This window comes from Streptococcus sp. Marseille-P7375, from assembly GCF_902460365.1.
Lineage (GTDB): Bacteria > Bacillota > Bacilli > Lactobacillales > Streptococcaceae > Streptococcus > Streptococcus cristatus_I.
The window spans coordinates 57,672-114,291 of sequence record NZ_CABPTR010000004.1 but is presented as its reverse complement, the minus strand read 5'-3'; the positions used below and the strand labels follow the sequence as shown (position 1 = coordinate 114,291).

The window sequence follows — 56,620 nt, the reverse complement described above, 5'->3', positions numbered from 1 at the left end:
CTTGTCGCTACCATAGAGAGCCATAGCATCGTCATATTTCATACGTGGGAAAGGCAAGGTCACTTCAATGCCCTTGGTTTCCTTCATGACACGGGCAATCAAGCCTTCTGCAATGTCTTGGATTTCTTGCTCAGATAAGAAAGAAGTTTCTAAGTCAACCTGTGTAAACTCTGGCTGACGGTCTCCACGCAAGTCCTCGTCTCGGAAACACTTGACAATCTGGTAATAACGGTCAAAGCCAGCATTCATCAAAAGCTGCTTGGTGATCTGCGGGCTTTGAGGCAGGGCGTAGAAATGACCTTGGTTGACCCGGCTCGGCACCAAATAATCACGCGCCCCTTCAGGCGTTGACTTGGTCAAAAACGGTGTCTCTACATCGATAAACTCCAGCTCATCCAAATAATTGCGGATGGAATGAGTCACTTTAGCACGCAACTTGAGATTTTCCAGCATTTCTGGGCGACGCAGATCCAAATAACGGTAGCGCAAACGCGTATCATCATTAGTTTCAATCCCGTCCTTAATCTCAAAAGGAGTCGTTTTAGCAGTATTCAGTACCGTCAGACTGTCTACGTGAAGCTCTACACTTCCTGTGGCCAGCTTATCATTGGCCTGCTCACGCGCAGCTACTTTACCAGTCACCTCAATAACAAACTCGCTGCGCAGACTCTCAGCTGTCTTCATGACCTCATCTGAAACACTCTCAGGATTAATAACTAGCTGCATAATCCCTTCACGGTCACGCAGATCAATAAAAATCAAGCCTCCCAAATCGCGACGGCGGGCAACCCAACCTTTCAAAGTAATTTCCTGACCGACATGCTCACTACGAACACGTCCCGCATACATTGAACGTTTCATCTTTACTCTCCAAAATTTTAATTCTGTTACTATTTTACCACAAAGAGCCTAGGAAAGCCCCCCTACCTGTCCTTTTTCTGAAAAAAATTAAAAACCTTCATTTACATTGCCCACTTTTATAAAAAAGGTCTGGAATCAATATTCTCAGACCTCCTAATTTCATATAGACTATTCCTTTTTCTTCCCATCCTCATAAAGACTAGGAGCCAGCATTTTTGTCACCATGGCTGTCAAAAAGCGAAAGGCTCCAGCTGCCAGACCAAAAATCGGCGCCAAAGCACGGAAGAAAAAATCCCCTCGCATAAAATAACAGAGCAGACCCGTTATCACAAATAAGGCCACTCCCTGCACCACAACCACTAATAATATTTTCTTCATCATTCCCTCGACTTTCTATAGACTATTATAGCATAAGCAAGGATAGTTGGGACGAAAAGTTTTATGTTATTGGAAGAGTAGCAGAGTGATGTGGTTAAAAAGAAAAGTACTTAAACATACTTAGGTGGAAATAAAATCATTCATATCCTCCATCAATTCAAGCTAGTTGAAAAATAAAAGTCTGAGACAAAAAGCCCCAGACCCGTTATCTATATAAATGAGATCCTAAATCTTATTTCAAACTATTAGATCTTTGATTTATCGGAAGATGAAGAGGAGCTTGAGTCAGATTTAGAGCCAGAATCGGTTGATTTGTTTCCTTTACGGGTTTCCGCACCATTTGCTGAATACTCATTTACAAACATTGATTTACGCAATTCAATAAAGTTTTCGTCATTGAGAATATAGCGACCCTCTTTTGTCTTCGTTAACTCCATTGTAAACTCACGTGGCGCAATGTAGCCAAAGTCTTCATTCATACGGTCAAAAGCATAGTAGAAGAGGAAGTTATTTACCAAAGCCAAACGTTTCTCAAGATCTGGATCCGTTGAGTCTTCCAAGGCTTTTACATCTTCAATCCCATTTTCAAACAGACTAGCTTTGGTCATATTGATTAGATTGGCCAAATCACGTGTCGCAATCGCACGACTCTTAAATGTTACAGTGGCTGTTTCTCCATCGTCTTCAACCTTAGTAATTTCAAAATCATCGCCAATCGTAGCCAAGACTTTAAAACGTGCTTGGTCAAATAGCTCTAAGATTTTTGATGGAGGGAATTTTTCTGTCTTCAAGTCAAGTGTATAGTTTTCTTCTGGCGTATATTTAGACAGATTTTCATCAACGTAAGACTGAGTAATACCTTTCTTCCATTTGTCAACAGAAGTTCCCATCAAGGTCGTGAAACCTGAAGAGTGATCGGTAAAGACTGCACGCAAGATAATATCTGCGTCTTTTTCAATCCGCTTTTCATTGGTTTCTTTTTCTGATGTAGAAGATGAAGACTGCTCTGTCTTCACGTTTTCAGCGTTCTTCTTCTGTGGTTTTGGGAGGGCCGAACATGCTCCCAACAAAAGAATACAAGCAGGCAATACGCCAAATTTCATCAATTTTTTCATTTTTTCTCCTTTATTTATGTAAGAGTATAACCATTATACCAAAATATTATCAATTTGTTACAGTATTTGCTCGCCGTGTAACAAAAATGTAATGTTTCGAGATTCCTTAAAGAGCTCGGCCTTTAAGAAAGAATAAGTTTTTCTCTAACAACCTAATTCTTCGAGAACAGCCTGATAGTTTTCTTGAACTTGATCCAGTCCAACCACCACTTCTTGACGAGTCGCATTATTCTTCACGGTGACTTGGTTGCTTTCGATCTCACTCTCACCTAAAGTAATGATGGTCTTCGCTCTGAAAGCATCTGCTGACTTGAACTGAGCCTTGAGCTTGCGATCCAAATAGTCTCGCTCGACCGCATATCCTTGATTGCGGAGAGCCTGTACCAGCTCCAAAGCACTGCGATTAGCAGCTTCACCTAGAACGGCAATATAGGCATCCAAACCTGTCTCAAGTGGCAGAGCTACTCCCTGTTTTTCTAAAATCAAGAGGAGACGCTCCATTCCCATACCAAAACCAAAGGCAGGGGTTTCTGGCCCACCGAAATAGTCAACCAAGCCATCATAACGGCCACCCGCACAGATAGTTAGTTCGCTGCCTGCCACATCAGTCGTAAACTCAAAAATCGTATGATTGTAGTAGTCCAGACCGCGCACCATATTGGTGTTAATGACATAAGGAACCTCCAAAGACTCTAGCATTGAGCGGACAGCCGCAAAATGCTCCTGGCTCTCCTCGTCCAGAAAGTCCAAAATCGAAGGAGCCTGCGCAACAGCTGCTTTATCTTCTTTTTCCTTCGAATCCAGCACCCGTAGCGGATTTTCCTCCAAACGACGCTGGCTATCCTTAGAAAGACTATCTTTCAGCGGAGTCAAATAATCAATCAAGGCCTGACGGTAGGCAGCTCGACTCGCTGCATTGCCCAAACTATTCAGTTGCAGCGTCACCTGTCCAATTCCAATTTCCTTGAAGAATTGAGCCGCCATAGCAATCGTTTCTGCATCTGTCGCTGGATTTTCAGAGCCGAAGCACTCCACCCCGATTTGGTGAAATTCGCGCAAGCGACCAGCCTGAGGCCGCTCATAGCGGAACATAGAGCCCATATAATAAAGCTTAACTGGCTTTTGAACCTCTGGCGCAAAGAGCTTGTTTTCGACATAAGAACGAACGACCGGTGCAGTTCCTTCTGGTCGTAGCGTGATATGACGGTCTCCCTTATCGTAGAAATCATACATTTCCTTGGTCACGATGTCTGTCGTATCTCCAACAGAACGACTGATGACCTCATAGTGCTCAAAAATCGGTGTCCGAATTTCCGCATAGTGGTATTTTTTAAATGTCTTACGAGCAAACTCCTCCAGATACTGCCATTTAGCAGATTCCTGAGGGAGGATATCCTGAGTTCCTTTAGGTTTTTGTAATTTCATTTTCTAATCCTCTGCAACTATATAATATCTATTATTTTACCATAAATCAGATGTTTTGAGGAGTTAGAGCAGAAAAATTCCCTCCAAGAGACTAAATCCGTTTTCATTCGCCAGAATTTCTTGAAAAATTGTCAGAATTATGAGAAAATAAGACCACTATTTTATAAAGGAAGAAGGACAGAAGATGAGAGACGATATCAAAATCAATGACCGAGCCGCAGCTATCCAAGAAGAATTAATTAAGAAACTCGAAACGATTTACGATCCAGAGGTCGAGCTTGATGTCTACAATCTCGGGCTCATCTATGAAATCAATCTTGACGAGACTGGCCACTGCAAGATTGTCATGACCTTCACAGACACAGCCTGCGACTGTACCGAGACCGTTCCCATTGAAATCGTCGAGTCCCTGAAGCAAATCGAGGGCATCGAAACTGTCTCCGTTGAAGTCACTTGGTCGCCCGCGTGGAAAATCACTCGTATCAGTCGCTTTGGACGAATTGCGCTGGGGATTAGTCCTAGATAAGATGCTGAACATTCATCTAAATTAATAAACCCGCTAGAAAAACTAGCGGGTTCTTTTGTCATATATAGGCTATTTTTTACCTGTTTCTTCTGGCTTCCAGAAGTCGGTAACAGCACCTTTAGCAGCAGAGGATACCATATGGGCATATTTACCAAGTACACCGCGGCTATAAAGCGGTGGAATAGTTGTTTCTGCTTTGCGTTTTTCAAGTTCTTCTTCAGAAACTGCCATGGAAATTTCCTTGGTATCTTGGTCAACCGTGACCATATCGCCTGTACGAAGATAGGCAATCGGGCCACCATCCTGAGCTTCCGGAGCGATATGTCCGACAACGAGACCGTAGGTACCACCTGAGAAGCGGCCGTCTGTCAAGAGGGCTACCTTATCTCCTTGCCCTTTCCCTACGATGATAGAAGAAAGTGACAGCATTTCTGGCATACCAGGCCCACCCTTTGGACCAACATAGCGAACCACGACTACATCGCCATCCACTACTTCATCGGCCAGTACCGCATCAATAGCGGCTTCTTCTGAGTCAAAGACCTTGGCTGGTCCGACGTGACGACGAACCTTCACGCCAGAAACCTTGGCAACTGCACCGTCTGGAGCTAGATTCCCATGCAAGATAATCAATGGACCATCCGCACGTTTTGGATTTTCAAGCGGCATGATGACCTTCTGACCTGGTGTCAGATCAGCAAAGTCAGCCAAGTTTTCCGCCACCGTCTTACCTGTACAAGTGATGCGATCGCCATGTAGGAAACCATTTGCCAGCAAGTATTTCATAACCGCTGGGACACCACCGACATTGTATAGGTCTTGGAAGACATACTGACCAGATGGTTTCAAATCCGCCAAATGCGGCACGCGCTCTTGAATGACATTGAAATCATCCAAGGTCAGCTCCACATTGGCCGCATGAGCAATGGCCAACAAGTGCAGAGTAGCATTGGTAGAGCCGCCCAAAGCCATGGTCACTGTGATCGCATCTTCGAAGGCTTCGCGAGTCAGAATATCAGACGGCTTAAGCCCCATTTCCAGCATCCGGACAACTGCTCTACCAGCTTCCACGATATCGTCCTTCTTATCTTGAGATTCCGCCGGGTGAGAAGAAGAACCTGGTAAGCTCATCCCCAGGACTTCAATAGCTGTCGCCATAGTATTAGCTGTGTACATACCGCCACAGCCACCAGGGCCAGGGCAGGCATTACACTCGATGCGGCGCACTTCCTCAGCAGTCAAATCGCCATGGTTCCACTTCCCGATGCCTTCAAAAACGGAAACCAAGTCAATATCCTTGCCATCGAGATTTCCCGGTGCAATAGTTCCACCATAAGCAAAAATGGCTGGAATATCCATATTGGCAATGGCAATCATGGAGCCAGGCATATTCTTATCACAGCCCCCGATAGCGACGAAGGCATCCACATTATGTCCGCCCATGGCAGCTTCGATAGAGTCTGCGATGATGTCACGTGATGTTAGAGAGAAGCGCATGCCCGGTGTTCCCATGGCGATCCCGTCTGCTACGGTAATCGTACCGAACTGAACAGGCCAAGCACCTTGTTCTTTTACTCCTTCCTTGGCTAGTTTACCAAAATCATGTAGGTGAATATTACAAGGCGTATTTTCTGCCCAAGTTGAAATCACTCCGACAATTGGAGTTTCAAAGTCCTTATCTGTCATTCCTGTCGCACGAAGCATGGCGCGGTTAGGAGATTTGACCATACTGTCATAAATCTTACTTCTGTGGCGTGTATCTAGCTTATCTGTCATGTCTTTCCCTTTCATTGTAGTCATCTTTGTGCTTTATTATACCACACTTATGCTCTATTGGATAGAAGAAAATTTTTAAATTTTCAGAATATTAGAATAATAATCCAAAAACAGGCGCAACTGCTAAAAAGCTTTGCTATTGTCAAAAAGAAAATCAAAAATTTCTGTCAAGTAACTTTACTTTACAAAAAAGTTTTGTTATACTGTTAAAGTTGATGAAAATCATGAGATTGCATCGAATTACATTCTAAAAGGAGAAACAAGCAATGGCAGTACCTGCACGTCGCACTTCAAAAGCGAAGAAAAACAAACGTCGTACACACTACAAAGTAACAGCTCCATCTGTAAACTTTGACGAAACTACTGGAGATTACTCACGTTCTCACCGCGTATCACTTAAAGGATACTACAAAGGACGTAAAATCGCTAAAGCTGCTGCAGCTGAATAATAGAAGGGAGATACCATGCGCGTAAATATTACACTTGAACACAAAGAATCTGGTGAACGCTTGTACCTTACTTCTAAAAACAAACGTAACACTCCAGACCGTCTTCAATTGAAGAAATACTCACCAAAACTTCGCAAACACGTTGTGTTTACAGAAGTGAAATAGTGGGTCATTACGTTTCAGTAGAAACGAAAAACCATGATTTAACGCGATTCTTGAATTTTCGAATTTCAATGTATTGCAATAAAAATCACCTGAATGACTACATTTTTGACTACATTTTTTGTGAAATAAATTTAGAAATTCGGATATATGAAAAGAAAGAGGAACTCCACACACGGATTTCCTCTTTCTCTATATTTTCATTCCTAAAACTAATAGAAATAGCGTAGTCTTTTCTATTAGTTATGGAATCAAAAGGGGGTGTCTACCCACTTTCACTAAAGATAATCTACATTACTTAAAAAAGAATAGTCTTAGAGCAGAGAATTTTTCATTCTCTGCTCTTTTTATTTTACAATCATTCTTATCAACTTGGATATTCAACTATTATACTTTTCCAAAATAATATTCCATTTTCCATAATCAAATTTTTTTAAAAAAAAATTGAGTTTTTTATTTTTATTTTTGTCATAAAATTCATTGATTGAAAGCTCTAGTAGAATAGACTTAGCAAGAAACTTTAATAAAAGTTTCTTGACTAATAAATTTTTATAGTCCTAATTGATGGCCATTAAAGTGGACGGATTGAAACTAATATGAGAACTCTGACAATAAAAGTCAAGTTCTGCATATATCTGTTTATCCGTTTCTTTGATGTGCCTTTTTACATCTGTTCGGTATTCAATATGGTTCATAACAGTTTCTTTCCGTGCCAAGGACGAGAGGAAACAGAAAATGCTATATAAAGAAATAGTGACATCAATTTATACTAAGCTCTTAGGAAAAGCTATTAAAAATCAATTAACTGCAGCGCATATCCTTCAAAATCAAATTGGTTATGATGAATTTGATGGAACGGTTGTACTACTTTCTGAAACGTCGGTTGGAGAAACTCTCAAAGGAAAACGAAATATGAGTTACAATGCTATGTTTGCCTTTCAAGCAACACTTAATTATCAAACACCTAAAGAATTATTTTTACAGGATGACTTTTTCAAAATTCAATTGTTATCTCAGTTAACTACTCTTATTTTAAATGATCCTAGCTTTAACGATACGATTTTAAAACGAACTCTAAACCAAAAAATTAGCGATCATTACAAAGAAGATACTCAATATTTTATTCAGTCTAACAAGAAGTTACTTTTCGACTCTCTCTCAAACTTTTTTCCTGATTTTCCCGATGAGTTAAGCTCTTATGAGATCGCTGAGAGATTAACGGATTGGCTTACTGAATTTGCTTGTTTAATATCACAACTGTGAAAAGTGTACTATCAGAAATCATGACAGTACACTTAATGAAAGACTAAAATAATATCTCAATTGTATAGGTTTAACAGCTTCCTGAATTTCAGGGAGCTGTTTTAAATAGCAATCATAATTTTTGTTAGCACCATATATTATTCGGTTCTGTATTATAATCACGAACAAAAACTATTAAGCTGCTTGCTTTATCTTTAGAAATTCTTATATTTATATTTCATATCCAATTCTTGATAGATATAATATCTCAAAACTTCTTGAAGAAGCAATTTCGTTTCATACATCTCACTGATATCTGTTATCATTTCTGGATATTTATCTTTCGAATCGCCATGAGTATAGTAATTACGTGTTTGAGTTAATTTTGCTATTAGTAATTCTCTCTCACTATTCGAAAAAATTTTAGACTGATTCAGTTCATCTATTGAATCAAATAAATCTTTCAACCGTTCAGAAAGGTTAGGCTCTTTCTTATTAAATTTCAATCTATTTCTAAACTTACCTCTAACCTCTTCTAAAATATGTGTGTTTATAAAATCAAACAAAGATTGTTTCGCTTGTTCTTCAACATTTGATAAATTTTGCGAAATTTTAAAATCCTTAAAATTTCTAGAATACACTTCTAAATTCCTAATAGCATCAACTAACTGATCTTCTAAGTATAGGTCACCATGAAGATTTTTTGAAAATTGCCTCACTATAAACTCAAGTTCCTCGGATTTATCAAACCAATGATTTAAAATGTGTTCAAAATTATCTTCTAATTTCCTCAAAGAAATATCTTGCTGGGAATACGATTTCCATCTTTTAGATTTTCTAGAATGTTGTACAAAGAATTTTCCTTTTATAAGTGGCAAACGTTTACCACCTATCATTTTATAACTAACAAAAAATTCAATATTAGTAAAAGACAATGGTATATTTGATAAAATCTCAATAAATTCCTTAAACTTACGTGAAGCTTGATAGAATTTATCAAAATATCTTGTATTTAAATCCGCTGAAGTAAGTTTGATAAAATAATCACTTGTAAATGACCCTGTTGTGAACGAAGAGTATAGGACCGGCATATCTTCAAAATTCATTCCCAATGATTTTATTAACACTTTTGTTGATTGATATTCATTTATTGCACTCTCAAAAATAGTTTTATTCTCATCACGCTTAATAGTCACCAATGATTTTTCAATCCATTCATCAATATGTTCGAAACTAAATCTATATTCCTTGATTTCTTCAGAATCTAATTCATTAATTAAATTTTTAAAGACCTCAGAACTATAATCAAAATTTTCAAGCTCATTATAAAATACACTGTAAATTTTAAAATTTTTTACTCTATATCTAGTTATCGGAAATCCAGGAGATGAGGAATGTACCATTGGCTCACCATAAGTATTTAAAATTAAAATATTACCACTACTAGAGAAACCATATATCTTTTCCAAATGCTTACCAAAACCGAATGAGATACCTGTTTCCTCTTCAAATTCACCAAATAACTCTAACACAATTTCCCTCGGAGAATAGTGTAAAATACCGCTCAAGTTATTCTCACTAACAATAGCATCGGAACGTTCTGAAAAATACCCCTTTATCTCAAACTCTTTATCCCAAGTGTAATCTTTGAAATTCATATTATCCTTTCTAACTGTTATTGAAAAATCCTTCACAGTCTTTCCAATCCTAATTTTATGATGGTAATAACATTACTTATATTAAACTAACTTCCAGTTATCATTATCCGAGTTATCAATCAAAATCTTTCTATGACTACTCAACAACTCATCACTCACAAAATATTGTCCCAATCGTTCTACAAATCCACACTTCTGACAAGTATAAAGATAATCTTCTCTCATTTCATTTACTAAAACTGTATTGAATTCAAATGGATTGCCACACTCATCACAGGTCATACTCAGATAGTCACTGTTAAATATTAGATCAAGAATATTCTCTAGTTCTTTATTATCGGCCTTTGATAGTGCTAATATTATCTTCAAATTTCTGATATATCGATTAAACTCTGATGTTTCTTTGTCTATATCTATATATTTTTCAAAAATAGCAAAAATGACCTCTACCAAATATATTAGAACATATGGAATTTTTTCGTAGTACAAATTCCAAAAGTCATCCCAAATCTTATCATCTGCAAATATAAAATTAAGATTTTGCTTCTCTGTAGGATAATTTTTATTTCTAGTCACTAAATGAATTGATTTATCAAATGCACTGGTCAAACTATTTTCGGCCTTTCGATTGTATACAACATCATACAACAATTCTGGATTTATTAATTCTTTACTAAAATCAAGTGAATTATCTTCAGACTGAACTAGCTCCTTAACCTTCGAAAATAGGTTAATAACCATTTCTTTTTTGCTTTTTAAATCACTAACATCGTATTCTTCAGGGCTTCCGTATTGTACTTTTTCTAAAAATTTGTGTGGTCGAACCAGCATCCAACTTAAATAAAATAAATTATCCTGTAATGGTTTTCTAGCAAGTGAAAATGCGACAGTAACTTTTCCCCGCTCTATACAACTCAATGATTCGAAGAGATAGTAATTCAAATCTCTCAGAATTGAAAAAAATATATGCGGTATAAGAACTCTCTCAGAAATTTCTATGTCTCTTTGTCTTTCTAGTTCATCGAATAGGTCAATTTTATCATCTATTTTATTTGTAAACTCAAAAGATAAACTTGATAATTGATATTTATCAGCTTTGACCAATATATCAACTAATATATCATACAAATAAAGCATTAACTGATGACGTTTTCTATACTTTCTTGGTAATAATTCTGAGATATATGATTTGACCAATACTACTTCCTCAATTCTTTTTAACTATCAATAATGATATTATACCCCAAAAATATGTAGTATTTGTCTAAAAAAGTTTCTATACAACTTAGTACTACTCAGATTATATTTTCATAAATTTTCACTCCCTAGCAATCCTATTGTCAGAGCTCTTTTTTCACTGAGAAAATAATAAGAAAGTACATAGCAACTATTTCAAACTTTCCCCTTAAGGAGTTAAGTCCTTATGGAATCGCTGAAAATTTAGCAGATTGATTTTATAACTTTACTCGTCTCATATCATAATTATAAAAGATAGACTGTCAGAAATTCTGACAGTCTATCTTGTTAAAACAGTGTAAACTAAAGTTGTTCTTAGCTAAGACAACTAATAAATACATGAGGTATAACCTATGAAAACTCGTAATCGTAAAGGTGGCTACTCAGCCAATACAGCAACTGAATATATTGATATCAAACAAGCAATCCATTGTTTGAGTACCGAAGTTGAACCTCAAATCAAATTTGACGATGGTCTACCTACGGGAGAAGTTATTGCCCATAAGGCTTGGTTCTCACAAAAAGGACTACCACCTTTTCAAGTTAAATTTGAATCTGAAGTGACACTTCCAGCCTACATGGCAATGGTTGAATTTGATAATTTAGAAGCCTGCGAAGTTGGATATAATGTCTATTTCCGTGCAACTGGTGTCAAGGAGGTTAAATAATGACCAATAAAGAACTAGCTCAGTATTTGCTCCAGAGTCTCAATATGGGACTTGGGGCCCTTATACAGGGGGAAACAAGTTATACGAACAGTTTTGACACTAAGATTATGTCGAACGGCTTTCTATTTATCCCTCGCTTACCAGCAGGATATATTATCGATGATGAACTCTATCAGAAAATTTTCCTGATTGCCAATGCTGCTCTATACCCACGTTATACCCTCTTAAAGCAAAACTCAGCTTATTTTATAGCACTAGATACGGATGATATACATATCCAGCGTGGACTATTCTTCCCTTGGAAAGAAGGAATATCTGAACGTTTGGTCATCTCAGATTTAGAGTATTTTTCAAAAATGCAAGAAAAAGATATTCTCCCAATTATGAAAAATCTCACTCTAAACTTTAACAATGTGACATCGTTAGCTATCGCTGGGAATAGCGGTTCTGGAAAGTCATATGCACTTACCTATTTCTTAAGCTTATTAAAAAATTTTTCTGAGCTCATTATCGTTGACCCAAAGTTCGATATGCCTTCTCGTTGGGCTCGTGAAAATGGTATTGCTGTGATTCACCCTCAAAAGAATCGCTCAAAATCGGATTTTGTCTCAGAAATCAATGAGAATCTCAGCACTTGTCTAAATCTCATTCAACAACGCCAAGAAATTCTTTATGATAATCCTGAACACCAATTTGACCATTTGACGATTGTCATTGATGAAGTATTAGCTTTGAGCGAGGGTGTCAACAAAACAATAAAGGATTCATTCTTTTCTCTCTTGTCTCAAATAGCTCTTCTTGGGCGGGCAACTAAAGTCCACCTACTGTTAGTCAGCCAGCGTTTTGACCACAATACGATTCCTGTATCAGTTCGGGAACAATTAAATGTATTGATTCAAATCGGAAACATCAATAAGAAGACCACGCAATTTCTCTTCCCTGACTTAGACCCAGAAGGAATTGTTATCCCAATAGGTAAAGGGACTGGTTTGATTCAAATTATTGACAATGAGCATCCCTATCAAGTCCTCCCTCTCCTTTGCCCCACCTACTACACCAAGAAAGGCATACTCTAAACATGAAAAAGACTTTCTTTCAAAAAACTTACAATCTCATTTCCTCCCTTCTTTTCTTTGGTCTGATTAGTTTCATCCTCAGTTTCGCTTTCAATCTACTTGTAAAATTGTTTGGAGATTTTGACATTCCATCTTTGGATAGTGCTATCATCACTATCCAAGATAAACTGAGCCTTCTAGGAAGTTACACATGCCAGGTTTCTATCATACTTTTTCTAATTGCAGTTTCATTGCTTATCATTGAATTATCTCAGCGTATTATTAGTGATAGTATTTTGAATTATTTCAAGTCAGTCTATCAGACAATACGCTTGCGACAATTTTTAAGACAAGATGAGAAATCAGAATCAGCTATCACGATTGATAACCAGACAACCATAACAAAATTCAATCCAATTCTTAAAAACTTTAACCAAACGGTTGGAAAAGCAACTGTTGATGTTAGAAAAAGTTCGGTTAGCGTCTTTCTTAAATACCCGAGGACTCAGCAAGCTCAAAAACTTTTGAGGGACATGGAAGCACATATCAAGGAAGAAATTTCGAGCCGTAACCCAAACTATTATTTTTCTTCACCAAATCGGGAAGGAAACAAGCTCTGGTTCAAAGCAACAAAAAGATAAGGAAAGGGCAGTGCTTGGCTCACAACGTGAAAGCCATAAGCACTGCTCTTTCAAACTATCAAACTTAGCTATGTAATGGGGGCGACTACGACCCCCCATTACATCAATAATCAATAATCATAATTTTGAAACTAAGACTACCAAAATCACCCTAAAATTCTCCTTATAGATAAGAACTAGAAATGAGGTACCTACCTATGGCAAAAGAAAAACGCTCTAACAAATGGGCTTTCCTTCTCTATCAAGAGAGCGCCCCTGAAAATTATTTGGATATCCTTGAAGAGATACATGTCCCCTTTGTACTCAGTCCTTGGCATGATAAAGATGTTAACAGGCAAACGGGTGAGTTTAAGAAGGCGCATAAACACGGTGCTTTATTCTTCGATTCACTTAAAAGCTACTCTCAAGTCTCAGAACTTCTAACAGAAAAACTAAATACCCCTGCTCATGTAGAAATTGTTATGTCACCTAAGGGTATGTATGACTACTTTATCCACGCAGAAAATCCTGAAAAGACTCCTTACGATATTGAGGATATCGAATCAGGTTGTGGCTTTGAACTAGATAAATTCCTTATTAGCAATAACAACGATGAATTTCTTTCAGCCGTAATTGATACTATTGAGGAGCACAATTTCACGGAGTTTAACAACCTTGTCATATATGCTCGTGATGAAAGTCCAATGCTCCTAAGTATTATCGTTGATAAGACCTACTTCTTTGCAAAATATCTTGATTCACGTCGTCACTCAGGCTATAGAAAGGAAAACGGAGATAATGACTAATACCGAATACGCTAAATTGAGTCAGATTGAACAACTGCTGAATGCCTTATTGACTATCATGCAACAGCAGCAAGAAAAACGGAAAAGCACTAGTATAGTCACTCAAAAAGAATTGTTATCAATCCTTCAAATTTCTCCTAACACCTTAAAATCGTGGGAGAAAACTGGTCTTAAAAGGCTTGAACCTCCTATTGAAGGAACACGTACAGTCTATTACAAAATGGAAGATGTTATAAAATACTTAACTCCTTGACCCCAAATGTGCTAAAATAAGACTATCACAATAAATACATGTGAGGTTGTTATTTTAGCCTTTTGTATATCCGAAACAAGAAGGCTACTATGCAAAAAGAAACTATCATTCACAACAATCGAAAGATAACAAAAACTACAAAAAACAACGGTATAATCAGCTACACTCAAAGAGGTATTTATATTGGGATTGATGTCAAGACTGGTAAAAAAGTGACTTCATCTATTACTGCCAAGACTTTACGAAGTCTTGATCGAAAAATCATACAAGCTAGGCTAAACTTTGAAGAAAAAGGCTCCACCTTAAAAGAGACTTTTGTTATCCATACTTTTGAAGAACTCGCAGAGGCGTGGTTCACTAGCTTTGTAACTTGGGTTACTTCACAGAACACAATCAACCGTGTTAGAGGATACTTAGATACTTATATCATTCCAAAATTTGGCAACTATAAGCCTGAAGAAATAAAACCTGCTGATATTCAGATATGGGTAAACAAACTTGCTCAACAATCAAAGAAATCTGTAGAATCAGGCGCTAAAAAGTCTAAAAAAGGACATGCCAAAGATTTTGGAGCTGTTATCCATAAATTAAGTGATATCTTCGACTATGGTATTACTAATTTTGAACTCACTCATAATCCAGCTAGAACGATAAAAATCCCTCCAAAACCAAAACCATCTAAAGAACGTATCATGGTACTACATGAAGATGATTTAGCAACTTGGCTGAATTATCTAAGTAACTTGCCAAATACACGAGCTAATAGACGTTTTAAGGTCATCTGTGACACCTTACTAGCTTCCGCTTTGCGTATCAATGAACTGCTTGCAATGACTATTCATGACCTTGATTTTGATAACAATGAGCTCACTGTTACCAAAACACTAATGTGGAGAGCTGCCAATAAAAAGCTTGGTATTAGGGGGGAAGTTGTTTGCAAAAATAGTGCTAAAACAGACTCTGGAAATCGAAAGGTTGCCGTTCCTAGAAAGACACTGGAAGAGCTTAAAGACTTTTACAATGAGATGAACACTTACTTTGAAAAGCACGATTTACCAGCTACAGACCTTATCTTTCCAACCATCTATGGAAATTACATGTGTGATAGAAACGAACGTACAACACTTAAAAAACGTCTCTCAGAGCTTGGCTTACCTGATTATGGTTTCCACCTTTTCCGTCATACACATGCTTCTTTGATGCTGAATGCTGGTGCAAACTGGAAAGAACTCCAGATAAGAATGGGCCATAAGTCGATTAAAACGACAATGGATACTTATGCTGATTTGGCACCGAAAAAGAAGGCAGAAGCAGTTGAAATCTACCTTAAAGAAATTGCAAAATTGACAGCATAGCAAATGACTACATTTATGACTACATTTTCTATAGAACAATCTAGAAACGTTGATATGACAGCGTTTAAAGGGTGCTAAAATAACATTAACAACCTTTACAGAGGTGAAATAGGGATTCACTACACGTCAATAGATGTGAGAAACCTTGATTTAAAGCGATTTTTGAAATTCTAAATTTCACTACATTGCAATATAAATCAACCGAATCACTACCTTTTTCACTACCTTTTTTGAAATAAAAATAATGATTCGGATATTTAAAAGAAGAGGAACTTTAGTGTGAAGTTCCTCTTTTTTTATTTGTTCTTTTACTTACAAATCGTAAGACCTGATTTCACAAGTCTGGGTTTCAAGTAATTTTAGATTAGCTTTATCTCAATTATCAACAAAGTCCGACATCTTTTTCATTCAAAAATTTAGAATGAGTTTGATTGAAGGAAGGGAAATATCAAATAAACAACTTACCGGTTAATCTCCGTCAATGTGCAAAATCTATTGAAAATTTATCGGTTATAATAATCTCAAACGGAATACTTTTCCCATAACAAATTCCATTCTTGACTAGATATGCTTCTACATAATGTCTACCAGTGTAAAGAGTACTTTCTTTTCTAACTCTTTTACCTTCTACTAACTCAGAATTGTAAAACCCGCCTCGTAAAGAATTTGCTAATTCAGCTTCCCTGCCTGTATTTGTCACTTGCCACCAAATTTCATACCCTAGTATACTATTAGCCTGTACTTCAAATTTAAGACTACCATGTTTATTCAATTTTGTTCCGCTTTCAATCTTTTTCCACCTAAATCCTTTATATAGATAACTTGCCTTTATTGATACATCTTCTATCAAAAACTCTTTCCATTTTGAATTTTGATGATGACTTATAGAATTGACATTAACAATTGGGAATTGTTCTCCACTATTCTTAAATAAGCTAGTCCTTATAAATTTTATTTTATCTAAATAAGATAAATTATAATTTGCTACATTAAAGTCTAATTTAAGTTGTTCCAACCATTTTTCAAATGCTTCAAAATAGCTACTATCTTTATCCCATTTATTAGATAGAACTTCGTCCTTATTTACAGGATTATATACACAAGGTTTTCCATTTCTAAATTCAATAGCATCCTTCAAGTGTTCAATAACATAGTTTATAATATCTAAAAAATCACTATAAATTGTACTGGCAGACTGATATTGCTTTGCTGCTAATGTCGTGATGATTATAGAGCTTGGTTTATATTCAATATCTTTTTCAAAACAAACCTCAGCATGTCTCTTCAAGATTTGAACAATCCTTTGCAAGGGAGTTCTAACTCTATATTCAGGAACTTTTTCAATAGATGCATAAAATCTTTTAGCAACTTCTTTTTGATAGATAGAGAACTTTGAAAGATCTCTAAACCACTTAGCGTACTCTTTTGGGTTACTTGTCTCCCAATTAGAAGTAATTTTAAAATAGTTTTCATGAGTTTTATCCGTAATTGCTATAAACCCATCATTTTTTTCGTTTAAAGGGACTGACGGCAGTATGTCTATATGAAAATTGCTTTCATCAACATATTTTAATGTCCAGCAGCGTTTGCTTTCCTCTGGCCCACTGGACATTGACTGAGCCTTAGCGTAACTCTTAACAATTTCCCCAAGATTATTTTTCAAAGAATATTGAGATTGGTCGTTTCTTCTTAACTTTGTGAAGTTGCAAACTATATCAATATCAAAAGCTCCATCTTCTGTTAATGGCTTGATGGCTGTTCCCAATTTAAACGATCCTTGCAAGTATATATCTGGGCTGTTTTTGCTAAGTTCTGAATTTTTGATATAGTTAGCAATAGAATTGTATCTATTAGTAGCTATTTCATATTTCGAATACGAAACATCCAATTCTTCAATAATTGATTTAATCTCTCTTGAGATAGTAATATCTGTCAAAGTATCTTCCTCCTAAACAATATACTTCGAGGTTGCCGAAATCTTTTTAGAAAGTCCGTCTTTAGCAAAACAATTTTTTTCTATATCCTCAGCCTCTATTAGACAATAATCATCATTTTCTAATACTTTGTCTAATATTTCTGTAGGTATTCTTGCTTCAAAAATGTCAAATATTTTTAATTCATCCATTTGAAAGTAAGTTGAAAACATGATTGGTTCTTTGACAGTTTTAAGATATTCAACTTGCGACTTTGTTACTAGGTCCTCTATAGAAATTCCAGCAGGTTCTAATTCTTCAATAAGCTCTCTAATTACAGTTACTTCCCTATTTTTTCTCGTATCAAACCAGTTAATAAACTGTACAAGGTGCTTCCCTTTTGTTATTAATCTTAGATCTCCACTTTCATAAAATCGAGTCTCAGATTCATCTTTCAACTCGAATTCTTCTTTTAGCCCTTTGAAGGAATCGTGATATTTATAAACACCTCCTATAGGTTGATATTGGTCTATTCTTCTCCCTTTTATCAGCAAATAGCGGCCATTAGTCTGTTTAATTTGAAATAGGTAAGCACAACTCAATCTTATATCTTTGTTCCATCGAATAAGAGACTGAGACCATATTTTAATTCTACGTCTATTATTAAATATTGTCGAGACAAAAAAAGTAATAACTGCAACAACTAGATTAACAATTAAGTCATGTAATATCTCCAAAACTACTCCTCCACTTCAAACTTCGTAGACTATTGACCAAGTTCACCGAGGAAGGAATCAATGTCTGACTTTTGGTTACTATGATTATAAAATTTAACCTGAATAGCGTCCAGCTCACCAGTATGCCAAGAGACCTATAGGATTGTTTAAGTATGTCAGTACTTAACTAAAGGCCCCTTAGTGATTATAGTTAGAACTATTATAACCTTTTTAAGTTCAAAAAAATAGCATTCACTGGATAGTAACGCTATTTTGAACCTATATACCAATATTTTCTGATTAAGTTATTATCTTGTCCACTTTCTATTGCTTAACTAGCTGATCTAACGGGATAATGTGTAGGTTGCCATCCCTTACCCAATAACCATTGAGCATGGATACAACAATATGTCGATTATATCTTCAAACCGTTTTATGACTAAATCCATTTAGAAACTCATTCCTTGAAAAAGCGATTCACATCTGACTGACATGCTTCCAACAGTGTTTTTTCATCCGTTAATTCGAGTAGCTGCAATCCTTCATCGACCAACTTTTTATCCGTTAAACAAATTCCAAGTGTCACTTTAGCATTTCCTAGAAAATCATATCGCTTACTTTTTTTTGCCGTATCTAACAATAGATAACTGATACTCGTACATTTCTCCATCAAACCATTCCATAGAAAAATACTGGCTAAATTTGAGAGTAATTTATACTTGGTGGGAAGAATCTCTGTATAATCAGAGTAATCATTGAGCCTATCTATCACTTCATCACAGATAGAAATCACTGTTTCTAGTGGAAGTGTAAATAAAATAACGACAATTAATTTGAGGTCACTATGATACCAGACATCCTGATTTTTAATTTCGTTCCAAGCTTCCGTTGCCATTATTCTTACCTTTTCATTTGGACCAGATTCTCGTAAACAAAGAATGACCTCTACTCTCTTTAGTATATTTGATACAGGAATATCATTAGGATATTTTTTTAAATAAGCTACACTCTTATTCTTCAGTTCCAATAATTTATCATTTGATTGGTAGGCATTGTTATCTTCTGCCAATAAGATAATTTCTTCTCTATCGGAATGGTGGTAAGAATGACATATATATCGAAATTCTTCGAAATCTAGGCCAACTTGCTTTAGAAGATGCTCCATCAACTCAAAACTAGGCACTACTTGGTTCGATTCAATACGCGACAAGTGCGCTCTTGAAGTGTAATCCTGGCAAACTTCCTCTTGACTAATATGTTTTGATTTCCGTATTTTTTTATAGATCGTACCGTAATCCCAACGCATAACAACTTCACCTCTAATTATGTGTATAAATGTTACATTTTTACACTTCGTTATGTGTTTAGTATATCATATATATAGAAGAAGGAGGTGCAGATATGCAAAAGAAAATCACTATTTATTTTTTGTATTAATGCTTTCACAATCCAAATAACTGGGGTGCATTTTCAAATTATTACCATGATTACAAATATCACTGGTCAAGCGTAACTCGTGCAAGAGATAGTAAATCATCATATGCTTACGCTCCTTCTCATCAGACCTCAAGAGCTTTTATAAATAGAAATTTTGGTGAAACAGTATATTTTAATTACGGATTTAAAAAAATTCATAGCTCATAGAAAAGATTATATTACTATTCATGAAAATTTTAGAAAGTGAGTAAAGTATGAAGCGCTTCTTTGTTATCCTTTCAAATATCTTTATAACAAGTTTTCTACTTTGGATTTGTTTTTCAACCTCATATGTGGTTATTCACAATAGTTTTCCAGCTATTGGTATTCTTTCCCAGAACAAAGAGGTATCAAAAGATCAGGTAAAATACAGTTTAGATCAATTAGCAAATGAAACAGACAGTGTGATTGGTGAACAAATTGAAACAATAGACGATAAAGGTAAGGTTCATTTTTCCTATGCAATATTTGGATCTGGCCATATCCCAAACGGCCTTGTTAAAGCTAGTGAAGAAGATTTTTACAATAGTGGCTTATTGTCCAATTATTATATTTTATCTGGAAATCTCACTCTAGATAGATTAAATCATGAACTTCAATCATTGGGTTTCACACAAACATTTGTTTCATATCCAAATATTTTTCTTAGCTTATTTACGTATATGGGAAATGGTAGTCAATTACTCGTTTTGGTCATTTTTCTACTAACTTTTATAGCCTTAATGATTATTCAAAAAACCAAGGAAATGCGAACAGTTGGGATTCGATATATTTCTGGATTGCACCTAACTCAGATTTTTGGAAACTCAATTATTAGTGATTGTGGAGATTTACTTTTAGGGATAATTACTGGGGTTTTTCTTGGAATCTGTGGTGTAAGTCTATTCCATATCACACCATTTTCTATTCCAGTTATTTTTTCAGCTAACATAACTTATAATTTGTTACTTTTGTTCCTTTCTATACTCTTTAGCTTTCTTTATGTTTTAAGTATTAAAACGGTACATTTGGTTTCTTTGCTCAAAGGAAAGTTACCTTTGAAACAGATTATGGGTATTCTTTACTTGGGGCAATTGGTCGCTTTTCTTTTAATAGTACTTACCATTCATAGAACAAGTATCTATTCAACTATTTGGCAATTGCATCAGTCTGGAGATACAGCATGGTCAAATCAAAAAGATTGGGTATTGCTTTCAACAAATAGGGAGTTTGGGGCAGAGGCTAGAAATCAGGATAGTAGAAAAATGTTGGAAGAACAATGGAAAAACTTCATAGAAACTGGCATTCAGAATGGAGGAATGCTTGTTCAGCATCCACTTGCATCATTCGATCTAAAAGGTCTGTCTTCACATCCCTTAATGGGAAAAATGTCGATAAATGACTACAATCCGTATGCTAATAGCTTATATGTGACTCCTAATTATCTAGATGTTCAGAATGTAGAATTAAATGAAGAAGATAAGAAGAGCATTAATAGCCTTGGAGAAGGAGAATTTGGACTACTATTGCCTGAAAAATTAAAAGATCAAGAAGATAAATTGCGTCAAATTTATGAAGATTTCCTAGCGATTCGAAACGATAAGGGAAATAAAATTCAACAGGCTATGAAAGCTCGTGTTTTCTATATTTCAAACAATAAGAAGCGTTTCGTATATAATTCTACACCAATCTCATATCAACAATTTCTAAGTGATCCTATACTTATTGTCCTTAAACCAAGCTCTTTTGGAAAAAATCGAAATGATTTCTTCACTTATCCATCTGATTATCTGTATTTTAAAGGTTTGGATGCCACTAAAAAACTAGTTGAACAAGGTGGAATAAAGAAATATATCAGTCAGTATGATCTTGCCTATTATGTTTATCGTGGTATGAGTCACAACATTCAAGTTGAAATATTGACAATCATTGCTGGTGGTTTTCTCGGTATTGTTACCTCAATTCTACTCTTTAATACAATGACAATCCTCTACTTTGAAGAATTTCGTAAAACTATTCTTATTAAGAAAATATCAGGATTAAATTTTTTTGAGTTACACCAGAAATTTTTTATCTGGCAAATAGTTATCTTCATTTTGGGAGGGGCTATTGGTCTTTTGCTAACAAATAAACTTTGGGTAGTCTTTCTAACCTCTTGCGTCTTTGGCTTGAATTCTATTTTAATACTAATGCATCGTTCTCGTAAGGAAGATAGGATGGCTAGTATTATATTGAAAGGAGCATAGAAATGATTAAAATCCATCAACTAACAAAAACCTTTGGGGACCGGACGGTATTTAGTGATTTGAACTTAAATTTTGATGCAGGTAAAGTCTATGCTCTTATCGGAAATAGTGGTTGTGGCAAAACAACCTTACTAAATATGGTAGCTAAGATAGAACCTTATGATCAGGGAAGTATTCAATATAAAGGGAAAGATTTACGAAAGATTAAACCAACAAACTATTTCAGAAATGAACTCGGTTATCTCTTCCAGAATTTTGGACTAATCGATAATAAAACTGTTTCAGAAAATTTAGATTTGGGATTAATTGGTCATAAATTAGACAAACAAAAAAAGAGAGAGACTAAAGAAGAAGTATTAGATAGAGTAGGACTATCTTATATTCAACTAAATCAAAAAGTATATGAGCTTTCTGGAGGAGAAGCACAACGTGTAGCCTTGGCAAAGATCATTTTAAAAGATCCTCCTCTAATTTTGGCAGATGAATTAACTGCTGCTCTTGATCCTGAGACCTCACAGGAGATTATGGACTTACTCCTAACATTAAAAAATAAGGAACGTCTGATCATTATTGCAACACATAATCCAACTATTTGGAAACAAGCTGATCAAGTGGTAAGCCTAAAAACTAGTCAATGAAGAATAGGGTAATAGCACAGATTTTCATTACGTTACATATTCATTTCCTGACAAAACATCCCGAAAGTTAAGTGCACCCAAATAGTTAGATTAATAATTTATCCAAAGGATTTAGTTCTGTATTGCACAGGACTGAGTCCTTTTCTACTATTTGTTAAGCAAAGTGTTATTTTGACGTAATACTATATTTAATAAATTACTTCGTATCTAAATAACCCTACTTGACAAATTGTATAACTGAATTTTCAAATAATAGTTTTTTCATGATAATTTAAAATTAAATATATTACACATGGAGGTAAGACTATGTCTACAGAAGTGAAATAGGGATTCAGTACACGTCACTAGACGGTAGAAACCTTGATTTAAAGCGATTTTTGAAATTCTAAATTTCACTACATTGCAATAAAAATCAGCTAAATCACTACTTTTTTTGAAATACGATACTGATTAGGACAATCAAAAGCAAGAGAAACTTCACGATGAGGTTTCTCTTTTTTCTACGCTTACTCCGACATCTATTTATTCTTATCATTGTGTTATAATAGAGTGAATTATATATTCACGCAATAGTGCTTTAAAAATTCCATCAAAAAGTTCCAATTAAATCTGCCTATTTTATCATTCACAATTAAAAGTCCTACAAGCTTTTAAATCGAATTTTGATGGAAAATATTCGCGTGATTTTCGCGTGATTTCCGCATGACGGTTTAAGATGACATCTTAGAAAGACTATGAAATCAAGGATTAGTAGTTATCTATCAAATTTATTTTTTCGCGTGATAATCGTAAAAAACTTTAAGAAATATTGTATTTTAGGGAAAGGGAAAAAATGAACTTAATTTTTGAAGGGGTTGATTTAGAATACAAAAAAGCTGAAAATAGTCTACCAAAATCTTTCTGGGAAACCTACTCAGCATTTGCAAATACCAATGGCGGAAAAATAATTCTCGGAATAGATGAAAAAAATATCGACCCCTACCAAGGAGTCAATAATCCTCAAAAAATACGAGACAATTTATTTGCTTTGGTTGCAAACAAACAAAAAGTTAGTTGTAATCTACTTACTGATAATGACATTGAATACATTGACATTCCAAACAAAGATAAACAACTCATAGTAGTCACTGTAAGAGAAGCCAACCCTGACCAAAAACCTGTTCATCTAAAAAATGATTATCGTGAATCATATAAAAGATTAGGTGAAGGTGATGTTCGACTTGACAAAGAAGAGCTCAAGTATCTGATGACGAGTTCTCATGATGATATTGATAGTGAGTTACTTAATAATTTTGACGAAAACGACCTAAATTTAGATACAATAGAACATTACAAAAAGTTATTAATTGAACTTACTGGCAACAAAAAATATAATAGCATTTCTTTGAGAGATTTTCTAATCGAAATTGGTGTATTCAAAAAAGATAGAACAAATAATACATATAAATTAACCGCAGGAGGACTGATATTCTTTGGAAAGTATAACTCTATCATTTCTCGTTATCCAAAATTTCAACTAGACTATTTTGAAAAAGATACCTCTCTTTCAACTAGGTGGAACGATAGAATTTCAACAGGTGATATGATGTACCCTGATTTAAACATGTTCGACTTTTTCAATTTAGCATATAAGAAATTAACTACTACAACAAATGATAGATTTGAGTTTAATAACGAATCTGCTCATCGTTTACCATTCAAGAAAGACCTATCTGAATCTATACGTGAAGCTTTAGTAAATTGCTTAATGCATGCTTACTATGATTTTGATTCTCCTATAGTTATTACGGCTTATCAAGACTTCTATGAATTTAAAAATCCAGGTAAGATGAAAATTTCTATTCCTGAATTTATACATGGCGGAACTTCCAAAACGCGAAACAGTACAATCTCTTCATTATTCCGCAGAATTGGGATGTCAGAAAAAGCTGGGTCAGGCGGACCGAAAATTTTTGATATTTCCGAAAAATATAAACTAAAAATTCCTGAAGTAAGCACTACCTTTGATAGTACTGTTGTTACAATCTGGAAAGTAGATTTATTATCTTCTTATTCAGACATATCAGATAATGAAAAGATAATACTTGAATATATCATAAAAAATGGTAGCATTACTAAAAATGATGTCCTCGAAAATTCTTTAATGACCGAATATAAATTTAGAGAAAACCTGAAATCTCTACAAAATAAAAAGTATATTGAGATAGAAGGTAAGGGACGCTCTACAAGATATGTTCTCCCCAAAAGTTCAACCGAACAATACCATATTATTAAACAACAAATCAAAAATCTTGGAGATTTCATGACTATGTATTAAATATTAGACCTGTTCAAAAACTAATGTTTATCCTTTATCTTACTTTTCTAAAATTTTCAGAATCTAAAATGCAGACTTAATGAGCCTGCATTTTTTCTTTATTCAATGCCTGCAATTCTAAGTGAAGAAAACAAAAGAGAATCTGCGTTTAAATTTTGTAATATTTCATGTATACGGCTAGATATTTGATGCCTAAATATAGCTGATTTACTTATAAACTCTGTATCTGCTGATAAAGCACTCTCAAGTTTATCCAAATTATATTTTTCAACTGAATAAATAGTTTGCTTTACTGCCTTTTTTAATTCATCACTAGAGATTTGTAAATTTTCATGCAAATATTTCTCATCAAATTTATTTTTAATAAGTTTCTCATCAACAAGATACTCAAAGGGCTGATTAAATTTATTCAATATTGCATAAAATTCTTCAAGAAGTGTCTCGTTTGACAAGACTTTTTCTAATTTCTGTATTTCTTCAGAATAGATAGTTTTCCATTTTTTTAAAAAATCAGCAATTTCTTGAAACCGTTGTCTTTCTTCATTTCTTGCCTTTTGGTGTGTTAATACCTTATCATTGATTGACTGAATAAATTCATCAATTAAAGTAAACACAATCATTTGAAGATGGTCGGATAAATTTTTCTCTGACATTCTTGAAAGTATTTCTTTAGGAGAGTGTGGAGAAAGGTAAAGCATCCTTGTCGGATATTGTCGCCTTTCTATCTCATGTTTTAACGCAAAAAGATAGGGTTCGGTCATTAAATAAAGAGTTTTCCCTTTACCACTCCCACCATACAATTCTTCATAAATTTCCCTCATCTCTACCTTATCCATGTCACCTAATAATTCATCAAAAGAAGATAGAATGATACTTTGCTCTAGTTCAGAGTCCGTAAATAATCTATCATATTTTGGAAATACATGAAGTTCTTCATTATATTCTTTTTCTCTACCATCGCTATAATCCAAAAAGAATTTCTCTTTTTGAGACCAACCATAAAGAGTTTTCATAAACCATTCATCATCTGATTGGTCTTTTTTTCGTTTATGAATTTCTAAATAAGTACCAATAATATCTGAACGTAAAACTTTCTGAATTTGGCTACGTTTCATGGTTAGATAATCACCATTTTTGTCATTCTCAGGCTGCCAGTGCTTTCTCAATTCAGATTCAGCCTCTTCAAATGTATACCATTTATTTGATTTAATAATTTTTTTTATCTCAAGTTTTTCTTGTTCCGATAATACCATAGCTCCTCCTATTTACTATCTATATTCTAACATTTTCTTACAAAGAGCATAATAAAAAATCACTTCTATTTCGAGATAAAATCATATTGTAAGGGAAACCTTATAAAAAATAAAATTACAGTCCTAATTGATGGCCATCAAATGGACGGATTGAAACAAATATGACAACTCAGACAATAACAGTCGAGTTCTGTACATATCTGTCTATCCGTTTATTTGATGTGCTTTTTTGCACCTCTTCGGTTATTCAGTACGGCTCATACCAGTTTCTTTCTGTCCAAAATCAGGACTTAGAAAGAGGCTCTTATGCCAACAAAAACCTTTAACGACCGTCTTACCCCAGAGAATAAAGAAGAGATAAAACACTGGGATAAATTACTACGCAATGACAACAAAGCATTTGCTAACGCTAAACGCCGTGACCGATATCACAATCTCGGAAGTCTCGATGAAAATATTTCCATTGATGGACGAAACACAGACCTGTATGAGTTAATAGCTGATACTGCTCCCAACGCAGAAGAAGTTTACTTTCAAAATGAAATGATGGCTATTATAAGAAACTTTATTGAAGATTTAAAACCCGAAGATAAAGCCATTATGATTAGTAAATTAACCTATAAACCCATGCCATCAAATAAACTAGCAAAACTTATAGGAATCAGCGACAAGACTGTAACAACTCGCTTCAAAAAGTACCAAAAAATGTTACAGCAACAACTGAAAGATTACTATTAATCTTAAAAACTGGTAGTCAATCTGATTATCAGCTCTTTTGTGAAATGCTCCGAATTGAGAGAACCGAATTTCTTTAAAAATAGGTATAAAAAAATATTTTCAAAAAACTCCGAAATCCACCTCTTAAATCTCCTATAAGATAGAGAGGAAAAAATCAACAAGTCCAGCTCATGACCTCAAACCGAGCATGTCACCAATACTTTTTATCACAAAATAGAATATACGAGGTATCTCAAAATGAAAATGAAAGCAAAATTCCGCAATGGCGGATACTCAAATCAAATAGCAGAACAATACGTTAGCCTTCAGGATCCAATCTACTTGCTTTGTGATGAGCTTGAAGCACAACAAAAGTATGAAGATGGAAAACCGACAGGTGAAGTTATCGCATACAAAACTTGGTTTGGACAAAAGGGATTGCCACCATTCCAAGTTAAATTCCTTGAAAAGCCTGACCTTCCTGACTATCTTTCACTTATCTCTTTTGAGAATTTACAAGCGTGTGAAGTTAACTACAATGTCTATTTCAAGGCTGATGGATTTAAAGAGGTGAAATAATGGTTCCAGCTATCACACAAAAAGAGTTGGAACAATACCTATTACAGAGTCTGAACATGGCTTTGGGCTCTGTATTACAAGGGGAAACTTCTTATACCAACTCTTTTGACATTTCTGTCAAAGAAAACGGATTTATCTTCATTCCTCGTCTTCCATCAGGATTTATCATTGATGACGAACTGTACCGAAAGATTTTCTTAATCGCTAATGCGTCTCTCTACCCACAATACACGCTATTAAAACAAAATTCTGCCTACTTTATTGCACTGAAAACAGACGATATTCATATTCAACGTGGGCTGTTTTTTCCTTGGCAGAAAGGTGTTTCTGAGCGGCTAATCATTCCAGACCTAGAAAAATTCACATTATCGCTAAAAGGTAATGATATCCCTATTATGGCAAATCTAATGATTAACTATGATAAAGTAACTTCTATGGCTATTGCTGGGAACTCAGGTAGTGGTAAAAGCTATGCATTAACTTATCTGTTAAGTATACTGAAAAACATTTCCGACCTGATTATCGTTGATCCTAAATATGATACCCCATCACGGTGGGCAAAGCAGAATCAAATTAGTGTCATCCACCCTCAAGAGAATCGTTCCAAATCCGACTTCGTATCAGAAATTAACGAAAGTTTAAGTCAGTGTTTGACAATAATTCATAAACGACAAAGGATTTTATTTGATGATCCACATCATGAATTTCAACATCTAACTATTGTTATTGATGAGGTGCTTGCTTTATCAGAAGGAATCAACAAAAATATCAAAGATTCCTTCTTCTCTCTGTTATCTCAAATTGCTTTATTAGGGCGATCAACCAAAGTTCACTTGCTTCTTGTAAGTCAGCGTTTTGATCATAGTACAATTCCTGTATCAGTCCGTGAACAATTTAATGTATTGATTCAGGTTGGTAACATCAACCAGAAAACAGTACAGTTCTTATTTCCAGACCTCGATCCAGAAGGTATTGTTATTCCGATCGGAAAAGGAACAGGGCTTATTCAAATCATTGATAACGAGCATCCTTATCAGGTTTTGCCCTTGCTGTGTCCAACATACTACACAATGAAAGGTATTTTATAACTTATGCAAACAACACATTTTCAGAAAGTTTTTAATCTCGGTTCTCTGCTGTTTCTTACAGCAATTTTAGGTGCATTCTGCACAGTCTGCTTCGGGTTTAGCATGAATTCTTTACAGGAGATTGATTATTTAGTCTTCTTTTATCGTTTTACTAGCGTAATTTTCGCAATTAGCTTATTTACTTCGCTTATGAGCTCTGTAATTCTCTTTTTCCTCATCAGTCGTGAAATCAAGGACCGGCAAAAAGAAGATAACCTATATAACCTGTGGCAATCAATTAAACAAACCTTGTCGATCCGTACTTTTCTACATCAAAGCGAACTCTCAGAAGCCGTAACTACAACTGAACAAGCAAAAGTAACACACTACAACCCTATTCATAAACGTTTTAACAAAGCAGTTGATAAATCTATTATAGATGTTAGAAAAGATACAATCATTCTGATGATTCGTATTCCAAAGACTCAGCAAGCAAAGAAGATTCTAGATGATATGATACAATGATTATCGAAGAAGTTGCTAGATACAATCCTGATTATTTCTTCTCCCCTTCAAATCCAGATAAAAAATGGGCATACTTTGTAGGAACTAAAAGACAATAGCTTAATGGCGCTGTGGCCCACGTAGTGGAAGCCAAACAGCGCCGTTTTTTAATTGCAAAATTTGGGATTAAGTGGGGTGACTACGACCCCCACTTAATCCAATAATCAATAATCGGAAAAAAAATTAAATTTTCTCAAAAACTCCGATTTATGCCCTTCCAATCTCCTAATAGATAGGAATAATAAAAAATTGAAAGCGAGGAATTTTGCCTATGACAAAAGAACAACGTTCCAATAAGTGGACTTTCCTTATCTATGAAGAAAGCGCACCTGAGAACTATTTAGATGTACTTGAAGATATTCACGTGCCCTTTGTACTTTCTCCATGGCATAATAAGGATGTAAATAAAGAAACAGGAGAAGTTAAAAAGTCACACAAGCATGGAGCATTCTATTTCAGCTCCCTCAAGAGCTATTCTCAAGTTTCGGAACTTATCAAAGACAAACTAAATGGCCCTGCACATGTTGAACCTGTAATGTCCCCCAAAGGGATGTACGACTACTTTGTCCATGCAGATAATCCTGATAAAACACCTTATGATATTAACGACATTGAAAGTGGGTGTGGATTTGAATTAGATAAATTCCTAGTGCAACAAAATTCTGACGACTTTACAACTAAGGTTATTGATACCATCGAAGAGAATGATATTACTGAATTTGGTGAATTAGTCTGGTACGCACGAGATAATAACAGCGCTCTATTGGGGCTAATCATAGAGCGAACTTACTTTTTTGCCCGTTATCTGGATTCACGTCGTCATAATCCAAAACGATTAGAAAAAGTTATTGAAGAACAGAAAGGAACAATCGATGGACACGATTAAATTAAACCAAATTGAAGAGTTACTTAATGCACTTATTGCCATCATTCAGAAAGGAATAGATAATAATAATTCTCACGGAATCGTCACTCAGAAAGAACTATTGAAAATTTTACAAATTTCTCCTAACACGTTGAAATCATGGGAAAATAGGGGGTTAAAACGACTTGAACCTCCAATCGAAGGGACACGGACTGTTTATTACAAAATGGGGGATGTCATTGACTTTTTAACTATTTAACTTCAAAAATATGCTAGAATAGAATTATCAAAAAAAGAATGTGAGGGTTCTATTTTAGCCTTTTATATATCCGAATCAAGAGGCGATATGAATAAAGAGACAATTCAACACAACAATAAAAAAGTTATAAAAACTACCAAGCAGAACGGTGAAATAAGCTATTCAATCAAAGGTGTTTATATCGGAACAGACATAAAGACTGGTAAGCGAATTACAAAAACAATCACTGCTAAAACATTAAAAGCTCTAGATAGAAAAATTGTTGAATCTAAAATTCAATTTGAAAAATCTGGGTCAACTATTAAAGAAACTATTCAAATTGATAATTTTGAAAATCTAGCTGAGGTATGGTTCTCAAATTTCAAAACATGGGTATCATCACAAAATACTATTAATAGAGTACGTGGCTATCTTGATACCTACATTATTCCTCAGTTTGGAGGCTACAAACCTGATCAAATTGAGCCTGCTGATGTGCAATTTTGGGTAAACAAGCTAGCTAGAAGAGCAAAAAAATCAGTTGATTCTGGTGTGAAACGAGCAAAAAAAGGGAGTGCGAAAGACTTCGGGGCTATGGCTCATAAAGTCAGTGATATTTTTGACTTTGGCATTACAAATTTTGGCTTGACTACTAACCCGGCTAAGTCAATCAAGATTCCACCTAAGCCCAAGGCTAACAAAGAGCGTATTATGGTACTTCATGATGAGGACCTTAAACACTGGTTATCCTATCTTGAAACTTTAGAGAATACTAGAGCAAATAGGCGATTTAAAGTTATTTGTAATACACTTTTAGCATCAGCATTACGAATCAATGAGTTGTTGGCACTAGAAATCACTGACCTAAATTTTGAGACTAATGAAATTCTTGTTAGCAAAACACTAATGTGGAAAAGTGCAAATAAAAAATTAGGTATCAAGGGTGAAATGATTTGTAAGAAAACTCCTAAAACCGATTCTGGAAATCGTAGGATCGCCGTTCCACCTTCAATCATGGAAAATCTCAAAGAATTTCATGAGGAGATGACTAGCTATTTTGACAATCACGGTCTTCCAAAATCGTCACTTATCTTCCCGACTATATATGGCAACTATATGTGTGATAGAAACGAACGTGCAACCCTTAAAAAGCGATTATCAGCTTTAGGGTTACCTGACTATGGTTTTCATCTATTCCGCCATACACACGCTTCTATGATGCTAAATTCTGGTATGAACTGGAAAGAACTACAACACAGAATGGGGCACAAATCTATTACAACAACGATGGATACCTATGCTGAATTAGCTCCTAAAAAGAAATTTGAGGCAGTAGATATTTTCCTAAATAAAATGGAAGAACTAGCAAGTTGATTTCATCACTACCTTTATCACTACCTTTTTACTTTAAAAGTCTATAAACCTTGATATTACAAAGTTTACAGCGTAGTTATTTAACCCTTACAGAGGTTAAGTAAGGGTTTCAGTACACGTCAATAGACGTCAAAATATTGATTTTAAGTAATTTTTGATTTTTTGAAACTCATTATATCGCACTACAAATCAATAAAAACTCTACCTTTTACTCTACCTTTTTTAGATAAATATATCATCTGGATATTGAAGTTAAGCCCTGCTATCATTTCGATGGCAGGGCTTTTTAATATTTGGTACACTAGCTTCTTATCTATATTTTGGTGGATTTTAAGTTGACATCTACAAAGTTTAATGTTAGAATACATTCAAAAATATATTTGAATGAGGTGTTTTATGATTCAAAATATTGTTACTTCAATAATCCTGTATTCTGGGACAGCCGTAGACTTACTTATTATCCTAATGTTATTTTTTGCCAAAAGAAAAAGCAGAAAGGACATCATTAACATCTATTTAGGACAATTTCTAGGCTCTGTTAGTCTAATATTCCTAAGTTTGCTTTTTGCATTTGTCTTAAATTATATTCCTAGTAAAGAGATTTTAGGTTTACTCGGTTTGATTCCAATTTTCCTAGGCCTCAAAGTTTTGCTTTTAGGAGATTCTGATGGAGAAGCTATTGCAAAAGATGGTTTGCGAAAAGACAATAAAAACCTGATTTTTCTAGTCGCTATGATTACTTTTGCAAGTTGTGGCGCTGACAATATTGGTGTCTTTGTCCCATATTTTACCACCTTAAATTTAGCGAATATGATAGTGACTTTACTTACTTTTCTAGTCATGATTTATCTCTTGGTTTTTTCTGCCCAAAAATTAGCACAAGTCCCTTCTGTTGGAGAAACTTTGGAAAAATATAGCAGATGGTTTATTGCCGTTGTCTATTTAGGATTGGGGATGTATATCCTGATTGAAAACAACAGCTTTGAAATGCTATGGGCTGTGTTAGGCTAGGAGAAAAAATTATGAAAAAAGATAGTATCTGTCAAGTGGATGTTATAAATCAACAAAATGTTACAACCGCAACGAACTACCTTGAAAAGGAAAAAGTCCAAAAATCACTTCGCATTTTATCAAAATTTACCGATAATAAACAGATAAATATCATCTTTTATCTCCTTGCCGTCGAAGAACTCTGTGTCTGCGATATAGCCTGTTTATTAAATCTCAGTATGGCATCTGCCTCCCACCATCTTCGTAAACTAGCCAATCAAAACATCTTAGACACTAGAAGAGAGGGGAAAATTATATATTATTTTATAAAAGATGAGGAAATCAGAGATTTTTTTAATCAACTAGGATAACAACTATTTTTACTACTTTATACTTTTCCATGATTATAGGGGGATTATATATGAAATTTTTTGAAGAAAATTATTCACAAGAAATACCTACTCGTATCAAAAATTTAAGAAAAAAATACAATATTACACAAAGCGAACTATGATGACACGACAAACGCGTAAAGAGAAAAGTTCCAATAAATTTTTGAAATACAAAAGATTTGAAAGATTAATTCCATATTTTTCTGAAAGACGCTTTAAGCTGATTCCTTGTTTCCTTAGTTCATAGATTTGAACTTTAGCTTTATAACGCAATTTCATTATAAATACCCCAATGTTAGATTTTTTATGTCTAACTTTTGGGGTGCGGTTCATTTCAAGCGTTTTTTCTTTTTCTTGAATTCAGTACATCGCAATATAAATCAATCGAATCACTACCTTTTTCTCTACCTTTTTTTGAATTAAGAATATTGATTCGGACAATCAAAAGTAAGAGGAACTTCATTATGAGGCTCCTCTTTTTCTATGCTCGCTCCAACATCTATTTTATTATGTGTTATGATAAAGCAGCATATAAATTAATGCCGTCCAGCTTTATTCAGCTCGACAAGCTGGAATCTATTTACTTACGGTATTCCTCTACTTTAGATTCATACTTTTTTAAAAGTTCCCGTGAGTAAACTTTTTCATGTATCGAGTTTCTAACTTCTTTCCAGAGAATAGCTGCAACTTTTAACTTGTTAGAATAACAATCGCTCAATTCATCTAAACAAAAGTCTTTTAGAAACTGATTCCATTGGCAAGCCGAACTATCATACTTTGCATAATCTGACTCACCATAATATATTTTAATCATATCTTGAATAGTGAATGTTATATCTTTATCCCTTTTTACTTTTCGCCAAGCCGTTGCCATATCAGCACTAAATTTAAAGGGACTAATGCCTGTTACAGCTGAAAAATAATCTCGAAATTTTTGGTTAAAAGAAAAACCACAGTTAAGTAACGGAGTCTCCAAGGTGATAACTTCGGCTTGACTTTTGTTTCCTTTACTCAAAAATTTTTCTATTTTATTTCCCTTAAAATACTGTTCGATAATATAGTTCAATTCTTGCTTCGTACATCTATACTCTAATCCAAGGGACTTACAAATTTGTGAAAGTTCTTCTCGATACCAATAGTATCTATTAAATTCTTCAAATGATTTTATCTCTCCAAAATCAGGTCTTTTTTCTTTCATATGCCCACCTTAATAAATTCAAATTTTTCAGACAATCAATTTACTTGCTAACTTGTAAACCCGTCTTATCACTTTACTTTCTAAGTTCCAGCTATCAAGCTCAATTTTAAGCAACTCTGGAAATTTCTTACTAATATCACTTAAAGCATTTCCAACCGCTTTTCTCTCATATTCTTTTAAGTTTGCAAGCTTTCAATAGCTTCATTCGGATTTCCTTAAAATATGGTCTACTCGTCTATATTCTTAACCCCTCTATAACTGCTCTCCTTGTATTAGGATTGAATAAACGGAATACAATCATAACTTCTCATATTATATCATTATTTCGAAGATATTGTTTCTATCGACTTCAAATCCTTCAAAAAAGAGAGCAAAGATGGATAAAATTCGGCGAAAAACTCTTATAAAATTCCAAGAAAACCCTTACTTTTGAAAATCTTCATTTTAATGCAATAAACTTTGACAGATGCTCTACTAGCCTTTATAATAGTATTATTACTAAAATTAGGGAGAGTATGTCCATGCCAAATAATGATGAGAACAAAGGTATGTTTCGTAATTTTTTAGGTGGCTTTAAGCGTCTTATAAAAGGAGAAGAGGACGAATCATCCACTTCTGCGGTTCATAACAATGAAGGAAGTAACCCACAAGTCAGTGTGAACCCAGAAGATAGAGAAAATTTCCTCATTGAGAAAGCTTTGGAATCGATCCAATACTACGACCGCTTGGATGTTATGAATATCGGTGGAGAAGAAGTAGACGAATCTCCAGCTGTAGAAAGTGAAGCTAGTCTGGAGCAAGAAAAAATGGCAGCGAAAAGCCAGGCAGCTAGCACGACAGAATCTGCTGAGACAAGCATTTCTTCAGATTCTATGAAAAAGAGGGGCTTGAAGAGCACTGCTGATTCAATATCTCTATCATTAAGTATAGAAAGTAAAAAGGCTTCTCGTAGTTTAGAAGTAACCGAATCACAGACACAAAGTTTGGAAGTTGGGCAATCTGACAGCAAGGAAACGGATACTTCTGCTAGCTTGTCAATTGCGCAAAGTTATGCCTTCGAGCAATCAATCCTTGAAGAAAATAGAGCGTCGCTGAGCTTATCAATTTTCGAATCTGTATCTCAAAGCATGTCCGCTGAAGAGTCTCTCAGTGCGGACAACGAAGCATCGCTGAGTCTGTCTGCTGCTGAGTCTGTGGCGCAAAGCATTGCCATCCAAGAATCTATCAGCGCGGAATTCGAAGCATCTACCAGCTTATCTATAGCAGAGTCCGTTTCTCAAAGCATCGCGATCCAAGAATCAATCAGCGCAGAAATCGAAGCGTCTACCAGCTTGTCGGTGGCAGAGTCTATTTCTCAAAGCATTGCCATCCAAGAATCAATCAGCGCAGAAATCGAAGCGTCTAACAGCTTGTCCGTGGCGGAGTCTGTGGCGCAAAGCATTGCCATCCAAGAATCTATCAGCGCGGAAATCGAAGCGTCTATCAGCTTGTCCGTAGCCGAATCTATTTCTCAAAGCCTTGCCATCCAAGAATCAATCAGCGCAGAAATCGAAGCGTCTATCAGCTTGTCCGTAGCCGAATCTATTTCTCAAAGCATTGCTATCCAAGAATCTATCAGCGCGGAAATCGAAGCGTCTATCAGCTTATCTATTGCTGAGTCGGTTTCTCAAAGTATCGCGATTCAAGAATCAATCAGTGCGGAGAACGAAGCATCTACCAGCTTGTCTATTGCTGAGTCGGTTTCTCAAAGCATTGCCATCCAAGAATCGATCAGTGCGGAGGCGGAAGTGTCGCTTAGCCTGTCCGTAGCTGAGTCTGTGTCTCAAAGCATTGCCATTCAAGAATCAATCAGCGCGGAAATCGAAGCGTCTATCAGCTTATCTGTAGCCGAGTCTGTGTCTCAAAGCATTGCCATCCAAGAATCAATCAGCGCGGAATTGGAAGCATCTACTAGCTTGTCGTTGGCGGAATCAGTTTCCCAAAGTATCGCTATCCAAGAATCGATCAGTGCAGAAATCGAAGTGTCTACTAGCTTGTCCGTGGCGGAGTCCGTTTCTCAAAGCATTGCAGTCCAAGAATCGATCAGTGCAGAAATCGAAGCGTCTACTAGCTTGTCCGTAGCTGAGTCTATTTCTCAGAGCGTTGCCATCCAAGAATCTATCAGCGCGGAATTGGAAGCATCTACTAGCCTATCTGTAGCAGAGTCAGTTTCGCAAAGCATTGCAGTCCAAGAATCCATCAGCGCAGAAATCGAAGCATCTACCAGCTTGTCTGTAGAGAAATCCCAAGTCTTAGATAAAGCTATTGAACAGTCTATTATCACGGAAAACGAAGTGTCTACGAGCTTATCTATCGTAGAGTCTGAAGCACTAAGTCAAGCGATCGAGTTATCAATTAGTGCAGAAAATGAAGCGTCTATCAGCCTGTCTGTGGCGGAATCCGAAGCCTTAAGTCGGGCAATTGAACAGTCTATCAGTGCTGAAAACGAGGCATCGCTAAGCCTATCTATTACAGAAAATGAAATTCAAAGTATCGCGATTGAACAGTCTATCAGCCTAGAAAATGAAGTATCTACTAACCTGTCTATGGCGGAATCACAAGCGAAAAGCGTGGCCGTAGAGCAGTCTATCAGCTTGGAACAAGAACAGTCACGCAGCCTATCTATCGCAGAATCACAATCACAACATGCGGCGGTGGAACAATCTCGCAATCTGGAACAGGAATATTCATACAGTCTGGCGGCTGCGGAATCTAGAGCCAAAAGAGATACTATTGAGCAGTCTACCAGCTTGGAGCAAGAACAATCATTTAGTTTATCTACTGCAGAATCTAAAATCCTCAGCAGAGCCGTTGAACAATCAATCAGCGTCGAACAGGATCATTCATTCAGCATTTACCTTGCCCAATCTGAAGCCCAAAGTAAGATTATTGAGCAGTCTATCAGCCTAGAGCAAGAACAGTCACGCAGTCTATCTGTTGCGGAATCGCAATCACAAAGTATCGCTATTGAGCAATCAATGAGCGTGGAAAGAGAGCGTTCAATCAGTCTATCTATCGCTGAATCACAGTCACAAAGAATGATCATTGAACAATCAATCAGTGCAGAGAGAGCCCATTCGATCAGCCTGTCTGCTGCCGTATATCAATCGCAAAGCATGGCTTCTGAGTTCACCACTGTCACACAGAATCTATCAACCTTGGCCATGATTACTAAGAGACAGAAAAAATAAGCTCAGAACAAGCAGCGAATGAATACTGAAAGGAACTAATATGATTAGAAATATTCTATCAAGTAATGGTAAAAGTCTAGGAATCACCGACATCCTGCCCCAGTATGGTGAAGACTATCGTCTCTCTGTCATGGACGGAACAGTTGACTATCGAACAATTCCTCTAGGAGCCTACGATTTGTTCAAACAAGGCTCTAGCAAACAGGATTATCTGGCAGACATTGAAAAAATTAAAACAATGGGCTTCAATACCTACCAGCTGTCCTTTTCATGGACTCGCCTCTTCCCGACTGGAGAAGAGCGGAGACCCGATGCTAAGGTCCTTGCTTTCTATGAGTCAATTATCGATGCACTGCTAGAGAATGACATCGAACCAATTGTAAGTCTGTCTCATTTCGATTTCCCTCTCCATCTGTATGAAAAATACGGAGCATGGAAAAGCCGGCAAATGATTGCCCTATATGAAAAGTATTGCGAAGCCGTTTTGACCCACTTTAAAGAAAAAGTCACTTACTGGATTACCTTTAAAGAAATGAGCGCTCTGTCTTATTTGCCATTCTTAGGCGCTGGTCTACACTTTGATAGCACAGAAAACCAGGAACAACAAATTTGGCTGGCTGCTCACCATCAGTTAATCGCATCGGCAAATGTGGTTAAGCTCGGTCAAGCCATCAATCCAACCTTCCAATTCGGTAGTTTGATTACCATCAATAGTGATTCCCACCAAGAAAATCACTCAGCTACCGATGCCTTGGGCCATGAGCTGAACAGACGTAAAAACTACATTTTTACAGATGTGCAGACCAAGGGACACTATCCAAATCACTTCCTTCGCTACATTGAGCGAAATCAGCTGGATCTGGGTATTACGGAAGAAGATGTCTTCGCCTTAAGAGAAGGCATCGTGGACTTTGTTGCTTTCTCACATTATGCGGCGGAAAATCTCCAAGATTTGTTTACCAACAAATATGTCCGCAAAAATGTAGAAACTTGCCTTGCACAACCTGTCCTTCTTCGGATTGCCATGTCTGAGCTATATGAGCGCTACCACAAGCCTCTGTTGGTCATTGAGACTTGCTCTGAAGTTTCTGACCATCCGCAATTAGCTAAGAACATTCAAGACAATGTTCAAGAAATCATTAAATCCGTTGAAATTGACGGGATTGAGCTGCTTGGCTACACACCATTTAGCTGGAGCGATGTAAACATCTAGGATCCAGTCCCATTTCAAAACATAGAAAAAATCTCCCTAAGAAAGTGGATAATCACTTGTGGGGAGATTTTTTGATGTTTTAGAATAGAAATCAATTCCTTACTCTTTTCCTTTGCTACCTCTAAAAATCCGATAGCTAGTCTCAGCGACAGGTAGGCCGATGATGGTGTGCATATCACCTGTAATTGAGCGGATAAAGCGAGGATCCAGCTCCTGAAAGCCATAAGCACCCGCCTTATCCAGCGGACGCTTCTCATGCAGATAAGCCTCGATGACAGGCTCTAATTCTGGGTAATAATCTACAAAGTCCACCTGCGCCACGGTGTAAAAGACTTCTAGAAAATCCTGCATACGTAGGCAGACCGAGGTCACTACATGGTGGCTCTTGCCAAAGTAAGAGCGAAACATCTGGCCGGCTTCAGCTAAATCCTGTGGTTTATTGTAAATCTGACCATCTACCACAACGATAGTGTCGGCTGAAATATAAAGGGTCTCGGCTTCCAAGTCCAAATCAGACTTGGCCTTGGAAATCTCACAACAAATCTTGGCTGCCTTGGTCAGAAAGTCCTGATCATCGATGCTTGCCATGCAATGCTCTTCGATAGCTCGCTCGTCCACTTCTACAGCCTGAATCTCTGGATTCAAAAAACTCAGCAACTCCTTGCGTCTGGGCGACGTAGATAGCAGGACAAAACGGCGAATCTCTCCTTTTTCACCTTCCCTTTGGTAGTCAAAAACCGTCTTCATGATTGTCCTCCTGTGTCCTTTAATTGAAAGAGGTCTTCCACTCGCAAATCAAAAACCTGAGCGATTTTTAAAGCCATCTCTAGCGAGGGATTGTAGCGATTATTTTCTAAGTGCAAGATCGTTTCGCGCCGCATACCAATGCGGTCAGCTAACTCCTGCTGGGTCATGCCTCTGGATTCGCGGACAGATTTGAGATTGGTGATAATATTGCTTTCCTTGGCCATTTTTAACCTCTCTTTTCAAATAAAAAGAAGACAAAACCAAAGAGCAAGACCAAGACACCAATCATGATGAAAAATATTCCGGCATTGACTGTGATAGATCCTACATTAGCACTAATCCCTGCAAGCACCAGTAAAGTTGCTATACAGATGGCAAACATCAAAGTCGCTGCTTTTGCTAGATTGGCATAAAAGCGCTCGTCTGCTCTTTCTTTGACTTTTTTCAAAGCAAAAAATAGAAGAAAGAGAAACTGGATAGCGAGGAGGCCTCCCAAAGCAATGTACTTTATAATGGGAGGATTGGTGCTCGGAGTCCACAACCAGATTCCGACAGTATAGATAGAGGTTGCCGAAAGCGTCAGTAGATTATAAAATTTCATGGTCAGATCATAGACCTGCTTTTCTTGAAACTCTTTTATCTTCTTAGGCCATGGTTTCATGTGAAACCAAGACCAGATGCTTATAAGCTGACCTATACTTACCAAACCGACAATTACCCATTTGGCTGGCCAGTTGAGATTGCTGGGAGCAAGGAAAACAGTAAAATCAATAAAGAGAGCTGTGGCAACCATCAAAATGAGGCCACCCATTTTTTGACTTTTTTTCATGATAGACTCCTTTCGTATGTTAGAAATATTTAACACCTTTATGTTATAAATATATCACACACAAGAATAAAAGACAAGCGTTTATGTGCTGTTTGGGAAAATTTTTTATTTCCGCAAACAAAAGCCCCAGAATTTCTCTGGGGCTCTAAACTACTCTTTACCAATACAACATTCTTGGTGTTCCTGCAAGCTTTCATCGGTCTGAATGGTTACTTTGGCAATGCCATAAGCCAAAAGCTTTTGGCGCAGGACAGCCTGCGTTTCAGCCAGCAAATTTGGATTTTCCAGACAGATATGAAGCATGGCATATTTTTCCAAACCATCCGTCGTCCAGACATTGAGCTGAGTGATGGCTCGCACATTTTCCAGCACCGCTATTTCCTGATAAAGCTGACTGAGATCCACATCGCTGGGCACATGGTCTAGGAAGATCTGGATATTCTCCCAAAATTTTGGCAGAGCCTTACTGAGAATAAAGCCTGCGATGACCAGAGAAAGCAGCGGATCTAGGAAATACCAGTCGGTGAAGCGCAAAATGAGAGATACGAGGATAATCGCTAGCCAGCCCAAGATATCCTCAAGAAAGTGCAGGCTAAGAATAGATTCATTGTGACTGTGTCCATGGCTGACCACTCTGCTAGCTGCTGTATTGACGACAATGGCAACAATCCCCAAAATCAACATGCCATCATAATTCACCCTCTCAGGAGCAAATAATTTGGGGACATTTTCCACGATAACCAAGGTCGAACCGATCAGCAAAATCACTGAGGTCAAGAGAGCACCCAGTAGGCTGTAGCGCTTATATCCTAGGGTATAGTTACGGTCTTCTTTTCTATTGGAAATCTTTTCAAAAAGAGTCGATAGACCAATAGCCAGAGCATCTCCTGTGTCGTGAATTGCATCCGCTAAGACAGCGCTAGAATGAAAGAGAAGGCCAAAAATAAATTCAATAATAGCAAAAGAAAAGTTCAAGAGAAAGGCAATTGTCATATTTCTACTGGATTTCATGTGAACCTCCTTATTTATTTTCCTAAAAGAATACGATTTATGGTATAATCTAATCAATACCGAACACTCTGTTCAATTATATTATCTCCTATTATCAGAAAGGAAACAAGAGCCAGTTCATGCCCTTTGTCTCTTAGCAGACAAAAAGCTCTTTTTGTACGGAATTTCCATGGATAGACGAGTAAAAAAATCACGCGCAGCCATTTACCAAGCCTTTATCAGCCTGCTCAATCAGAAAAGCTACGAAAGCATCACCGTTCAGGAAATCATTGATCTGGCAGATGTAGGACGCTCCACCTTCTATAGCCACTTTGAGACAAAAGAAACCCTGCTGGAGGAACTCTGCCAAGATCTCTTTCAGCATACCTTTATCGAGCGATCTGAAGGACGCGATTTGTTTGAAGCGACAGCTCATATTTTTCATCACTTTCGGAAAAATCAGGATCGGATAGCCACCCTCCTCTTGGCTAAAAATACTTATTTCATCAACCGCTTGAAAATCGAGCTAGAGCGCTATCTCTTTCCCATGATCCAGCAGAAATTGTTGCAGGAAAAGAGCCATCTGCCAGACAACTTTTTAAAAAATTATGTGACGTCAACTTTTGTAGAGACGGTCAGCTGGTGGCTGCAGCAACGAAATCAGGTTGACGAAGAAACGATTTCTCGTTATTTTCTGGACTTGATGGACTAAGCCGCAATTCACCTATCATTTTCTAAAAAGATATGGTATAATCGTTCCTTGACGTACGAAAGGAGATTGACTATTTATGAAAAAAGAACACTCACCATTTTTAATTCCAGGTATAGTGATGATCGGGATAGCACTACGGACTCCTTTTACTGTTTTGCCTATCGTTCTGACAGATATTGCTGAGGGGCTACAGGTTCCAGTTAGTTCCCTAGGCCTCTTGACCAGTCTGCCCTTGATCATGTTTGCCCTCTGCTCAGTCTTTGCTCCACGCTTGGCGCAAAAGATGAGCTTGGAAAAACTGTTTGCTCTTGTTTTACTCGTGCTAACTCTAGGCTCGCTGATTCGCGTGTTTAATCTCCCCTTACTCTATACGGGAACTATTATTTTAGGAGCGGCTATTGCTGTCTTAAACGTCCTTCTTCCGAGCTTGATTCAGGCCAATCAGCCGCATCGTGTCGGTCTTTTGACGACTCTTTATATCACATCAATGGGGCTGTCGATCACGATTCTGTCTGCTCTGGCTGTTCCCATCGTACAAATGAGCTCTTGGCAAGGTCTCATTTGGATATCAACCTTGATTTGCTTTGTGATTCTCTTGGTTTGGCTGCCCAATGTCAAATATAGCCATCGCTTGGTGGCTAAACAACAAGGAAAGCAAGAGCAAGGAGCTCTTCTAAAAAATCCAAGAGTCTGGGCCTTAATTTTATTTGGTGGCTTACAGTCACTACTCTTTTATACCAGTATGACTTGGTTGCCAACCTTGGGGCAGCAAGCTGGCCTTTCTACTGATACGACCGGACTACTAGCAGCGGTCTTTTCTCTGATTAGCCTGCCCTTTTCAATGACCATTCCTAGTTTGACAGCGCGCTTGAAAGCTCGTCAACGTCTGGTCATGATTAGCCTGGTTTCTGCGGCAGGTCTGATCGGCATTACCATGCTCTTGATTCGGACAGATTTCTTTGCTTATTGGCTGATTCTTAATCTGCTCATTGGTATGTCTGTCAGCGCCCTCTTCCCCTATCTCATGGTGACCTTCTCCCTCAAGACCTCTACGCCTGCGCAAACGGCCCAACTATCCGGACTGGCTCAAACTGGAGGATACATCCTAGCTGCCTTCGGCCCTAGCCTCTTTGGCTACAGCTTTGATTTATTCCATTCTTGGACACCAGCCATCCTCATCCTCCTCGGTCTGACCATCATCATGACCATGAGCCTCTTTTACATAGAAAAATTTGACAAGATTCTATAAAACTTCTGATTCTCCATCAGGAGTTTTTTGCTGCCAAGTTTCTTGGTCGGCTAATAGATTTTTCTTAGCAATTTTAGAAACATGGCGATTGCCCACAACATAAAAACCTAAAGGCTCTTGCCGCCATGCGTCTGTGCAGGTGACTCCAATCCGCGGTCGGCTCCCGATTTGGACAGGTTTACAATCCTCGTCTAGCTGCAAGCACCCCGCTAAGCTCTGACCGTCAAAACGCTTGTCAATGCCAGCATATTTAGTTAATTTTCCAGGTCCATTGGCCAAAAGGTGACCATCTGGCAATTCCAAAGCCCGAATCAAGACAGCCTCGGCGATATTTTCACTCTTGGTCACCAGATTCAGCATCTGATGGCCGTAAATCTGATAGACATACCAATGGCCGGCAGCCAGATACATGGATTCATTTTTAGGGGAGCGGCGTCCATCGGCAGAATGACAGGCACTGTCCTGCTTACCTAGATAAGCTTCTGTTTCAACAATTCGTCCCAAGACTTGACCGTCCAAAATTAACTGCATGCCTAAAAGAACCTTGGCAGTAGCAACTGTATCTTCTTCCATTAGTCGCTGAAATTTGCTTGATATCATCTTTCCCTCATCTTACCTACTTGATTTTCATTTGATTATAACATAATTTCAAAAGAACTTTTCTTATTTTTAATAAAAATACTTAAAAATCATTAAAAATACTTGCAAAAACTTAAACTGTGTATTATGATTATCTTAGAAAGATGAAGAAAGGATAAAGAACATGTATCAGGAACAGCGGCTTTCAAAAATGCTGGAACTTTTGGAGGACAAAGGGCAGCTGGCGGCCAAGGATATGGTGGATTATTTTCAGGTTTCTAAGGACACTATTCGCCGTGATTTCTCAATTTTGAGCGAGCGAAAACTGGTCCAACGCACCCATGGCGGGATTATTCCTTTGGAAAATGGTCGGCAAATTCCTTCTTTCAACGACCGTGTCGGCCAACTAAACCAAGAAAAAAAGGCCATTGCTCACAAGGCTCTGGACTTTCTCAAACCCAATCAGGTCAATTTCTTTGATGTATCAACGGTGATTCTCAAGCTGGCTCAGCAAGTTCAGCAACCGATGACGATTTTTTCTCATTCTTTGGATAATGCCATCATGCTGAGCGATCAGGAGCAGGTTGCTTTCCATCTTTTAGGTGGGAAGTTCTATCCGAGAAATCGTTTTTACTACGCTCTCAATGAAGCCGAGCTGCTCAGAGATATTTCTTTTGATCTAGCCTTCATAGGAGCTGCAGGTCTGAAAAATGGCCAAATCAGCTTTGAAGATCAGGAAGATACCTATCTGAAGAAGCTAGCTCTCAAGCAGGCCAAGACAAAGATTCTGCTGGCTGAGCAGGCCAAAGTTAAGAAAGAGTCAACCTATATTTTAGGAAATATCAGCGATTTTGACTACTGGATCACTGATCAAAAACCTAGCCCTGAGCTAGAAGCTCTTCTGGCTGGGGAAGTCACCATTATTTACTAGTTCGACAAGATTTCATTTTATAGCTTATGGAGGAAGAACCATGACCAAGCAACCTATTCGTTTGATTGTCAGCGACATTGACGGTACAATTCTCGATGATCAGCACCAAGTAGATCCGCAGCTGAGGGAGCAGATTCCCTTGCTGAAAAAAGAAAACATCCCCTTTGTCCTAGCCTCTGCCCGCTCTCCTCTGGGCATGGAGCCAATTGCGCGCAAGCTAGGGCTGGGTGATAACCCACTAGCCTGCTACAACGGTGCTCTGGTCATCAAGGGTGACCCGCAAGATTACGAGACCATTATCGAGCATCCATTGGATAAAAAAGAAATTCGCACTTTTCTGGAACTGGTCAAAACTAAGTTTCCTAGTGTTTCCATCAATCTCTACTCTGGTAAAGATTGGATTGCTGACCGTTTGGATCGGTGGGTGCAAATTGAAGCCGAGATTACAGGTGAGCAACCTCTTATTCAAAATATTCTACTGCCTGTTCTGGATGTGCTCATCCCAGCCCATAAGTTGCTGTTGATTGATGATGCAGCTGTTATCCAGCAGCTCCATGCCTACCTGCAAACGATGGATTTTCCAAATACAGCCTTCTACCTGTCCAAGGACAACTATTTGGAAGTCACACATAAACAAGTGTCAAAAGAGCAGGCCCTTCTGGAAGTGGCCAAACACTACCAGATTCCGCTGGAGCAGGTCATGACGATTGGAGACAACTTCAATGACCTTCCGATGCTGCGACTGGCTGGTCTGGGAGTTGCCATGGGCAATGCCCCTGAAGCAGTTAAAGCTGAGGCAACAGTCGTCACTAAAAGCAACAACCAGCATGGAGTCGCCAAAGTTATTGAGGAATACGTTTTACTATAATGCAAAAAAATCTGCCCTTGAGCAGATTTTTTATTGATGGTAATCATAGGCAAGGCGAGGGCTGCCATCTGGCAAATAAATCGTACCACACTGGCTAAAACCGTAGCGGCGAATGGCTGCTTGCATCGGCTGGTTATCCGCATGCGTATCGATGCGGAGATAAGGGATTTGCTGCAGGCAAAAGTCAAAACATTGATGAGCCAGACCCTTTACTTGTCCATTTGAAGCGATACGATGGATTGTACCGTAAGGCTCTGAAAAATGCCAAGCACCTTCAATTTCTTGGTAGGTCGGATCTGGTCCGATGATGAACGCAAAAGTTCCAACAACTTGCCCAGCCTCTTCAAAGACATAGCAGTGACCCGCCCGAATATCTTCCTCTACCAGCTGATGATTCGGATAGGAAGCCGGCCACTGACTGGGATTTCCCATAGTCCGCATAAACTCCCTAGCCTGATCAAAAATTGCTAAAATCGCTGGGATATCCTGCATTTCCGCCAAGCGAATCATGTCTTCTCCTTCCAGCCTATTACCTTATTTGACAAATTCCTCGTAGTTACCCGTGTAATTAGCCCACTCCTTACTGAAGAACTTTTCATTGATCTGATAATTCGGAGCAGGTTGAGGATTAGACACAAAAGGATCGACAGCCTTGTCGAAAGCCAGCCAGCCATTCCAGCCCATGTGGATCGTGTCCTGCATGAAGTAAGGCTTGTCGCCGTCCTTAGAAAAGTCAGCAATATTTGTAAAACCTTGACTCTCCAGCTGGAACTTAATTTTCTCAACTGTCCGCTGGTACATCTCTTCACTCAATCCAGTATAGGCCATCCATTTGGCATTGACCGGTGGAATGACAAAGATAACATTGGTATGGGATTTGGCAAATTGTTCCAAAACTAGCTGCAAATCATTGTACTCAGGAGACTTTTCGTAAGACTGTTTGGATTGGAAGCCTTTGAACTTCTTGATTTTTCTAGCTAAACGCTTCTTATAAAAGTCGTTATCGATGCCTAAATCATTGTTATTGGTCTGCTTGACAGCATCTGCCGTAGCCAGTTTTTCCAATTCTTCATAAGAGAATTCATCTGGAAGACGGGAAAGCTGAGGTAAAACCTTCGTGTCATAGTTGCCATTATTACCAGCAGCAAACGTGCTGAAAAAAGCATCTTCCCGCTGATAAATCCGACTCATGGTATGGATATACTGCTGTTCAAAAGAAGTCAGTTGGCTTCCATCGGCAACTTTCTTGACAATATCCCCCATAGCAATGTTGGGATAGAGCTGCAAAAGCCGCTGGGCTGCATACTGGGAGCCTACTCCACCATCCTGCCAGCTAAGAAAACCAGCTAGCTGATCGCTATTGAAATACTGCTGAAAAGCCGCCGCATCATAGCCTTTTTTGGTAAACCATTGCGGAGAAACGACATAGACAGCCGTCTTATTTTCCAGCTCAGAGGTCATCTGCTGCATCCCAAAATATTGGTTGAGCGAAGCCGCCCCCCGCTGTCCTAGAAAATAAGGTCGGTAATTGCGGTCATACTTTTCAGCCAAAACAGCTGGGTGCATACTGTCAAAGCGCAGCCATTCGCTGGAGCCAAAGTAGGGCACAAAACGGGTATCTTGATCTGTCAGGGCCGTCATTTTTTTGCTACGGCTTTTGAACGTTTCTGCTGTAAGGGTCACAGCTGCCCGCTTCTCTGCTTCCACATCGTGCTTTTTCTCAAGCGGATAGAAGAAAAAGAGCAGGGCAACCATGACCAAGGCGCAGAAGACCGGCCCTAGAATCAGCCAGAGTCGTTTAAGCATTACGAAGCTCCGTTACGCCTTCAACGATTTTATTGGCTGTATTCCAGTCATCGCGGCCAAACTCTGACACTGGCACGCGGATGTCAAAACGGTTTTCCAGCTCAACAATCAGCTCTACTGTCCCCATGCTGTCCAAAACACCAGCATCAAACAAATCCTCGTCCATCATGTCCGAAACATCTTCCATAAATAATTCGTCAATAATTTCAATTACTTCTGCTTTTACATCCATTATAGTTTCCTCGTTTACATTTTATTTTTTAAACCAAAGGTCATTCAAAAATCCTGAGAAGATCAAGAATGAGAACATGACAACATGGAAGGTGATAACAACCCCCAGCGCTTGGGTCCACTTGTTGTCAGGCAGGGCTGGCAGTCCCTTGCTTTTACGCTCTTTATTGATGGTCTTTTTCTTACGGAGCCAAGCGTCATTGACCACCAAGCCCAGACCATGGAAGAGGCCATAGGCGATATAGTACCAGGTCACACCATGCCAGAAGCCCATGACCAACATATTGATTATATAGGCTACACTGGAAGTTGTATTGCGGTTTTTAAAGACCTTATTACGCATGAACACCATGACCAAGCGCATAAAGACAAAGTCTCGGAACCAGAAGGACAGGCTCATGTGCCAGCGATTCCAGAATTCCTTCAAATCGCGTGAAACAAAAGGCTTGTCAAAGTTGTTAGGACTCTTGATGCCCATGAGATTGGAAATGGCCACCGCAAACATCGAATAACCAGCAAAGTCAAAGAAGAGATCCAGACCAAAGACATACATGACGCCTAGCGTCCCCAGATTGAAGAAACCGCCAGTATAGAGGGCATAGGTCTTGACGTGCCCTAAAATCATGTGGCCAAAGATATGGGCCAGGACAAACTTATAGAGAAAGCCCAGCATGATATACTTGACCGACTGCTCCAGCATATCCAGAAGCTCATCGCGCTCTGGTATTTGGAGATAATTTTCATTGAAACGCTTGAAACGATCAATAGGGCCACTAGAAAAAGTAGGCATAAAGAGCATAAAGCGGAGGAATTCCCAGAGACTGAAATCAGTCAGCACGCCATCCCTCAGCTCAATAATCATACCAACTGAGCGGAAAGTCAAATAGGAAATTCCCAAAAAGCCAAAGAGTGATTGATGGCCACTGATAGCTGGCTCGACCTTGACCCAGAATAGGGGCAGGATCGCCAATGCTGTATGCAAATAAAATATCCACTTGCTGTCCTGCTTTTTGCGGTAGAATTTATAAGAATAAACCCAAATCGTCTGCCAGACGACATAAAAGAGTAGGGCATAAAGCTGCGCCAGACTGGGACCCGTCAGCATCAAGACGATAAAAGCCAAGCTGACTAAGGCTTCGTAGACTGGGAAGCGTTTTTTAAAGAAAAGTCCGATAAAGATTGGCAAAACAGCCAAGATAAGATAAAGGAAATACTGTGGGTCTCCGTAAGGCTCCAGATGAGGAAGCTGTTTCAAGAAATCCATCATGACTTGTTGACCTCACTAATCAGCCCCTTGATATCAATCTTGCCGTTTGGTGTTAGGGGCAGAGATTCCCGATAGAGGAACTTCGATGGCATCATATAAGACATCATGATATCCTGTAGATCCTCTTTGATAGCCTTGGTAATATCGATTTCGCGGTCAAATTGCTCTGCAACACCGTCTTTCAAAATAACGTAGGCCAATAAGTTTTGAACCTTGTGGTCCTTATTATAACGTGGCACTGCTACTGCCGCCTCGATATACTTGGATTTATTGAGGTTTTGAGATACGTCCTCTAGCTCGATGCGATAGCCGTTAAACTTAATCTGGAAGTCCATACGACCGCCGTAGAGTAGGAGATCTTCATCAGTCATCGTCCCCACATCACCTGTATGATAGGCTGGTAGCCCTTCAAATTCAAAGAAGGCTTCAGCTGTCTTTTCAGGATTGTTGAGGTAGCCCTTGGATACGGCTGGGCCACAGACAATGATTTCCCCCTGCTGACCATTTGGCAATTTTTGCCCATTTTCATCAATGACAAAGGTTGGTGAATCTGCCTTGGTATAGCCGATTGGCAGACGCTTGAGGGTCGCTAGCATCTCATCCGTGATGGCAACTGCAGACAGAGCCACCGTTGCTTCGGTCGGGCCATAGGCATTGATAATACGAGCCTCAGGGAAACGCTCCCGCAATTTCTGAGCTGTCTTGACCGTCAGCTCCTCCCCATCAAAGTAAAAATGCGTAATGCCTGGCATTTTTTTGCTGTTAAAATCTTCCGAAAGCATGGCCATATCCGCAAAGGACGGTGTAGAAGTCCAGATTGCTACAGGCAGGCTGAGAATCGCTTCAAATAGCTGCTTGAAGTCCTGAGTCAGACTAGAAGGCAGGGCATAGAGAGTCCCTCCCAACGCCAAAGTCGGTGCCCAGTACATAACTGACAAGTCAAAAGAATAAGGCGGTTGTGCCAGCATTTGCGGACGGCTCGGTGTCGCAAATTCCTTGTCTGTAATCATCCAGTTGGTAAAACTAAGCAGGTTATCATGAGAGATTTGCACACCTTTAGGTTTGCCAGTCGTACCAGAAGTAAAGATGATGTAGTAATTATCATCGCCGTTTACAGGATGGCTCATCTCATAGGCAGTCTTTTCTGCGTAAGCCGCTTGAACCTCTTCCAGACTGAGAATGGCTGCATCTGTATCAGCCAGCGGAAAATCCGCAATGGCAATAATCAAGCTTGGTTCGGCTACTTCCAAAATAGCAGTCACGCGCTCCAAGGCTGAATGACTATCAATAGGAATATAAGCATGACCAGCTTTGGTCAAGGCCACAAAAGTAGCCAGCATTTCATACTCCTGACCACCGTAAACAACGACTGGTGACTTGGGAGCCAGCCCCAAGCTATCAATCTTGGCTGCCAGTGCATCGGAGTCGGCCTTTAGATCTCCGTAGGTATGGACTTGTCCGAGGACATTGTAGACAGGGAAATCTGGCTGCGTCTGAGCAAAGTGCTCAATCGCTTCAATCATATCTGTAATTGCTGTATTTGACATGTGTATAGTACTCTCTTACATTAAAATTCATTGTAGATAAAGCCACCTTGACCTTGACCAAGATAACTAAAGAAATAAAGCAGGGCTACGAAAATCACAAAGTATAGCAATGTCTGCCCTACAAACTTATAAATCGTCTTATATTTCGTCATTTCATTCACTCTTATCTTTTTTAGATAGACATAGATTATTTTACCATTTTATAGAGAAAGATTTCAATATAAAAGCTATCAATTGTGTAAAGTTCTTGTAAGGAAATAAAGAGAAAAAGAGTTACTTCCCTTATTTTTCAAGGATGAAATCCTTTTCAATATCTATAAGTAAAATTTCTATATATTGCTTGACTTTTAGTTCAAAAGGCGGTATCCTATATGTAGAAAGTTTATATATAATATTTTTATATATAGGAGGTAGTACATGTATTTCCCTACATCTTCTACCCTGATAGAATTTCTGATTTTAGCGATTTTAGATAAAGAAGATTCCTACGGCTACGAGATTAGCCAGACCATCAAGCTCATTGCCGATATCAAGGAGTCCACGCTTTATCCTATCCTGAAAAAATTGGAAAAGAGTCAGTATTTAGCAACTTACTCTCAGGAATATCAAGGTCGAAAACGAAAATATTACTCTCTGACCCCAACAGGTCAGAAACAACTGGTTCGGCTCAAAAATGAATGGGAGCTTTATACCAGCATGATTAAGGGCATTATCGAAGGGAGTGTTCGCCATGACAAGAACTGAATATCTAGCTCAACTAGATAACTATTTGAAAAAGTTGCCAGCAAAAGACTATCAAGAAGCCATGGACTACTTCACCGAGTACTTTGACGAGGTCGGTCTAGAGGGAGAGGCAGCAGCTATAGCTGAGCTGGGTAGTCCCAAAGAAGCGGCTCACGAGATTATCATCAATCTTCTGGACAAGAAAATAGAAGAAGACAGTCAAGAAGCTAGCTCCGTCAAAAATAGTAAGCAGATCGTCCAGATTGCTATTCTGTCCATCTTGGTGGCTCCACTAGCAATTCCTCTATTAATTTTGGCTTTGACTTTGATTTTCACTTTCTTCCTCCTCGTTAGTGTCCTTGCTTTTGTCATGGCCGTCTTTACCTTTGCTATGCTTCTCCTAGGGGCTAGTCTGATTTGGGACAGCCTGACTCTCGGCATGACCACTTCGATTCCTGCTTTTGCCCTTAGTTTGGGTATGAGCCTTTTAGCCTTGGGACTGGCTGGACTCTTCTATCTCAGCATTGGTCCTATCCTTCGCTTTATCAAACTCAGCTTTGTCAAACTCGCCCAAGTCTTGGCACGGAAAGGAGGCCGTCATGTCTAAAGTAAGAAAAACCATACTCAGTATTGCTATAGCTGCCTGTCTTCTGGGTCTAGGCCTCATACTGGCAGGGCTAGCAAGTGGTGGTCTGCAAGATCTGGTAAGGAGCTCAGCCACTAGCACCAAGATGGCCAAGCAAGAAGAAACCTATGACAATATCCATTCCTTAAATCTAGACCTGAGCAACCGCTCGGTTGTGATTGGAGAATCACCCGATGATAAGGTTCACTTGACCTATTATCAAGGAGATGGCAAGACATCCGAAAAAATCAGTAGCAAGGCTGAAAACGGTAGTTTATACATTAAGGAATCCAGCTTTTTTATCAACATTAACAGCGGTCTACGCTCTTTACTGGGCTTGATAAATGGAGATTTTGAAAGGACTCAACAAATCATTCTAAGCCTACCTAAGGGAAGGAACTTGGAGCAGGTCAAGGCCAGTTTGGCTAACGGTAGCCTATCAATCAATGACCTGACAATCAAAAAAATAAAAGCCGATCTCAGTAATGGTTCGATCGAACTCAGTCAGAGCCAAATTAAGAGCGGCAGCATTGAAAGTGCTAACGGTAGCATCGAGCTAATCCAAACCAGCCTGACCGATACTCAAATCAGTCTCTCCAACGGTAGTATCACTAGTGATAAACTGACCCTCAAGGGCAATATCAACATGTCCAGCAGCAATGGCTCCATCGATCTCCATCTCGCCGAAGAGACCTACAAAGCCATCTCACTGGACCTGCAAACAGACCTAGGTGACATTGAACTGCCCAAGGACATGCAGACCAGCCACGACCAAGAGGACTTCATAGGCGATCGAGTCATTCATACCAATGAACAAGCTCAAGCCAAGCTGACCGCCCGCACCAGCACCGGCAGTATTGAGATTAGTCATTAAAAATAGAACGGAACCTGATTGGTTCCGTTTTTTATGGTCATTCTCTCTAATCCTACCTTTACTTCCTATAGCCTTTATGTTATGATACTCTATAAAATTTATCACAAGGAGGTTTCTATGAAAAAACTCACATCTGGCATGCACATTCGGGTCGTCAGTCCCTCGTCGTCAATCGAACGCCTTGGCGGCTTTGAGGCCAATCTAGCCGCCAAGGAGCGCTTGGAAAAGCTAGGATTTACCGTGTCTTTTTCGGAGCATTATCTGGAAAATGATATACTAGGCTCTGCCTCCATCGAAAGTCGGGTGGCAGACATTCATGCTGCCTTTTCGGATGACTCAGTTGATGCTATTCTGGCCACCATCGGCGGTTTCAACTGCAATGAGCTTTTGCCCTATCTGGACTTTGAGTTGATTGCTAGAAATCCTAAAATTTTCTGTGGCTACTCAGACACAACAGCTTTGCTCAACGCGATCTATAGCAAGACTGGTATGAAAACCTACATGGGACCGTCCTACTCTAGCTTTAAGATGGATGCCCTGCAGGACTATCAGACCGAGAGCTGGCTCAAGGCCATCAGCCAGACTTCTTATGAATTGACTCCTAGTGAAAAATGGGGCGACAATGCCTGGTATCTGCCCGATGCCTCACTGACCTTCCATGAAACAGAGTGGAAAGTCTATCATCACGGACAAGCCCAAGCCACTGTTATCGGCGGTAATCTTTCCACCTTCTCACTTCTGCGTGGGACACCCTATACCCCGACAGATGAAAACTACGTCCTCTTTGTTGAAGAGGCGGAGGAAGATGATTATGTGGAATTTGACCGCAATCTTGCCGCCCTCCTTCAGGCCTATCCCAACCCACATGCCCTTCTCATCGGCCGCTTTCCAAAAGAATGCCAGATGACAGAGGAGCTGCTCTTTTATATCTTGGACAAACATCCGATTCTCAAACAAATTCCCGTCCTCTATGACTTGGACTTTGCCCATACTCAGCCACTCTTTACCATCACCATCGGTGCTCAAGTGACTGTGGATACGGAGACGATGTCTATCAAAATTGACGAATAAACAAGAAACGACCTCCAAACAAAAGGTCGTTTTTGATATCTAAAAGTCATGAATCATCTCTAAACAGCGCTCCAAATCCACATCCCGCTCCAGATGCTCAACTGTCCAAGGAATAAGGATGTCTGGTTCAATCCCCTTGTCTGTCATCCCCTGTCCCTTATCAAGTGCTAGAGCGCGTGAAGTTGGAAAGTTCAAACTATAGTCACCATAATCTACCTGACAGCAGTTGGAATAATCTAGTATTCCAAGAGTCGGGCGCCCCAGAACCGTCACCTTAGGAAACCATTTCATCATCTGGACAAAATTGTCTCCCGACGAAGCACAGTAGACATCTGCCAAGACAAAAATCTTCTCAGGATGGCTTCCTCCTTTCACATTAGGAAACATTTCCCTGTCCTCGCCTCCAAATTTGACATAGCCTTTGCCCCGATTGGCCTGCAGGTCTTGCATGATTATCTCCAACAAATCCTTCGTTTCCTGATTAATCCCTTCCTGCTGCACGTAGGCTTCAAAATCTTTCAAACGCAGGTCAACATTCCGCTCTGTGTAGAGAATTTCCATCCCTTCATCAGTCCTACCCAAGTCAGAATAGACTTGCCCCTCAGAAAGAGCATAGTGGAGCAGGGGAAAATACAGCGAGTCCATCCCGCCAGTATTTTGACGGACATCAATCACCAGACAAGCAGCCCTCTTGATAGTATCTTGTGCTTCCTGATAGAGTTTGTTGATGGCTTTCTCGTTCCTAAAGTCATCCAAACGGAGATAAATAACACCCTTTTCTAACTCTTTCCATTCAAATCGACTCTCTACAGGATTCTGGCTAGGCTCAACTGAAAGGATTTGCTCTACTCCTGCTCGCAAAACAGTCACTTGCCTAGCTTTTGAAATCAACTCGCTCCACTCACGGTAGTTTCGCTCAGGCGTTGAACTGGTAAAATACGCTCGGTGCATCCTATAAAACTCTTCTAGATGCTGTCCATCCAGTTTCACAATTTGATCGCCCGCCTGCAAATTCGTATCTGCATTAGCCTGCTCAACATAAAGTCCTTGGATTGTTGAACGTAGAACAAAACCTTTTGGTTTAGCATATTTCTCCCGAAAAGCTACGTGGCCGATAACTCCGAAGCTAGCTAGATAAGTCTGAACCTGATAAAGAAAATCCTTTTCACTCATATCGTCTGAAATACATTCGCGAAAACCAGTCGGATCCGCACCGTCAATATCCTTTTTAGTTGCAGAATCTTGGGTCATAATCGAAACAACATCTTCAAAAATAGCCGTTTTTCTCATCGTATTGCTCCTCGTCATTATTGAGACTAGTATATCATTTTTGTACATTTTATGCCGATTTAAACAAAAAATCTAAGCACAATCTCTGCTTAGATTTTTTTCTAATCAATGTCCACCGGGACCGCCACCTTGTCCGCCTTGGGCACCGCCACCACCAGGGCCATCGGCTGTGATTTCGGTTCGGGTTTGCCCATTGACCGTGATAGTCCCGCCCGTATAGGTAGCCTTACCATCAAAGTCAAAGGCAGACACAGTGGATGTGATAGCTAAGTTTCCACCTGTCATGATGATATCCCCGTTGGAGTCAAGGGCGTCTGTATCGCCTTGGCCGACCTCAACCTTGATGTCACCACCAGTAATCTTGATGAAAATCTCAGCCCCAGTCGCCGTACCAGCTGCATTGATTCCATCATCCGTCGCATAAAGATCAAGTGTACCGCCATTAATCGTAACATTTGTTCCCTCTAAAGCTTCGACACTGGACTTGACTGTGATGGTGCCACCGTCGATCACCGCTGCATTGCTAGCATGAAGGCCGTCATCGCCAGCATTAATCGTAATGGTCCCAGACTGGATATAGAGATTTCCGAGCGAAGTGTCCTCATCATTATCAGAGTGGATCGCATCCTCCGTCGCGGTAATATCCAGACTAGCCTCCTTGATGTTGATGGCATCATTGGCTGACAAGCCATTCTTATAGCCTTTAATCGTATAAGTCCCGCCTGTAATGCGCAGGTCATCATTAGACTCGACCGCGTTACCGTATTTTCCTTCGATGGTCAGACTGCCTGAGCCGTTAAAGGTCAAGTCGTCCTTGCTGTAAATGGCCGCATCGTAGTCAGTATTGGTATGATTGGCCGAGTCAGAAATGCTATTCTTGCTGCCTTCAGCTAGGGTAATAAAGGTTTTATCCGCATTTTCTACCACAATCGCTGCATCTGTCCCTGTCATGGTCACACCATCCAATACGATTTGTACCTTGTCTTGATCGCCAGCCTTGACAACAATCTGCACATTTTCACTGCTACCAGAGAGGACATAGGTTCCAGCTGCCGTAATGGTCACTGTGGACCCAGAAACGCTCGCTCCGTCACCAGATGTCTTGGCTGTAGAGCCGCTCAAGCTAATCTTGGTCGCTGTCGACTCATCATAAGAAGCATCCTGATCACGATCCGTGAAATAGCTAGATGTATCTGTCTTTGTCGTACTGGTAGCTGTTTGAGTGGTCGTGGCACTAGCACTCGTACTAGTGCTGGACTGGCTGGTCACGCTACAAGCTCCCAAGGTGACAGTCATTAGCGCTAGGGGCACCATTAGTTTTATTTTCTGAAATATTTTTTTCTTGCCTGTTTTCATGATTAGCCTCTTTCTAATTATAATTCATTTTCTTTCGTGATATAGCGGCTAATGGCAATCTCTAGATTTCCATTGCGCGTGCGCAGGGCATCGATGAGTTCTTTTTCGGTCATTCGACCATTCAGCTGAATGATGTATTTAATCTTGAACAAACTCCCCATATCAGAGGTTTTGACATTAGCCAGTTCAACATGATTGGCAGCTTTGTTGAAAATATCATCAAAAATGCTTTCATAGTCCAGACTTTCTGGTATGACGATAGTCAGCTGGCGCATGGAATGCTTCATCTGTCCGAAATTGACCACTTCAAGCAGCAGCATGACGAGCGACATGATGAGGGTAAAGACGGTCGCAAAGACTAGATAGCCCATTCCG

General features: G+C 38.5%; 60 protein-coding genes and 3 pseudogenes (2 of these 63 only partly in view). 34 read left to right on the top strand and 29 right to left on the bottom strand.

Features of this window, described 5'->3' with window-relative positions; translation table 11 throughout:
- From aspS to hisS, 4 genes are all read right to left on the bottom strand, one after another.
- On the bottom strand, nt 1-861 hold the beginning of the coding sequence (gene aspS / locus FZ954_RS09365) for an aspartate--tRNA ligase (protein WP_148878176.1). It extends 894 nt beyond the left edge of the window; the window shows 861 of its 1,755 coding nt (coding positions 1-861); it begins with the start codon at nt 859-861; its stop codon lies beyond the left edge, outside the window.
- 168 nt (nt 862-1,029) lie between these two features.
- Nucleotides 1,030-1,242: a hypothetical protein gene (locus FZ954_RS09360; protein ID WP_148878175.1), complete on the bottom strand. Its 213-nt coding sequence runs from the start codon at nt 1,240-1,242 to the stop codon at nt 1,030-1,032.
- Between the two features lie 242 nt (nt 1,243-1,484).
- Nucleotides 1,485-2,354 (bottom strand): hypothetical protein, encoded by an 870-nt coding sequence (locus tag FZ954_RS09355; RefSeq protein ID WP_005591449.1) that lies wholly within the window; start codon nt 2,352-2,354, stop codon nt 1,485-1,487.
- Nucleotides 2,355-2,498: 144 nt separating this feature from the next.
- Entirely contained in the window at nt 2,499-3,779 is a 1,281-nt protein-coding gene (gene hisS / locus FZ954_RS09350; RefSeq protein WP_125383053.1) for a histidine--tRNA ligase, read from the bottom strand.
- Between the two features lie 184 nt (nt 3,780-3,963).
- On the opposite strand from hisS, the gene FZ954_RS09345 reads away from it, so the two are divergent.
- Complete coding sequence (locus FZ954_RS09345; protein ID WP_005591447.1) at nt 3,964-4,305, top strand: metal-sulfur cluster assembly factor; 342 nt, start codon at nt 3,964-3,966, stop codon at nt 4,303-4,305.
- 69 nt (nt 4,306-4,374) lie between these two features.
- Here FZ954_RS09345 and ilvD read toward each other — a convergent pair whose 3' ends face one another.
- Entirely contained in the window at nt 4,375-6,096 is a 1,722-nt protein-coding gene (ilvD, locus tag FZ954_RS09340; RefSeq protein WP_371259085.1) for a dihydroxy-acid dehydratase, read from the bottom strand.
- 251 nt (nt 6,097-6,347) lie between these two features.
- Here ilvD and rpmF point away from each other — a divergent pair, with 251 nt between their 5' ends.
- From rpmF to FZ954_RS09325, 3 genes are all read left to right on the top strand, one after another.
- Nucleotides 6,348-6,530, top strand: a complete 183-nt coding sequence (rpmF, locus tag FZ954_RS09335) for a 50S ribosomal protein L32 (protein WP_000290416.1) — start codon at nt 6,348-6,350, stop codon at nt 6,528-6,530.
- A gap of 15 nt (nt 6,531-6,545) precedes the next feature.
- Complete coding sequence (gene rpmG / locus FZ954_RS09330; protein WP_001265622.1) at nt 6,546-6,695, top strand: 50S ribosomal protein L33; 150 nt, start codon at nt 6,546-6,548, stop codon at nt 6,693-6,695.
- A 732-nt stretch (nt 6,696-7,427) separates the two neighbouring features.
- Nucleotides 7,428-7,955, top strand: a complete 528-nt coding sequence (locus FZ954_RS09325) for a hypothetical protein (protein ID WP_148878174.1) — start codon at nt 7,428-7,430, stop codon at nt 7,953-7,955.
- 194 nt (nt 7,956-8,149) lie between these two features.
- Here FZ954_RS09325 and FZ954_RS09320 read toward each other — a convergent pair whose 3' ends face one another.
- Entirely contained in the window at nt 8,150-9,592 is a 1,443-nt protein-coding gene (locus FZ954_RS09320) for a HEPN domain-containing protein (RefSeq protein ID WP_148878173.1), read from the bottom strand.
- An 81-nt stretch (nt 9,593-9,673) separates the two neighbouring features.
- Nucleotides 9,674-10,789 carry a hypothetical protein gene (locus tag FZ954_RS09315; protein ID WP_148878172.1) on the bottom strand — a complete coding sequence of 372 codons (1,116 nt, stop codon included), beginning with the start codon at nt 10,787-10,789 and terminating at the stop codon, nt 9,674-9,676.
- A gap of 392 nt (nt 10,790-11,181) precedes the next feature.
- Here FZ954_RS09315 and FZ954_RS09310 point away from each other — a divergent pair, with 392 nt between their 5' ends.
- From FZ954_RS09310 to FZ954_RS09285, 6 genes are all read left to right on the top strand, one after another.
- Nucleotides 11,182-11,496, top strand: coding sequence for a hypothetical protein (locus FZ954_RS09310; protein WP_148878171.1), 315 nt, complete (start codon nt 11,182-11,184; stop codon nt 11,494-11,496).
- Nucleotides 11,496-12,572 (top strand): ATP-binding cassette domain-containing protein, encoded by a 1,077-nt coding sequence (locus FZ954_RS09305; RefSeq protein ID WP_148878170.1) that lies wholly within the window; start codon nt 11,496-11,498, stop codon nt 12,570-12,572. The genes FZ954_RS09310 and FZ954_RS09305 overlap by 1 nt, the downstream gene beginning before the upstream one ends.
- 2 nt (nt 12,573-12,574) lie before the next feature.
- On the top strand, nt 12,575-13,192 hold the full coding sequence (locus FZ954_RS09300; protein ID WP_148878169.1) for a hypothetical protein: 618 nt from the start codon (nt 12,575-12,577) through the stop codon (nt 13,190-13,192).
- Nucleotides 13,193-13,389: 197 nt separating this feature from the next.
- Nucleotides 13,390-13,977 carry a replication protein gene (locus tag FZ954_RS09295; protein ID WP_148878168.1) on the top strand — a complete coding sequence of 196 codons (588 nt, stop codon included), beginning with the start codon at nt 13,390-13,392 and terminating at the stop codon, nt 13,975-13,977.
- On the top strand, nt 13,970-14,230 hold the full coding sequence (locus FZ954_RS09290) for a MerR family transcriptional regulator (protein ID WP_148878167.1): 261 nt from the start codon (nt 13,970-13,972) through the stop codon (nt 14,228-14,230). Before FZ954_RS09295 ends, FZ954_RS09290 begins: the two co-directional genes overlap by 8 nt.
- Nucleotides 14,231-14,319: 89 nt before the next feature.
- Nucleotides 14,320-15,585 carry a site-specific integrase gene (locus FZ954_RS09285; protein WP_148878166.1) on the top strand — a complete coding sequence of 422 codons (1,266 nt, stop codon included), beginning with the start codon at nt 14,320-14,322 and terminating at the stop codon, nt 15,583-15,585.
- 478 nt (nt 15,586-16,063) lie between these two features.
- Here the strand turns inward: FZ954_RS09285 and FZ954_RS09280 are convergent, their stop codons facing one another.
- The 4 genes from FZ954_RS09280 to FZ954_RS09265 all read right to left on the bottom strand — a co-directional run bounded on the left by FZ954_RS09280 (nt 16,064) and on the right by FZ954_RS09265 (nt 19,520).
- Complete coding sequence (locus FZ954_RS09280) at nt 16,064-17,521, bottom strand: nucleotidyltransferase (protein ID WP_118095857.1); 1,458 nt, start codon at nt 17,519-17,521, stop codon at nt 16,064-16,066.
- Between the two features lie 12 nt (nt 17,522-17,533).
- Entirely contained in the window at nt 17,534-18,235 is a 702-nt protein-coding gene (locus FZ954_RS09275) for a hypothetical protein (RefSeq protein ID WP_118095858.1), read from the bottom strand.
- Nucleotides 18,236-18,264: 29 nt separating this feature from the next.
- The gene (locus FZ954_RS09270; protein ID WP_239683216.1) at nt 18,265-18,339 is read right to left on the bottom strand and encodes a hypothetical protein; all 75 of its coding nucleotides are present in this window, start codon (nt 18,337-18,339) and stop codon (nt 18,265-18,267) included.
- A 332-nt stretch (nt 18,340-18,671) separates the two neighbouring features.
- Nucleotides 18,672-19,520, bottom strand: coding sequence for a helix-turn-helix domain-containing protein (locus FZ954_RS09265; protein WP_148878165.1), 849 nt, complete (start codon nt 19,518-19,520; stop codon nt 18,672-18,674).
- A 170-nt stretch (nt 19,521-19,690) separates the two neighbouring features.
- On the opposite strand from FZ954_RS09265, the pseudogene FZ954_RS09260 reads away from it, so the two are divergent.
- The 4 genes and pseudogenes from FZ954_RS09260 to FZ954_RS09245 all read left to right on the top strand — a co-directional run.
- A pseudogene (locus FZ954_RS09260) lies at nt 19,691-19,858 on the top strand (lactococcin 972 family bacteriocin); the annotation flags it as partial.
- A gap of 47 nt (nt 19,859-19,905) precedes the next feature.
- Complete coding sequence (locus FZ954_RS09255) at nt 19,906-21,915, top strand: DUF1430 domain-containing protein (protein WP_148878164.1); 2,010 nt, start codon at nt 19,906-19,908, stop codon at nt 21,913-21,915.
- 2 nt (nt 21,916-21,917) lie between these two features.
- Nucleotides 21,918-22,553 (top strand): ABC transporter ATP-binding protein, encoded by a 636-nt coding sequence (locus FZ954_RS09250; RefSeq protein WP_148878163.1) that lies wholly within the window; start codon nt 21,918-21,920, stop codon nt 22,551-22,553.
- Nucleotides 22,554-23,385: 832 nt separating this feature from the next.
- Nucleotides 23,386-24,870 (top strand): RNA-binding domain-containing protein, encoded by a 1,485-nt coding sequence (locus FZ954_RS09245; protein ID WP_148878162.1) that lies wholly within the window; start codon nt 23,386-23,388, stop codon nt 24,868-24,870.
- A 98-nt stretch (nt 24,871-24,968) separates the two neighbouring features.
- On the opposite strand, the gene FZ954_RS09240 is transcribed toward FZ954_RS09245, so the two are convergent.
- Complete coding sequence (locus FZ954_RS09240) at nt 24,969-26,123, bottom strand: hypothetical protein (protein ID WP_148878161.1); 1,155 nt, start codon at nt 26,121-26,123, stop codon at nt 24,969-24,971.
- A gap of 306 nt (nt 26,124-26,429) precedes the next feature.
- Between FZ954_RS09240 and FZ954_RS09235 the strand changes: the two genes are divergently transcribed.
- The 7 genes from FZ954_RS09235 (at nt 26,430) to FZ954_RS09205 (ending at nt 31,527) form a co-directional block, all read left to right on the top strand.
- Nucleotides 26,430-26,861 carry a sigma-70 family RNA polymerase sigma factor gene (locus tag FZ954_RS09235; RefSeq protein ID WP_148878160.1) on the top strand — a complete coding sequence of 144 codons (432 nt, stop codon included), beginning with the start codon at nt 26,430-26,432 and terminating at the stop codon, nt 26,859-26,861.
- Between the two features lie 243 nt (nt 26,862-27,104).
- Nucleotides 27,105-27,419 carry a hypothetical protein gene (locus FZ954_RS09230; protein ID WP_187423364.1) on the top strand — a complete coding sequence of 105 codons (315 nt, stop codon included), beginning with the start codon at nt 27,105-27,107 and terminating at the stop codon, nt 27,417-27,419.
- Between the two features lie 11 nt (nt 27,420-27,430).
- Nucleotides 27,431-28,507: a cell division protein FtsK gene (locus FZ954_RS09225; RefSeq protein WP_148878229.1), complete on the top strand. Its 1,077-nt coding sequence runs from the start codon at nt 27,431-27,433 to the stop codon at nt 28,505-28,507.
- A gap of 3 nt (nt 28,508-28,510) precedes the next feature.
- Entirely contained in the window at nt 28,511-29,011 is a 501-nt protein-coding gene (locus FZ954_RS09220) for a hypothetical protein (RefSeq protein WP_262366250.1), read from the top strand.
- Nucleotides 29,012-29,321: 310 nt separating this feature from the next.
- Entirely contained in the window at nt 29,322-29,936 is a 615-nt protein-coding gene (locus FZ954_RS09215; protein ID WP_148878158.1) for a replication protein, read from the top strand.
- Nucleotides 29,923-30,174, top strand: coding sequence for a MerR family transcriptional regulator (locus FZ954_RS09210; RefSeq protein WP_148878157.1), 252 nt, complete (start codon nt 29,923-29,925; stop codon nt 30,172-30,174). The genes FZ954_RS09215 and FZ954_RS09210 overlap by 14 nt, the downstream gene beginning before the upstream one ends.
- 87 nt (nt 30,175-30,261) lie before the next feature.
- On the top strand, nt 30,262-31,527 hold the full coding sequence (locus tag FZ954_RS09205; protein WP_012131040.1) for a site-specific integrase: 1,266 nt from the start codon (nt 30,262-30,264) through the stop codon (nt 31,525-31,527).
- Nucleotides 31,528-31,709: 182 nt separating this feature from the next.
- Here FZ954_RS09205 and FZ954_RS12010 read toward each other — a convergent pair whose 3' ends face one another.
- Complete coding sequence (locus FZ954_RS12010) at nt 31,710-31,895, bottom strand: hypothetical protein (protein WP_002892741.1); 186 nt, start codon at nt 31,893-31,895, stop codon at nt 31,710-31,712.
- A 28-nt stretch (nt 31,896-31,923) separates the two neighbouring features.
- On the opposite strand from FZ954_RS12010, the gene FZ954_RS09195 reads away from it, so the two are divergent.
- From FZ954_RS09195 to FZ954_RS12005, 3 genes and pseudogenes are all read left to right on the top strand, one after another.
- Entirely contained in the window at nt 31,924-32,538 is a 615-nt protein-coding gene (locus FZ954_RS09195) for a CadD family cadmium resistance transporter (RefSeq protein WP_316246116.1), read from the top strand.
- Nucleotides 32,539-32,549: 11 nt separating this feature from the next.
- The gene (cadX, locus tag FZ954_RS09190) at nt 32,550-32,888 is read left to right on the top strand and encodes a Cd(II)/Zn(II)-sensing metalloregulatory transcriptional regulator CadX (protein ID WP_000711078.1); all 339 of its coding nucleotides are present in this window, start codon (nt 32,550-32,552) and stop codon (nt 32,886-32,888) included.
- 50 nt (nt 32,889-32,938) lie between these two features.
- Nucleotides 32,939-33,028: pseudogene (locus FZ954_RS12005) on the top strand (XRE family transcriptional regulator); the annotation flags it as partial.
- A 461-nt stretch (nt 33,029-33,489) separates the two neighbouring features.
- Here the strand turns inward: FZ954_RS12005 and FZ954_RS09175 are convergent.
- On the bottom strand, nt 33,490-34,107 hold the full coding sequence (locus FZ954_RS09175) for an SAP domain-containing protein (RefSeq protein ID WP_148878155.1): 618 nt from the start codon (nt 34,105-34,107) through the stop codon (nt 33,490-33,492).
- Between the two features lie 27 nt (nt 34,108-34,134).
- A pseudogene (locus tag FZ954_RS09170) lies at nt 34,135-34,387 on the bottom strand (phosphomethylpyrimidine kinase); the annotation flags it as partial.
- Between the two features lie 241 nt (nt 34,388-34,628).
- Here FZ954_RS09170 and FZ954_RS09165 point away from each other — a divergent pair.
- Together FZ954_RS09165 and FZ954_RS09160 are read left to right on the top strand one after the other, a co-directional pair.
- Nucleotides 34,629-37,337, top strand: coding sequence for a hypothetical protein (locus FZ954_RS09165; protein WP_148878154.1), 2,709 nt, complete (start codon nt 34,629-34,631; stop codon nt 37,335-37,337).
- A gap of 40 nt (nt 37,338-37,377) precedes the next feature.
- Nucleotides 37,378-38,550, top strand: a complete 1,173-nt coding sequence (locus FZ954_RS09160; protein ID WP_148878153.1) for a family 1 glycosylhydrolase — start codon at nt 37,378-37,380, stop codon at nt 38,548-38,550.
- Between the two features lie 99 nt (nt 38,551-38,649).
- Here the strand turns inward: FZ954_RS09160 and FZ954_RS09155 are convergent, their stop codons facing one another.
- From FZ954_RS09155 to FZ954_RS09140, 4 genes are all read right to left on the bottom strand, one after another.
- Nucleotides 38,650-39,297: a nucleoside triphosphate pyrophosphatase gene (locus FZ954_RS09155; RefSeq protein ID WP_148878152.1), complete on the bottom strand. Its 648-nt coding sequence runs from the start codon at nt 39,295-39,297 to the stop codon at nt 38,650-38,652.
- Nucleotides 39,294-39,521 (bottom strand): helix-turn-helix transcriptional regulator, encoded by a 228-nt coding sequence (locus FZ954_RS09150; RefSeq protein WP_061909842.1) that lies wholly within the window; start codon nt 39,519-39,521, stop codon nt 39,294-39,296. Before FZ954_RS09150 ends, FZ954_RS09155 begins: the two co-directional genes overlap by 4 nt.
- A gap of 2 nt (nt 39,522-39,523) precedes the next feature.
- Nucleotides 39,524-40,126, bottom strand: coding sequence for a DUF3796 domain-containing protein (locus FZ954_RS09145; protein WP_148878151.1), 603 nt, complete (start codon nt 40,124-40,126; stop codon nt 39,524-39,526).
- Nucleotides 40,127-40,276: 150 nt separating this feature from the next.
- Nucleotides 40,277-41,137 carry a cation diffusion facilitator family transporter gene (locus FZ954_RS09140; protein WP_148878150.1) on the bottom strand — a complete coding sequence of 287 codons (861 nt, stop codon included), beginning with the start codon at nt 41,135-41,137 and terminating at the stop codon, nt 40,277-40,279.
- 169 nt (nt 41,138-41,306) lie between these two features.
- On the opposite strand from FZ954_RS09140, the gene FZ954_RS09135 reads away from it, so the two are divergent.
- Both FZ954_RS09135 and FZ954_RS09130 read left to right on the top strand, forming a co-directional pair.
- Nucleotides 41,307-41,828, top strand: coding sequence for a TetR/AcrR family transcriptional regulator (locus FZ954_RS09135; protein ID WP_148878149.1), 522 nt, complete (start codon nt 41,307-41,309; stop codon nt 41,826-41,828).
- A 76-nt stretch (nt 41,829-41,904) separates the two neighbouring features.
- A complete protein-coding gene (locus FZ954_RS09130; RefSeq protein WP_148878148.1) occupies nt 41,905-43,077 on the top strand; it encodes an MFS transporter in 1,173 nt (390 codons plus the stop codon).
- Here FZ954_RS09130 and FZ954_RS09125 read toward each other — a convergent pair.
- Nucleotides 43,072-43,677, bottom strand: a complete 606-nt coding sequence (locus FZ954_RS09125; RefSeq protein ID WP_148878147.1) for a DNA-3-methyladenine glycosylase — start codon at nt 43,675-43,677, stop codon at nt 43,072-43,074. The two genes, FZ954_RS09130 and FZ954_RS09125, sit on opposite strands and share 6 nt — an antisense overlap.
- Before the next feature lie 163 nt (nt 43,678-43,840).
- Between FZ954_RS09125 and FZ954_RS09120 the strand changes: the two genes are divergently transcribed.
- Both FZ954_RS09120 and FZ954_RS09115 read left to right on the top strand, forming a co-directional pair.
- On the top strand, nt 43,841-44,587 hold the full coding sequence (locus FZ954_RS09120; protein ID WP_187423360.1) for a DeoR/GlpR family DNA-binding transcription regulator: 747 nt from the start codon (nt 43,841-43,843) through the stop codon (nt 44,585-44,587).
- Nucleotides 44,588-44,627: 40 nt separating this feature from the next.
- Nucleotides 44,628-45,455, top strand: coding sequence for a Cof-type HAD-IIB family hydrolase (locus tag FZ954_RS09115; RefSeq protein WP_148878145.1), 828 nt, complete (start codon nt 44,628-44,630; stop codon nt 45,453-45,455).
- Nucleotides 45,456-45,485: 30 nt separating this feature from the next.
- On the opposite strand, the gene FZ954_RS09110 is transcribed toward FZ954_RS09115, so the two are convergent.
- The 6 genes from FZ954_RS09110 to FZ954_RS09085 are packed head-to-tail and all read right to left on the bottom strand — an operon-like array spanning nt 45,486 to nt 50,458.
- The gene (locus FZ954_RS09110; RefSeq protein WP_148878144.1) at nt 45,486-45,965 is read right to left on the bottom strand and encodes a GNAT family N-acetyltransferase; all 480 of its coding nucleotides are present in this window, start codon (nt 45,963-45,965) and stop codon (nt 45,486-45,488) included.
- 24 nt (nt 45,966-45,989) lie between these two features.
- A complete protein-coding gene (gene dltD / locus FZ954_RS09105; protein ID WP_148878143.1) occupies nt 45,990-47,261 on the bottom strand; it encodes a D-alanyl-lipoteichoic acid biosynthesis protein DltD in 1,272 nt (423 codons plus the stop codon).
- Nucleotides 47,254-47,493, bottom strand: a complete 240-nt coding sequence (dltC, locus tag FZ954_RS09100) for a D-alanine--poly(phosphoribitol) ligase subunit DltC (protein WP_005591431.1) — start codon at nt 47,491-47,493, stop codon at nt 47,254-47,256. Before dltC ends, dltD begins: the two co-directional genes overlap by 8 nt.
- A 21-nt stretch (nt 47,494-47,514) precedes the next feature.
- Nucleotides 47,515-48,759: a D-alanyl-lipoteichoic acid biosynthesis protein DltB gene (gene dltB, locus FZ954_RS09095; protein WP_148878142.1), complete on the bottom strand. Its 1,245-nt coding sequence runs from the start codon at nt 48,757-48,759 to the stop codon at nt 47,515-47,517.
- On the bottom strand, nt 48,756-50,306 hold the full coding sequence (gene dltA / locus FZ954_RS09090) for a D-alanine--poly(phosphoribitol) ligase subunit DltA (RefSeq protein ID WP_148878141.1): 1,551 nt from the start codon (nt 50,304-50,306) through the stop codon (nt 48,756-48,758). Before dltA ends, dltB begins: the two co-directional genes overlap by 4 nt.
- Nucleotides 50,307-50,326: 20 nt before the next feature.
- On the bottom strand, nt 50,327-50,458 hold the full coding sequence (locus FZ954_RS09085; RefSeq protein WP_005591428.1) for a teichoic acid D-Ala incorporation-associated protein DltX: 132 nt from the start codon (nt 50,456-50,458) through the stop codon (nt 50,327-50,329).
- A gap of 265 nt (nt 50,459-50,723) precedes the next feature.
- Between FZ954_RS09085 and FZ954_RS09080 the strand changes: the two genes are divergently transcribed.
- The 4 genes from FZ954_RS09080 (at nt 50,724) to FZ954_RS09065 (ending at nt 53,599) form a co-directional block, all read left to right on the top strand.
- Nucleotides 50,724-51,050 carry a PadR family transcriptional regulator gene (locus FZ954_RS09080; RefSeq protein WP_125379145.1) on the top strand — a complete coding sequence of 109 codons (327 nt, stop codon included), beginning with the start codon at nt 50,724-50,726 and terminating at the stop codon, nt 51,048-51,050.
- Complete coding sequence (locus FZ954_RS09075) at nt 51,037-51,636, top strand: DUF1700 domain-containing protein (protein WP_148878140.1); 600 nt, start codon at nt 51,037-51,039, stop codon at nt 51,634-51,636. Before FZ954_RS09080 ends, FZ954_RS09075 begins: the two co-directional genes overlap by 14 nt.
- Nucleotides 51,629-52,528 carry a DUF4097 family beta strand repeat-containing protein gene (locus tag FZ954_RS09070; protein ID WP_125379147.1) on the top strand — a complete coding sequence of 300 codons (900 nt, stop codon included), beginning with the start codon at nt 51,629-51,631 and terminating at the stop codon, nt 52,526-52,528. The genes FZ954_RS09075 and FZ954_RS09070 overlap by 8 nt, the downstream gene beginning before the upstream one ends.
- Nucleotides 52,529-52,645: 117 nt before the next feature.
- Complete coding sequence (locus FZ954_RS09065) at nt 52,646-53,599, top strand: S66 peptidase family protein (RefSeq protein WP_148878139.1); 954 nt, start codon at nt 52,646-52,648, stop codon at nt 53,597-53,599.
- A 39-nt stretch (nt 53,600-53,638) separates the two neighbouring features.
- Here the strand turns inward: FZ954_RS09065 and FZ954_RS09060 are convergent, their stop codons facing one another.
- The 3 genes from FZ954_RS09060 to FZ954_RS09050 form a co-directional block, all read right to left on the bottom strand.
- On the bottom strand, nt 53,639-54,889 hold the full coding sequence (locus FZ954_RS09060; protein WP_148878138.1) for a S41 family peptidase: 1,251 nt from the start codon (nt 54,887-54,889) through the stop codon (nt 53,639-53,641).
- Between the two features lie 105 nt (nt 54,890-54,994).
- Entirely contained in the window at nt 54,995-56,245 is a 1,251-nt protein-coding gene (locus FZ954_RS09055; RefSeq protein ID WP_148878137.1) for a carbohydrate-binding domain-containing protein, read from the bottom strand.
- A 17-nt stretch (nt 56,246-56,262) separates the two neighbouring features.
- On the bottom strand, nt 56,263-56,620 hold the 3' portion of the coding sequence (locus FZ954_RS09050) for a DUF4956 domain-containing protein (RefSeq protein ID WP_148878136.1). It continues 323 nt past the right edge of the window; only the last 358 of its 681 coding nucleotides appear in the window; the start codon falls outside the window, past its right edge; the stop codon is at nt 56,263-56,265.

What these genes read in the sequence shown, in the direction of transcription:
- hisS (WP_125383053.1), bottom strand. Translation starts at nt 3,779, where the DNA reads ATGAAATTACAAAAACCTAAAGGAACTCAGGATATCCTCCCTCAGGAA.
- FZ954_RS09235 (WP_148878160.1), top strand. Translation starts at nt 26,430, where the DNA reads ATGCCAACAAAAACCTTTAACGACCGTCTTACCCCAGAGAATAAAGAA.
- FZ954_RS09285 (WP_148878166.1), top strand. Translation starts at nt 14,320, where the DNA reads ATGCAAAAAGAAACTATCATTCACAACAATCGAAAGATAACAAAAACT.
- FZ954_RS09140 (WP_148878150.1), bottom strand. Translation starts at nt 41,137, where the DNA reads ATGAAATCCAGTAGAAATATGACAATTGCCTTTCTCTTGAACTTTTCT.
- FZ954_RS09160 (WP_148878153.1), top strand. Translation starts at nt 37,378, where the DNA reads ATGATTAGAAATATTCTATCAAGTAATGGTAAAAGTCTAGGAATCACC.
- FZ954_RS09070 (WP_125379147.1), top strand. Translation starts at nt 51,629, where the DNA reads ATGTCTAAAGTAAGAAAAACCATACTCAGTATTGCTATAGCTGCCTGT.
- FZ954_RS09230 (WP_187423364.1), top strand. Translation starts at nt 27,105, where the DNA reads ATGAAAGCAAAATTCCGCAATGGCGGATACTCAAATCAAATAGCAGAA.
- FZ954_RS09150 (WP_061909842.1), bottom strand. Translation starts at nt 39,521, where the DNA reads ATGGCCAAGGAAAGCAATATTATCACCAATCTCAAATCTGTCCGCGAA.
- FZ954_RS09290 (WP_148878167.1), top strand. Translation starts at nt 13,970, where the DNA reads ATGACTAATACCGAATACGCTAAATTGAGTCAGATTGAACAACTGCTG.
- FZ954_RS09220 (WP_262366250.1), top strand. Translation starts at nt 28,511, where the DNA reads ATGCAAACAACACATTTTCAGAAAGTTTTTAATCTCGGTTCTCTGCTG.
- FZ954_RS09215 (WP_148878158.1), top strand. Translation starts at nt 29,322, where the DNA reads ATGACAAAAGAACAACGTTCCAATAAGTGGACTTTCCTTATCTATGAA.
- FZ954_RS09145 (WP_148878151.1), bottom strand. Translation starts at nt 40,126, where the DNA reads ATGAAAAAAAGTCAAAAAATGGGTGGCCTCATTTTGATGGTTGCCACA.
- ilvD (WP_371259085.1), bottom strand. Translation starts at nt 6,096, where the DNA reads ATGAAAGGGAAAGACATGACAGATAAGCTAGATACACGCCACAGAAGT.
- FZ954_RS09250 (WP_148878163.1), top strand. Translation starts at nt 21,918, where the DNA reads ATGATTAAAATCCATCAACTAACAAAAACCTTTGGGGACCGGACGGTA.
- FZ954_RS09155 (WP_148878152.1), bottom strand. Translation starts at nt 39,297, where the DNA reads ATGAAGACGGTTTTTGACTACCAAAGGGAAGGTGAAAAAGGAGAGATT.
- FZ954_RS09075 (WP_148878140.1), top strand. Translation starts at nt 51,037, where the DNA reads ATGACAAGAACTGAATATCTAGCTCAACTAGATAACTATTTGAAAAAG.
- FZ954_RS09195 (WP_316246116.1), top strand. Translation starts at nt 31,924, where the DNA reads ATGATTCAAAATATTGTTACTTCAATAATCCTGTATTCTGGGACAGCC.
- FZ954_RS09130 (WP_148878148.1), top strand. Translation starts at nt 41,905, where the DNA reads ATGAAAAAAGAACACTCACCATTTTTAATTCCAGGTATAGTGATGATC.
- FZ954_RS09300 (WP_148878169.1), top strand. Translation starts at nt 12,575, where the DNA reads ATGAAAAAGACTTTCTTTCAAAAAACTTACAATCTCATTTCCTCCCTT.
- FZ954_RS09245 (WP_148878162.1), top strand. Translation starts at nt 23,386, where the DNA reads ATGAACTTAATTTTTGAAGGGGTTGATTTAGAATACAAAAAAGCTGAA.
- FZ954_RS09355 (WP_005591449.1), bottom strand. Translation starts at nt 2,354, where the DNA reads ATGAAAAAATTGATGAAATTTGGCGTATTGCCTGCTTGTATTCTTTTG.
- FZ954_RS09120 (WP_187423360.1), top strand. Translation starts at nt 43,841, where the DNA reads ATGTATCAGGAACAGCGGCTTTCAAAAATGCTGGAACTTTTGGAGGAC.
- FZ954_RS09210 (WP_148878157.1), top strand. Translation starts at nt 29,923, where the DNA reads ATGGACACGATTAAATTAAACCAAATTGAAGAGTTACTTAATGCACTT.
- FZ954_RS09115 (WP_148878145.1), top strand. Translation starts at nt 44,628, where the DNA reads ATGACCAAGCAACCTATTCGTTTGATTGTCAGCGACATTGACGGTACA.
- dltA (WP_148878141.1), bottom strand. Translation starts at nt 50,306, where the DNA reads ATGTCAAATACAGCAATTACAGATATGATTGAAGCGATTGAGCACTTT.
- FZ954_RS09305 (WP_148878170.1), top strand. Translation starts at nt 11,496, where the DNA reads ATGACCAATAAAGAACTAGCTCAGTATTTGCTCCAGAGTCTCAATATG.
- FZ954_RS12010 (WP_002892741.1), bottom strand. Translation starts at nt 31,895, where the DNA reads ATGTATTCTAACATTAAACTTTGTAGATGTCAACTTAAAATCCACCAA.
- FZ954_RS09165 (WP_148878154.1), top strand. Translation starts at nt 34,629, where the DNA reads ATGCCAAATAATGATGAGAACAAAGGTATGTTTCGTAATTTTTTAGGT.
- FZ954_RS09110 (WP_148878144.1), bottom strand. Translation starts at nt 45,965, where the DNA reads ATGATTCGCTTGGCGGAAATGCAGGATATCCCAGCGATTTTAGCAATT.
- FZ954_RS09325 (WP_148878174.1), top strand. Translation starts at nt 7,428, where the DNA reads ATGCTATATAAAGAAATAGTGACATCAATTTATACTAAGCTCTTAGGA.
- FZ954_RS09320 (WP_148878173.1), bottom strand. Translation starts at nt 9,592, where the DNA reads ATGAATTTCAAAGATTACACTTGGGATAAAGAGTTTGAGATAAAGGGG.
- FZ954_RS09125 (WP_148878147.1), bottom strand. Translation starts at nt 43,677, where the DNA reads ATGATATCAAGCAAATTTCAGCGACTAATGGAAGAAGATACAGTTGCT.
- FZ954_RS09360 (WP_148878175.1), bottom strand. Translation starts at nt 1,242, where the DNA reads ATGATGAAGAAAATATTATTAGTGGTTGTGGTGCAGGGAGTGGCCTTA.
- FZ954_RS09310 (WP_148878171.1), top strand. Translation starts at nt 11,182, where the DNA reads ATGAAAACTCGTAATCGTAAAGGTGGCTACTCAGCCAATACAGCAACT.
- FZ954_RS09345 (WP_005591447.1), top strand. Translation starts at nt 3,964, where the DNA reads ATGAGAGACGATATCAAAATCAATGACCGAGCCGCAGCTATCCAAGAA.
- FZ954_RS09205 (WP_012131040.1), top strand. Translation starts at nt 30,262, where the DNA reads ATGAATAAAGAGACAATTCAACACAACAATAAAAAAGTTATAAAAACT.
- FZ954_RS09055 (WP_148878137.1), bottom strand. Translation starts at nt 56,245, where the DNA reads ATGAAAACAGGCAAGAAAAAAATATTTCAGAAAATAAAACTAATGGTG.
- FZ954_RS09135 (WP_148878149.1), top strand. Translation starts at nt 41,307, where the DNA reads ATGGATAGACGAGTAAAAAAATCACGCGCAGCCATTTACCAAGCCTTT.
- dltD (WP_148878143.1), bottom strand. Translation starts at nt 47,261, where the DNA reads ATGCTTAAACGACTCTGGCTGATTCTAGGGCCGGTCTTCTGCGCCTTG.
- FZ954_RS09065 (WP_148878139.1), top strand. Translation starts at nt 52,646, where the DNA reads ATGAAAAAACTCACATCTGGCATGCACATTCGGGTCGTCAGTCCCTCG.
- rpmF (WP_000290416.1), top strand. Translation starts at nt 6,348, where the DNA reads ATGGCAGTACCTGCACGTCGCACTTCAAAAGCGAAGAAAAACAAACGT.
- FZ954_RS09080 (WP_125379145.1), top strand. Translation starts at nt 50,724, where the DNA reads ATGTATTTCCCTACATCTTCTACCCTGATAGAATTTCTGATTTTAGCG.
- FZ954_RS09255 (WP_148878164.1), top strand. Translation starts at nt 19,906, where the DNA reads ATGAAGCGCTTCTTTGTTATCCTTTCAAATATCTTTATAACAAGTTTT.
- FZ954_RS09240 (WP_148878161.1), bottom strand. Translation starts at nt 26,123, where the DNA reads ATGGTATTATCGGAACAAGAAAAACTTGAGATAAAAAAAATTATTAAA.
- FZ954_RS09175 (WP_148878155.1), bottom strand. Translation starts at nt 34,107, where the DNA reads ATGAAAGAAAAAAGACCTGATTTTGGAGAGATAAAATCATTTGAAGAA.
- FZ954_RS09085 (WP_005591428.1), bottom strand. Translation starts at nt 50,458, where the DNA reads ATGACGAAATATAAGACGATTTATAAGTTTGTAGGGCAGACATTGCTA.
- cadX (WP_000711078.1), top strand. Translation starts at nt 32,550, where the DNA reads ATGAAAAAAGATAGTATCTGTCAAGTGGATGTTATAAATCAACAAAAT.
- FZ954_RS09060 (WP_148878138.1), bottom strand. Translation starts at nt 54,889, where the DNA reads ATGAGAAAAACGGCTATTTTTGAAGATGTTGTTTCGATTATGACCCAA.
- dltC (WP_005591431.1), bottom strand. Translation starts at nt 47,493, where the DNA reads ATGGATGTAAAAGCAGAAGTAATTGAAATTATTGACGAATTATTTATG.
- dltB (WP_148878142.1), bottom strand. Translation starts at nt 48,759, where the DNA reads ATGATGGATTTCTTGAAACAGCTTCCTCATCTGGAGCCTTACGGAGAC.
- rpmG (WP_001265622.1), top strand. Translation starts at nt 6,546, where the DNA reads ATGCGCGTAAATATTACACTTGAACACAAAGAATCTGGTGAACGCTTG.
- FZ954_RS09265 (WP_148878165.1), bottom strand. Translation starts at nt 19,520, where the DNA reads ATGCGTTGGGATTACGGTACGATCTATAAAAAAATACGGAAATCAAAA.
- FZ954_RS09295 (WP_148878168.1), top strand. Translation starts at nt 13,390, where the DNA reads ATGGCAAAAGAAAAACGCTCTAACAAATGGGCTTTCCTTCTCTATCAA.